This is a genomic window from Pseudomonas sp. 3JA, from assembly GCF_036961705.1.
In the GTDB taxonomy this organism is placed as follows: domain Bacteria; phylum Pseudomonadota; class Gammaproteobacteria; order Pseudomonadales; family Pseudomonadaceae; genus Aquipseudomonas; species Aquipseudomonas fluorescens_Q.
In genome coordinates this window covers 113,820-171,268 of record NZ_JBAMDJ010000008.1, presented here as the reverse complement: position 1 = coordinate 171,268, position 57,449 = coordinate 113,820, and the positions used below count along the sequence as shown (strand labels likewise).

Here is a 57,449-nt window from a genome sequence, read left to right as displayed (position 1 = left end):
ACCTTCTGGGCGATTCTCGCCGTGAGCCTGATCATCTTCCTCACCGGCCTGCCCGTCAGCTACTACGCCGCCCGCTACGGCGTCGATATGGACCTGTTGACCCGCGGTGCCGGCTTCGGCTACATCGGCTCGACCATCACCTCACTGATCTACGCCAGCTTCACCTTTCTGTTCTTCGCCCTGGAAGCAGCGATCATGGCCCTGGCCTTGGAGCTGTACTTCCATATCCCATTGGCCTTTGCCTATGTGATCTGCTCTGTGCTGGTGATCCCCCTGGTGGCCTATGGGGTGACCCTGATCAGCCGCCTGCAACTCTGGACCCAGCCGTTGTGGCTGGTGCTGCTGGTGCTGCCCTATCTGTTTGTGCTGCTGAAAAACCCCGAGGCCTTCAGCGACTGGACCAGTTTCCAGGGCCGTGATGCCAGCGGCGACTTCAATCTGCTGGCGTTTTGCGCGGCCTGTACCGTGGCCCTGTCCCTGGTGACGCAGATCGGCGAACAGGTCGACTACCTGCGCTTCCTGCCGGAAAAAACCGCGTCCAACCGCAAGCGCTGGTGGGCCGCCCTGCTCTGCGCCGGCCCCGGCTGGATCCTGCCCGGCGCCCTGAAAATGTTCGCTGGCGCCTTCCTGGCGTTTCTCGCCCTGCAACACGAGATCCCCATCGAGCGCGCTACGGAGCCGACCCAGATGTACCTGGTGGCCTTCGGTTATGTGTTCGCCTCGCCGGAATGGGCCCTGGCGGCCATGGTGCTGTTCGTCTTCGTCTCGCAGATGAAGATCAACCTGACCAACGCCTACGCCGGCTCCCTGGCCTGGTCGAACTTTTTCGCCCGGGTCACCCACAGTCACCCCGGCCGCGTAGTTTGGCTGGTGTTCAATGTGGCGATTGCCCTGATGCTGATGGAGCTGGGGGTATTCGACGTCATCGACCAGGTGCTCGGTCTCTACGCCAACATCGCCATCGCCTGGATCGGCTCGGTGGTCGCCGACCTGGTGATCAACAAACCCTTGGGGTTGTCACCGAAATACATCGAGTTCAAGCGCGCTCACCTCTACGACATCAACCCGGTGGGCGTCGGCTCCATGCTGATTGCCTCGCTGCTGTCGGTCCTCGCCCACTTCGGTCTATTTGGTGCGCTGGCCCAAGCCGCCCCGCCCTTCGTCGCCCTCGGCACCTCGCTGGTCATGACCCCGCTGCTGGCCTGGGCCACACGCAGCCGCTATTACATTGCCCGCACCCGCGATCCGCTACTGCTGCAACCGGTGGCACCGAGCACGCTGATCACCTGCGGCCTGTGCAGCAACCCGTTCGAAACCGCCGACATGGCTTTCTGTCCGGCCTACAGCACGCCCATCTGCTCACTTTGCTGTTCGCTGGACGCGCGTTGCGGCGATCGCTGCAAACCTCACGGGCGTCTGTCGGCGCAGTTCGAAGCGCTGTTGCATTGGTTGCTGCCCAATGCAACGGTGCCACGCCTGCACACCCGGCTAGTGCATTACCTGGGCCTGCTGCTCGCGCTGATCCTGATGCTCAGCGGCGCTCTGGCGCTGATCTATGGCCAGGCCTCCCAGGGACTGCCCCACTCGCCGCAAGCCCAGGCGACGCTGTACCAGGCATTTTTCCAGGCCTTTCTGACGCTCTCGGTACTGGCGGCCATCCTCGCCTGGTGGGTCGTTCTGACGCGGGAAAGCCGCCGCGTGGCCCAGGAAGAATCGGACCGCCAGACCCTGCTGCTGATGCAGGAAATCGAAGCCCACCGCTTGACCGACCAGGCCCTGCAAGATGCCAAGGAGGCTTCCGAAGCGGCCAACGCGGCCAAGAGTCGCTACGTCACCGGACTGTCCCACGAACTGCGTACGCCGTTGAACAGCATCCTCGGTTTTACCCAGATCCTGCAGCGCGACGCGGCCATGCCGGAGCAGCATCAGGATGCCCTGGCGACCATCCTGCGCAGCGGCTCGCACCTGCTGTCGCTGATCGACGGCCTGCTCGATGTGGCCAAGATCGAGGCAGGCAAATTGCGCCTGGAACCGACGGAAATCCCCTTCCCGGAACTGATCCACGATCTGGAGCTGATGTTCACCCCACAAGCACGGGACAAAGGGTTGCGCTTTCGCCTGGAGCTGATCGGCAAGATGCCGGCGGTGGTGCGAGGCGACGAAAAGCGCGTCCGGCAGATCCTCATCAACCTGTTGGGCAATGCGGTCAATTTCACCGACAGCGGCGAAGTCTGCCTGCGGGTCAGTTACATGCGCGAGACGGCAACCTTCGACATCATCGACACAGGTATCGGCATCGACCCCGAGCACATCGAGCGAATCTTCCAGCCTTTCGAACGCGGTGATCTGATGCGCCAGGACAAGGGCGTTGGCCTGGGCCTGACCATTACCCGCATGCTCACCTCGCTGATGGGCGGCGAGTTGCAGGTCAAGAGTCAGCAGGACAAGGGCACCTGTTTCCAGGTGCGCCTGTTCCTCTCGCAAGTACGGGTGCCGCAAGCGGTGATCCATGTCGAACACGACATCATCGGCTACCAGGGGCCGCGGCGTCTGGTGCTGGTAGTGGACGACCATGTGGACCATCGCAAGGTCCTCAGCGGCATGCTTACGCCCCTGGGCTTTGAAGTGGTCCAGGCCAGCAACGGCCAGGAAGCGATTCGCCAGGTCGCCCTGCTGGGGCCGGACCTGATTCTCATGGACCTGTCGATGCCGACGATGGATGGCTGGGAAACCAGCCGGCTGATCCGCCGCAATGCGTTGTCCACGGCACCGATCATCGTGATATCGGCCAATGCCTTTAACGACGAGCGCGAGCGCAGCCTGGCCAGTGTCTGCAACGACTACCTTGCCAAGCCGGTACACACCCCGGAGCTGCTCGAGCGGATCCAGAAACAGCTCGACCTGCACTGGCTGCGCCGCGAAAAACCAGCCCCTGCGACATTCCCCGAACCGGGGATATTGCCCTCACAGCCTGACCTCATCGCCCTCGGCGAACTCAGCGCCATCGGCTACGTACGCGGTCTGCACGAAAAACTCGACGCCATCCAGGCCGAGACGCCAGCCACCGCCCCTTTCATCAGTTCGCTACGCAAGCTGCTGAAAAATTTTCGCCTGGACGAAATCAACCGCGCCCTCAAGGAGGCAGAAGATGAATGCACTGACCACAGTCGCTGAACCCGGTGTCGTGTTGATTGTGGACGACACCCCGGACAACCTCGCCATGCTCTCCGACGCCCTCAACGATGCCGGCTACATGGTGCTGGTGGCCCTCGACGGGCTCAGCGCCCTGAACCGCATCGAACGCCGGCGTCCAGACCTGATCCTGCTGGATGCGATGATGCCGGGCCTGGACGGCTTCGAGACCTGCCGGCGGATCAAGGAGCAACCGGCCAACGCCGATATTCCAGTGCTGTTCATGACCGCGCTGACGGAAAGCAGGCATGTGGTCCAGGGCTTTGAAGTGGGTGGCAGCGACTACGTGACCAAGCCGATCCAGACCGACGAAGTGCTGGCCCGAGTCGCCGCGCACCTGCGCACCTCGCGCATCCTGCTGTCGGCCCGAGCGGCGTCACAGCCAGCCCCGCCGAGCCTGGACGACGAACCGGCGCACAGGGTGCTGTCGGCACGCTTTCAGCTCACCGGTCGGGAAGTCGAGGTTCTGCGCTGGGTGGCCTGCGGCAAGACCAACCGCGACATCGGCACCATTCTTGATCTGAGCCCACGCACCGTGAACAAACATCTGGAACATGTGTATGTGAAGTTAGGTGTAGAAACACGCACAGCAGCGACCTCCGTGGCCTTGTCGGCCATGACCGATTCTCGCAACAGTGCTTCAAGGTGAGCCACGATAACCGGACGTATCGTTGAATGAGCACTGGGGCCGTTTTCGTCCATGACAGAACCTGGAGGATGAAGCAGGAACGTTAGAAACGGCTCTGGATTTTCAGCCCTGCCACCCAGGCAATGCGGGGGTATTTTTTAGGCATGAAAAAGCCCAACCTTTTCAGATTGGGCTAAGTCATTGAAAAATATGGTCGGGACGGAGTGATTCGAACACTCGACCCCTAGCACCCCATGCTAGTGCGCTACCGGACTGCGCTACGCCCCGACTAGGCGTGAATCTTGTTCCGCTTCTCAACGGAACGCTCAGGAATATATCGCAAGCTTTTGAAAACTGGAAGTATTTAAAAGCAGAAATTTATTTCTTGAGCACCACCAGCACATCTTCAAGCTCGGCGATCATCTGGCGGATCATCTGTTTGTACTGGGTTGTATCGTCTTTGGCCTCATCACCGGAGAGGCGCAGGCGTGCGCCGCCGATGGTGAACCCCTGATCGTACAGCAACGCGCGGATCTGCCGGATCATCAGCACGTCTTGACGCTGATAATACCGGCGGTTTCCGCGGCGCTTGACCGGGTTGAGTTGAGGAAACTCCTGCTCCCAATAGCGCAGCACGTGCGGCTTTACCGCACACAGCTCGCTGACTTCACCAATGGTGAAGTAGCGTTTGCCCGGGATGACGGGTAGTTCGTCGTTATGACTTGGTTCCAGCATAAGCCTCAACTCGGGCCTTCAACTTCTGCCCTGGACGAAAGGTGACCACACGGCGAGCCGTGATCGGGATTTCTTCTCCCGTTTTCGGATTGCGGCCAGGCCGCTGGCGTTTGTCCCGAAGGTCGAAATTGCCGAAACCGGACAACTTGACCTGCTCGTTGTCTTCCAGAGCGTGCCTGATTTCTTCGAAAAACAGTTCGACCAATTCTTTGGCCTCCCGTTTATTCAGGCCCAGCTCCTCATACAGACGTTCCGCCATCTCAGCTTTCGTCAGAGCCCCCATACGTCACTTCCTTAACGTGGCGTTCAACCTGTTTTCGAGCGAGGTGAGGATATTCTGCGTTGCGGTATTCACCTCATCGTCATTAAGAGTGCGCGATGGATGCTGCCAGGTCAAGCCAACTGCAAGGCTTTTTCTATGCGGATCAATACCTTTACCCTGATACACGTCAAATAGCCTGAGGTCCGTCAGCCATTCGCCTGCATTTTCACGGATTACCTCCAGCACGGCGCTGGATGCAACGTCGCGATCGGCCAGCAACGCCAGGTCACGACGCACTTCAGGAAAGCGTGATAACTCCTGGAATTTCGGCATTTTCCCCTGGGCGACTTCAGCCAGAACCAGCTCGAAAACGAAGACCGGACGATCAAGGCCCAGGGTTTTCGACAGTTCCGGGTGAATGGCACCGACATAGCCGACTTCGCGCCCGTCTCGCTCGATGCGTGCGGTCTGTCCAGGATGCAGCGCTGGATGCTTGCCCGGCACGAAAGTGAACGCGTCGAGCGCACCGGCGAAGCCGAGCACCGCTTCCACGTCAGCCTTGACGTCGAAGAAATCGACGACATCGCGACCTTGCGCCCAGCCTTCCGGCAAGCGACTGCCGCAGACCACACCGGCCAGCATCGACTCTTGCTTCAAGCCGTCCAGCTGCCCGACGAAGCGCAGGCCGCTTTCGAACAGACGCACGCGATCCTGCTGACGGTTCAGGTTGTGCTGCAGCGACTTGACCAAACCAGGCCACAGCGACGAGCGCATGGCGGCCATGTCGTTGGAGATCGGGTTGGCCAGCAACAGCGGCTCGACACCTGGATTGAACAGCTCGAACTGACGCGGATCGATGAAGCTGTAGGTGATCGCTTCCTGATAACCGCGGGCCACCAGCAGGCGGCGCAGTTCCGGCAGGTCGCTGCGAGCTTCAGCCTTGGCCTGTGGGGCCAGGCGTGCTTGCGGGTAGCGAACCGGCAGGCGGTTGTAGCCATACAGGCGGGCCAGTTCTTCGATCAGGTCGACTTCCAGGCTGATATCGAAGCGATGGCTTGGCACTTCGACGCGCCACTGCCCTGCCCCATCCGCACTGATACCCAGGCCAAGGGCACTGAGCAGGCGCTCGACTTCGGCAGCGTCCATTTCCATGCCCAGCATCTGGGTGATGCGTTGGGCACGCAGGGTGATCGGAGCGATCTTCGGCAGGTGCTGTTCGCTGACAGTTTCGATGATCGGGCCGGCTTCGCCACCGGTGATGTCCAGCAGCAGGCCAGTGGCGCGCTCCATGGCTTCACGGGCCAGTTGCCAGTCCACGCCACGCTCGTAACGGTGCGAGGCATCGGTGTGCAGCCCATAGGAGCGCGCCTTGCCAGCCACTGCGATCTGGTCGAAGAACGCGCTTTCAAGGAATACGTCACGGGTCGTGGTGGAGACGCCGCTGTGCTCGCCACCCATTACGCCGGCAATCGCCAAGGCGCGGGAATGGTCGGCAATCACCAGTGTATCGCTGCGCAAGGTCACTTCCTGGCCGTCGAGCAGGACCAGCTTCTCGCCCTCTTCGGCCATGCGCACGCGAATACCGCCGTTGATTTCGGCGAGATCGAACGCGTGCAGCGGTTGACCCAGCTCCAGCATCACGTAGTTGGTGATGTCGACGGCGGCGTCGATGCTGCGCACGTCGGCGCGGCGCAGGCGCTCGACCATCCACAGCGGCGTCGGCTTCGACAGGTCGACGTTACGGATCACGCGGCCCAGGTAACGTGGGCACGCGGCCGGCGCGAGGACTTCAACCGAACGCACCTCATCATGCACCGCTGGCACGGCCGCGACCACAGGACGCGTCACGGGGACGGCATACAGCGCGCCGACTTCACGGGCCAGACCGGCCAGGGACAGGCAGTCGCCACGGTTCGGCGTCAGGTCGACCTCGATGCTCGCATCGTCCAGGCCCAGGTATTCACGAATATCCTGGCCCACCGGCGCATCCGCCGGGAGTTCCATCAAGCCATCGTTGCCTTCGCCAATCTGCAGCTCGGCCTGGGAGCACAACATGCCGTTGGACTCGACGCCGCGCAGCTTGGCTTTCTTGATCTTGAAGTCGCCCGGCAGTTCGGCACCGATCATGGCGAATGGGATCTTCAGGCCCGGGCGCACGTTAGGTGCGCCGCAGACCACCTGGAAGGTTTCCGCGCCATTGCTGACCTGGCAAACCCGCAATTTGTCAGCGTCCGGGTGTTGCTCGGTGCTCAACACCTCACCCACCACCACGCCGCTGAACTCACCGGCGGCCGGCGTGACGCTATCGACCTCGAGGCCGGCCATCGACAGGCGAGCAACCAGCTCGTCCCGACTTACCTGCGGGCTTACCCAGCCGCGCAGCCATTGTTCACTGAATTTCATCCTGCTCTCCCAATAGATTCGTTACGGACTGCGGCCTAGCGAAATTGCGCAAGGAATCGCAAGTCGTTGTCGAAGAACAGGCGCAAGTCATTCACACCGTAACGCAGCATGGCCAGGCGCTCGGCGCCCATGCCGAAAGCAAAGCCCGAGAACTCTTCCGGATCGATGCCGGACATACGCAGCACGTTCGGGTGAACCATGCCGCAGCCCATGACTTCCAGCCAGCCAGTCTGTTTGCAGACGCGGCAGCCTTTGCCGCTGCACATCACGCATTCCATGTCGACTTCAGCGGAGGGCTCGGTGAACGGGAAGTACGAAGGGCGGAAACGCACGGCCAGTTCTTTTTCGAAGAACACCCGCAGGAACTCTTCGATCGTGCCTTTGAGGTCGGCGAAATTGATGTCGCGATCAACCAGCAGGCCTTCGACCTGGTGGAACATCGGCGAGTGGGTGATATCGGAGTCGCTGCGGTACACACGGCCTGGGCAGACGATGCGGATCGGCGGCTGCTGCGATTCCATGGTGCGGACCTGTACCGGCGAGGTGTGGGTGCGCAACAGCATGTTCGCATTGAAATAGAAGGTGTCATGCATCGACCGGGCCGGGTGATGGCCTGGGATGTTGAGCGCTTCAAAGTTGTGGTAGTCGTCTTCGACCTCAGGGCCTTCGGCAATGCCGTAGCCGATGTGGGTGAAGAACTGCTCGATGCGTTCCAGCGTGCGGGTCACCGGATGCAGGCCGCCGGAAGTCTGGCCACGGCCAGGCAGGGTCACGTCGATGGACTCGGCGGCGAGTTTGGCAGCCAGATCCGCCTCCTCGAACAACGCCTTACGCGCGTTAAGGACCTCTGTGACACGTTCCTTGGCAACGTTGATCAGCGCACCGACCTGCGGACGCTCTTCGGCCGGCAGGTTCCCCAGGGTCTTCATCACCTGGGTCAACTCGCCCTTCTTGCCAAGGTACAGAACCCGGATTTGCTCCAGGGCATTGATATCTTCAGCGCTTTGCACAGCCTCTAGTGCTTGAGCGACCAGCGCATCCAGGTTTTCCATGTACAGACTCCAGATACAAAATAGGGGAAGAGCTTTAAGGCTCTTCCCCTATTTATGACGTTTAACACCCGAGCCCACAGAGGTGAGCCCTGGTGACTGTCGGGGGTACTTAAGCCAAGGTGGCTTTAGCTTTCTCGACAATCGCAGCAAACGCCGCTTTTTCGTTCACTGCCAGATCAGCCAGAACCTTACGGTCGATCTCGATGGACGCTTTTTTCAGGCCGGCAATGAAACGGCTGTAGGACAGACCGTTAACACGAGCACCAGCGTTGATACGAGCGATCCACAGAGCGCGGAACTGACGTTTTTTCTGACGACGGTCACGGTAGGCGTATTGGCCTGCCTTGATTACCGCTTGCTTGGCAACACGGAATACGCGGGAACGCGCGCCGTAGTAGCCTTTAGCAAGTTTCAGAATTTTTTTGTGACGCTTACGGGCAATGACGCCACGCTTTACACGAGCCATGAGTTACTTCCTCTATTCTTGATCCAAAAATTAACGAAGGCGCAGCATGCGCTCGACTTTTGCCACGTCAGACGGATGCAGCAAGCTGCTACCGCGCAGTTGACGCTTACGCTTGGTCGACATTTTGGTCAGGATGTGGCTCTTGAAAGCGTGCTTGTGCTTGATACCGTTAGCAGTTTTCAGAAACCGCTTAGCAGCACCACTTTTGGTTTTCATCTTTGGCATGTTCGGATACTCCGCATTCAGTTGATAAACATAATCGCAAGGCCTGCCGTGCCCTGGTGATTACTTCTTCTTTTTCGGGGCGATGACCATGATCAGCTGGCGTCCTTCCATCTTAGGATGCTGTTCGACCGAACCGTACTCGAGCAGGTCTTGTTCAACCCGCTTGAGGAGTTCCATCCCCAGCTCCTGGTGGGCCATCTCACGGCCGCGGAATCGCAAGGATACCTTGGCCCTGTCCCCGTCACTCAGGAAACGTACCAGGTTGCGCAGTTTTACCTGGTAATCCCCTTCCTCCGTCCCTGGACGAAACTTGATTTCTTTTACCTGAATCTGCTTCTGGTTTTTCTTCGCCGCGGCAATCTGCTTCTTCTTTTCGAAGATCGACTTGCCGTAGTCCATCACCCGGCAAACCGGTGGGACTGCGTCTGCGGAAATTTCTACCAGATCAAGCTTGGCTTCTTCAGCAATACGAAGCGCTTCATCAATCGAGACGATGCCAATCTGCTCGCCGTCAGCGCCAATTAACCGAACCTCGCGTGCCGAGATATTCTCGTTGATCGGGGCTTTCGGTGCAGCTCGTTTATCTTGTCTCATTTCACGCTTAATAATAATTACTCCAAATCTGGGCGACCACGCCGGGAAACCGCTTGCGCGAGGAACTCAGCGAATTCGGCGACGGGCATCGAGCCCAGGTCAGCACCTTCACGAGTACGCACAGCGACAGTCTGCATCTCGACCTCCCGATCTCCAATAACCAAGAGAAAGGGAACCTTGAGCAAAGTATGCTCGCGGATTTTAAAGCCGATCTTTTCATTTCTCAAGTCGGACTTGGCACGAAATCCGCTTTGGTTGAGAGTTTTTTCGACTTCGGCGGCAAAATCTGCCTGTTTATCAGTGATATTCATGATCACTGCCTGGGTCGGCGCCAGCCACGCGGGGAACGCACCCTCGTAGTGCTCGATCAGGATCCCGACGAAACGCTCGAAGGAACCGAGGATCGCGCGGTGAAGCATGACCGGGTGCTTGCGGCTGTTGTCTTCGGACACATATTCGGCGCCCAGACGGATCGGCAGGTTGAAATCGAGCTGCAAGGTACCACACTGCCACACACGACCGAGGCAATCTTTCAGCGAGAATTCGATTTTCGGACCGTAGAAGGCCCCCTCACCCGGCTGCAGGTCGTACGCCAGGCCCGCGCTATCGAGGGCGGCCGCCAGGGCCGCTTCGGCGCGATCCCACAGTTCGTCGGAGCCAACGCGCTTTTCCGGACGAGTGGACAGTTTCATTTCGACTTCGGTGAAGCCGAAGTCGCGGTAGACGTCCATGGTCAGCTTGATGAAGGCGGCGGATTCGGCCTGCATCTGCTCTTCGGTACAGAAAATGTGCGCATCGTCCTGGGTGAACGCACGCACGCGCATGATGCCGTGCAGCGCACCCGAAGGCTCATTACGGTGGCAGGCACCGAACTCGGCCAGGCGCATCGGCAACTCGCGGTAGCTTTTCAGGCCCTGGTTGAACACCTGCACGTGGCAAGGGCAGTTCATCGGCTTGATGGCGTAGTCGCGGTTTTCCGACTGGGTGGTGAACATGTTGTCGGCGTAGTTGGCCCAGTGCCCGGATTTCTCCCACAGGCTGCGGTCCACCACTTGCGGCGTCTTGATCTCGAGGTAGCCGTTTTCACGCTGGACCTGGCGCATGTACTGCTCGAGCACCTGGTACAGGGTCCAGCCGTTCGGGTGCCAGAACACCATGCCCGGGGATTCTTCCTGGGTGTGGAACAGGCCCAGGCGCTTGCCGATCTTGCGGTGATCGCGCTTCTCGGCTTCTTCGATACGCTGGATGTAGGCCGCCAGTTGCTTCTTGTCGGCCCAGGCAGTGCCATAGACGCGCTGCAACTGCTCGTTCTTCGCATCGCCACGCCAGTAGGCGCCGGACAGCTTGGTCAGCTTGAAGGATTTGAGGAAGCGCGTGTTCGGCACGTGCGGGCCACGGCACATGTCGACGTATTCTTCGTGGTAGTACAGGCCCATGGCCTGCTCGTCCGGCATGTCCTCCACCAGACGCAACTTGTAGTCCTCGCCACGGGCCTTGAAGACTTCGATGACTTCGGCGCGCGGGGTGACTTTCTTGATGACGTCGTAATCCTTCTCGATCAGCTGCTGCATGCGCTGTTCGATGGCCGCCATGTCTTCCGGCGTGAAAGGACGCTCGAAGGCGATGTCGTAATAGAAGCCTTCGTCGATGACCGGCCCGATGACCATCTTCGCGCTCGGGTACAGCTGCTTGACCGCGTGGCCGACCAGGTGCGCGCAAGAGTGGCGAATGATCTCCAGCCCCTCTTCATCCTTTGGCGTGATGATTTGCAGCGTGGCGTCGCTGTCGATGACGTCACTGGCGTCGACCAGTTTGCCGTTGACCTTGCCGGCCAGGGTGGCCTTGGCCAGGCCCGCGCCGATGGATGCGGCGACCTCGGCTACGGAAACCGGGTGATCGAATGAACGTTGACTGCCGTCGGGAAGAGTAATAGTTGGCATGGCGCCTCCTCTCCTAGTGGTGACCCCTACCAAAGGTCACGTGGGTTGGGATGAGCCAGTACAAGATCCAGTCCAGGCCATTCAATGACGAACGCCTGCCTTACAGCGGCAGGAGCCTTGCGGCCAACCGGGAAAACCGAACCAGAGTGACTGGGATTCAAATCAGGGTTATTTCGAACATTTGCCGCAGGGACGAGTTGTCATCCGCAGCCTGGAAATACCCGAGCCCGGCATGCTAGCACAGATGAACGGTCATCGCCGCGCTCGAATTGAAGCAGGCGTAAATCCACGGTTTTTATGCCAGAGTGCTGAACTGAACCGAGCGCAACGCCTCAGATATCAAGACATCGACCCGAAAGGAGCATCTTCGCATGCGTCTCAATACATTGTTTGCAGTAGTCGCCCCACTCGCCCTGCTGCTTCCACTGACCGCCCATGCCGACTGGCCCAAAGGCGAGCGCGAAAAATACATGGCCCAATGCACGGAGGCGGCAGCACCCCAGATCGGCCCGGCCGCTGCCAAGGCTCATTGCGCCTGTGGCGCCGATGCGATCAAGTCCTATCCAGCCTCGGACATCCAGGCCTTGATGGACAACAAGGCCACCCCGGATCTGCAGCAAAAGGCACTGGGCCAGATCGCAAAATGCAAGGCTGACAACAAGGCGAAAAAGTGAGAAAGCAGGCTTCCTGAACGAGCCCGACAGGGTTGAAAAACACTGATTTCAGGCTTTTTTGAACGATTTATTCAGGTTTTACAGCTTTTTTTATCGTCTTTACTTTCGGCTGAAAGCCTTTAAAACCGGGCCTTTCAGCGGGTAAAGGCGGTAAAGTAAACACGACTGATTGGCAAACAGCGCGTCTGGGGGGGTCCCAAATCGAACATTTCGACTATGATACCCGGGTGTGCCCAGTTGGCCTGAGCAGCACAGTACACTGAAAATATATGTTTCTTGGAGATACACCATGTCTAATCGCCAAACCGGCACCGTTAAATGGTTCAACGATGAAAAAGGCTTCGGCTTCATCACTCCTCAAGGTGGCGGTGACGACCTGTTCGTACACTTCAAAGCTATCGAAAGCGACGGTTTCAAAAGCCTGAAAGAAGGCCAGACCGTTTCCTTCGTGGCTGAGAAAGGCCAAAAGGGTATGCAAGCTGCACAGGTTCGCCCAGAGTAATTTCTCGGCGCACTAAAAAAACCCCGTCCATGTGACGGGGTTTTTTATGGGCGATTGAAAACCGCCGGTCAGCCGCAGTTCACCCGGTTGACCACCAGGTTGGCATCGGTATTGAGATTCAGGCGATCGGAGCGGTACTCAAGCGTCACCATGTCGTTGGGCTTGAGGATTCGGGCAATCTGCGCGCCGGCACGGGTACGAGCCTGCTCCAGCAATTGTGGCGAGGCCTGCTTGCCAATGGCGAACTCGGCGCCCTTCGCTTCGCAACGGCCGTGACCGGTCTCGGTCGCCACGGGTTCGGGAGTCGATTCCGAGGTGCTGCTGCAACCGCTCAAGACCACGGCGGCCAACAGAGTACTCAATGACGCGAGCTTCCAAGGCATGAAGCCTCCTTTTTTCGATAGATAAACAGAGAGCGTGCGACAACCCAAACGGCGCTTGGTTTCAACACCACAGCCGTCGGCCTGGCTCATCCGGAAAACCGGCAGTTTGCCTGAGCCGCCACGGCTGTTCAGACATGAATCGTGACTGGATATGAACACCGCTCAATAAACGTCGATGTAATCGAACGGAGGATTGGGCCAGTTATCCTTCAGCGCATTGTAGATCTGCATGACCCAGACCTCGTCGCTGGCCGCAACCCGTCCGACGTACCCCGAGCCCTTCGCCCAGGTTTCGAGCCGAAACAGCAAACCATCGATGTCAGCGCCACCGACCACACCCGAGGACAAATAGGCGATACCGCCCTTGGTCACGCGCAGCTGGGTATGCTCGTCATCACTGGCCGAGGCCAGCAATTGACGAACCGCCTCAAGGGTCAGGCCATCCGGAGCGTTCAAATCGATCTGCACGGCGGGGCTCCTTTAAAAACAAAAAAAAGAGTGTCGCACAGCCCTCCTCCAATGCCTAAGTCGCAGTGCCAAACCGGGGGCAAAAATGCTTAACTCCACTTACAGCCCTCCAACTCGCGAGCCCTACCATGAGCACCGTCAGCATCGAAGCCACCATCAATGCCAAATGGTCGGAGGGCCATAGCTCCTATAGCCCGAGCAGTCCCGAGGAGTTGGCAATCATCGGCATAGAATTGCTGGTGAGGGAACTGGGGACGGAGGTCGCCCGCAACTTCATCCAGCAGGCATTCGAACGCTATCCGAGCGTTGTCGACGCCGTGGACTGATGCTCACGCACCCGCAGGCCCACCTGCGGGCGCATATAGCCAGGCAGGTTACTTGAGGCGCGCCAGGCGCTCGGTCAGCAGGTCGAAGAAGCCCTGGGCATCACCGTTTTCCACCCAGAACGCGTTCTTCGGCGCTTTCAGGCCATCGTACCAGTCGACGATGGTCTGCCCGAACGTCGGGCCCTCGCGACTGTCCACGACGACATTGACCGAACGACCAGTGAACAACTGTGGCTTGAGCAGATAGGCGATCACCGTCGCGTCATGCACCGGCCCGCCCGTCATGCCGTAGTGCTCCATGTCGCCCTTGACGTATTCGTTGAGGATATCGCCCACCAGCTTGCTGGCATTGTTGTTCAGCGCCGCGATCTGCTTCAGGCGCGCCTCGCTGGTGAGGATCTTGTGGGTCACGTCCAACGGCAGGTAGGTCAGTTTCACACCGCTCTTGGCCACCACCTCGGCCGCCTGCGGATCGGCGAACAGATTGAACTCGGCCACCGGCGTGATATTGCCGCCGTTGAAGTGCGCACCGCCCATGATCACCACTTCCTTGATGCCCTGGACGATATCGGGCTCCTGCACCAGCGCCAGGGCCAGATTGGTCTGCGGGCCAAGCATGGCAATGGTGATGCTGTGGGGCTTGGCCGCCTTGAGGGTGTCGATCAGGTAGTTGACGGCATTGCCTTCAGCCAACCCCTTCTTCGGCTCGTGCACGGTGACACCCGACAGGCCTTCCTTGCCATGGATGTTTTCCGCGTAGATCGGCGTGCGCATCAACGGTTTCGGTGCACCGGCATACACGGGCACGTCTTCGCGCCCCGCCCATTCCCGGGCCAGGCGAGCGTTGCGAGAGGTCTTGTCCAGGCGCACATTGCCGGCGACGGTGGTCAGCGCACGAATATGCAACTCCTCGGGCGACGCCAGGGCGAACAACAGCGCCACCACGTCATCGGCCCCTGGATCGGTGTCGATGATCAGGTCGATTTTTTCCGCCGCCTGGGCGCTCGTAGCGGTGATCAATGACAAAAGCAGCAGACTCCGGATCAGTTGATGCATTTTCTGAGCATAGCGGTGCATGGCGCACTCCTTGTGCAGGGTTGAACAGGGTTAGAACGTCACTCCAGCGACCAGCACGATATTGCAGTACGGAGAGCACTCGCCTGTGCGAATGATCGCCCGCGCCTGCCGGCTGATGATCTTGAATTGTTCATGGCTGACCAGCTCTCGCTCGCCCAACGCACCCTCGGCATGCAGTGCTTCCAGGGTCGTCAGCGCCGACGGTTGTTTGTCGAGGATCTCCTCGGCCAGGACATGGCTTTCCACCTGCATTTCGCTGAGCACCACCTTCAAGGTACTGACAAAGTCAGGAATGCCATGGGTCAGGGCCAGGTCGATCAATTCGACCTGAGGCGGCACAGGCAGGCCGGCATCACCGATGACCACCTTGTCGCCATGGCCCAGGGAAGCGATCAGTCGTGACAGTGCCACATTCAACAACGGCGTCTTTTTCATGATTTGAAAGCCTGTACTTCCAACAACGTGGGGATTGAAGGCTGCGCGCCCGCGCGGGTGACCGACAGCGCGGCGGCGGCCTGGCCGAAACGAATCGCGTCGACCTCGCTTTTGCCACTCGCCAGGGCTGCCGCGAAGCCGCCGACAAAGGTGTCTCCGGCCGCCGTGGTGTCCACTGCCTTGACCCGCGGGGCCGGGAAGTGTTCGAAGCTGGCGCCGTTGGCGAACATCAGCCCCTGGGCTCCCAAGGTGACGATCACCTTGCCGGCACCGGCGGCGATCAAATGCGCGGCGGCGGCTTCGGCGGTTTCCAGGGAATCCACCGCCAGCCCGCTCAGCACCGCGGCTTCGCTTTCATTGGGAATCAGGTAGTCGATGCAGGCGTACCAGTCGGCGGGCAACGTATGGGAAGCCGGCGCCGGGTTGAGGATGACGATTTTGCCCAGCTCACGAGCGCGCTTGAGGGCATGACCGACGGTGGCATCCGGCACTTCGAGCTGGCAGATGATGACATCGGCGCTTTGCAGCACTTCATCGACACTGTCCAGGACCTCGGCGGTGAGCGCACCGTTGGCACCGGCAACGATAACGATCGCATTCTGGCTATTGTCGTCGACGACGATCAGCGCCACGCCGCTGGCCCCCTCCACCACGCTGACCGCTTGGCAGTCGATGCCCTCGGCCAACAGCCCGCCACGCAATTGTTCGCCGTAGGCATCATTGCCCACGCAACCGACCATCGATACCTCGGCGCCCAGGCGCGCGGCGGCCACCGCCTGGTTGGCACCCTTGCCGCCCGGGATGGTGGAGAAGGACTCGCCGATCAGTGTTTCACCACCACGCGGCAGACGCGGCGCCCGGGTCACCAGGTCCATGTTCAGGCTGCCTATTACCACTACTTTTGCTGGCATACATCACTACTCATCAATTCGGTTCAGCGGTATTGGGCGAATGTGCCGGACAGCGGCGCAGTCGACTCTCGCAGGACAATACTTGGCGTCACGATCCGCTGCTCGGTGGCAAGGCCCGGTGTCGCAATTCGCCGCAGCAGCACTTCGGCCGCCATCTCGCCGAGCTGCAGGATCGACTGCCCTACCGTGGTCAATGCCGGGTAGACATAACGGCTCATCTGGATGTCATCGAAACCGATGACCGACAGTTCGCTGGGCACGCGCACATTGCGTTCAGCCGCGGCGCGCAGCACACCGATACCGATCATGTCGTTGGCCGCAAAAATCGCGCTCGGCGGCTGCTGTTCAAGCAACTGCGCAGCGGCGCGGTAGCCGCCGGTACTGGTGAAATCGCTCTCGAGCATGCGTTCGACAGGCAGCTCGATCCCGGCCTCTTTCAGCGCACGGCAGTAACCGGCCAAGCGCATTTGCGCCACGCTGGTATTGGCCGGGCCACCGATGAAGGCGATATCGCGGTGACCCAGCTCAAGCAGGTGCCGGGTCGCCAGGTACGCACCGCATTCATGATCGATGCGCACCAGGTCTGCGTCGACACCCTCGAGCCCACGGTCGACGATCACCATGGGGGTGCGCACGTTGGACAGCCCCTCGGCCAGGCCGACATCACCGCCGGCGGACGCGAAAATCAGGCCGTCGATGCGTTTTTCCAGCAGCACCCGCAGGTAGCTGCGTTGCTTGTCCGGGTTGTCGTCGGAGTTGCACAGAATCACGCAATAGCCGTTGCGCTCACAGTAGTCCTCGATACCCCGGGCCAACTCGGCAAAGTAAGGATTGAGGCTGTTGGGCACCAACAGGCCGATGGTCGCCGTGGTCTTGGCCTTGAGCGACCGGGCCACGGCGCTTGGCACGTAGTCCAGGCGCTCGATGGCCGCCTCGACCTTGAGCCGCACTTCCTCGCTGACCGGCCGCGTCTTGTTCACCACGTGGGACACGGTGGTGTAGGAAATCCCGGCGAGCGCTGCTACATCCTTGATCGTCGCCATGGTTCAGCCCCGCCGACTGGCGCGCTGGCTGCGATAGGTATCGAGCACGACCGCCACCACGATCACCGCACCGGTAATGATGCGCTTGGTTGGCTCAGTGGCGCCGATCTGCGCCAGGCCCGCCGCCAGCACGGAGATGATCAGCACGCCAAAAAAGGTGCTGATGACCGAACCGCGGCCACCCATCAGGCTGGTACCACCGATGACCACGGCAGCGATGACTTGCAGCTCAAGCCCTGAACCGGCGTTCGGATCCGCCGCTTCCAGGCGCGAAATCTGGAACAGCGCGGCCACACCGGCCAGCAAGCCCATCAGGCTGAATACCAGGATCTTGTAGGGCTTTGGATTGATACCGGCCAGGCGCACGGCTTCTTCATTGGTGCCGATGCCGATCAGGTAGCGACCGAACACGGTTCGGGTCAGCACGGCCTGGGCAATGAAGATCACCAGCAAGGCGATGATGAATGAAGGTGAGATACCAAAGGCGATGGGATTGGACAGCCAGGCGAACGAGTCGCCGATGTAGGCAGTCCGGGAGCCGGTCATCTGGTACGCCAGGCCCCGGGCCATTTCCAGCACACCGAGGGAGACGATGAACGATGGGATCCGCCACGCCACGGTAATCGAACCGGTGACCGTACCCGCCAGCGCCGCCACGGCCATGCCGAGCAAGGCCGATGGCCAGACGCTCCAGCCCCAACCGAGCACGGCCACGCTGACCGTCGATGCCGCCAGCGCCAGCACCGAGCCCACCGACAGGTCGATGCCACCGATGATCAGGATGAACGTCATGCCGACCGCCAGCACCATCAGGTCGGGAATCTGGTTGGCCAAGGTGCTGAAGGTGTCATAGGACAGGAAATGGCTGCTCAGCGCCGAGAACAGCGCGATCATGGCCAGCAGCGCGCCAGCCAGGCCCAGGTAGGTCCCGAGGCCATAGAAGTTGCCACTCGATTTGCCGACGGCAGGTGCGGTTTTCATGAAAGATCCCTAGGCGCTGCTTCGTTGAGCAACGCATCACGTTTCTGGTAGCCGGCGAATGCGGCGGCAAGCAAGTCATCCTGGGTCCAACTGTCGCGCTCGAAGGTGTCGATCAGGCGCCCGGCGGACAGCACGCCGATCCGGTCGCAGATCAACATCAGCTCCCGCAGGTCGCTGGACACCACGACCAGCGCCTTGCCCTGGCGAGTCAGCTCGCCGAGCAGCGCATAAATGTCGAATTTGGCGCCGACGTCGATACCACGGGTCGGCTCATCGAACAACATGACCGCGCAATCGCGTTCGAGCCAACGCCCGATGACCACTTTCTGCTGGTTGCCGCCCGACAGCTCGGACACCAACTGTGTCGGGCTGGAACTGCGGATGCGCATGGCATCGACCTGCCGCTGTGCCAAGGCCAGTTCGGCATCGCCATTGACCAGGCCGGCGCTGGAAATCTCCGGCATGTTGCCCAAGGCAATGTTGGCGGCGATGGATTGGGTCAACAGCAGGCCTTCACCCTTGCGGTCTTCGGTGATCAACGCAATGCCATGGGCCACCGCATCGGCCGGGGAGCGAATGCTCACGACCTGGGCCGGCGAACCCAGCGCTACCGTGCCACTGTCAGCGGTATCGGCACCGAAGATCAGCCGCAACAGTTCGGTGCGCCCTGCCCCGATCAGGCCGGAGATACCGAAGATCTCGCCACTGCGCACTTCGAAGGACACGTCGCGGACCTTGTCGGAGCGTGTCAGGCCTTTAACCGTCAGCGCCGGCGCGCCGATCTGGCGTGGACCCAGGTCGATATGCTCACCCAGCTCCCGGCCGACCATCAGGGTCACCAGTTGCTCGCTGTTGTAGTTGGCCATCGGCTCGACGCAGACCAGGTTGCCGTCACGCAGCACGGCAATGCGCTGGGCGACCCGCGCCAGTTCTTCGAGGCGATGGGAAATGTAGATGATCGATACGCCGCGAGCCTGCAGACGCGTGATCTGTTCAAAGAGCATCTCGACTTCGCGGGCCGTCAGCATGGCGGTCGGCTCATCGAGAATCAGCACATGGCAATCGCCAATCAGGTTGCGGGCGATCTCGACCATTTGCTGGTGACCGATCCCCAGTTCGCCGACCAACGTGTCAGGATCGATTGCATCGAGCCCCACCTGGGCCATGGCCTCGATGGCCGCCTTGCGCAATTGCTTGCGGCTGATCCAGCCGCCGTGACTGGGCAGGTTGTCGAGGAACAGGTTCTCGGCCACGGACAGGGTCGGCAGCAGGTTGAGTTCCTGCATCACCATGCGCACGCCCAGCTCTTCAGCCTGGGTCCGGCTGCCAGGACGGTAATCCTGCCCCTGAAATTGCATCTGCCCGGTCGTCGGCGTCACCAACCCGCCGATGATCTTGGACAAGGTGCTTTTGCCGGCGCCATTTTCGCCGGTCAGCGCCAGCACTTCACCGCGCATCAACGTCAGGTTGATATCGGTCAGTACCGGCTGGGCATAGGTCTTGCCGATACCGCTGACGCACAGGACAGCGTTCGGGTCGCGAACGGACATAACAAACTCTCCAATGCACTCGCCCGAATGGGCGAGCACCGTTGTGTCGCCAGGATAACTACTTGGTCACCAGCTCGACCGGAGTTTCGATAACGCCGTTGGTACCGCTGTCGACTTTTTCGCCCTTGAGGATCTTCAGCGCCGTCTCGATGCCGAACACGGCCTGCTTGGCGGCGAACTGGTCGGCCGTCGCCAGGACACGACCGTCTTTGAGCATTGGCTTGATGGCGTTGATGTTGTCGTAGCCGACCACCTGCACCTTGCCCGCCTTGCCCGCCGCGCGCACGGCCGATACGGCACCGACCGCCATGCTGTCGTTACCGGCCAGCAGTGCCTTGATGTTCGGGTATTCGCTGAGCATCGACGCGGCAACCTGGTTGCCCTTGTTGATTTCCCAGTCACCCGATTGCAGGGAAACGACCTTGACCTGCGCCGCTTCCATTGCATCCTTGAAGCCTGCGGTGCGTGCCTGGGCATTGGTCGTTGTGGACACGCCTTCGATGATGCCGACTTCGTCACCGGCCTTGAGCTGCTTGGCCAGGTACTCGCCCACCAGGCGCGCGCCTTTGCGGTTGTCCGGGCCTACGAACGGCACGTTGATGTTCTTGCTTTTGACCACGGCCGGATCGAGCTGGTTATCGATGTTGATCACCGTGATGCCAGCGTCCACGGCTTTCTTGATCACCGGCACCATGGCCTTGGAATCCGCTGGCGCGATAATCAGGGCATCGACCTTGGACACGATCATCTGCTCGACGATGCGGATCTGGTTGGCGGTGTCGGTTTCATCCTTGATCCCGTTGGAGATCAGGTCGAAATCGGCGGAGTGTTCCTTCTGATAAGCCTTGGCGCCGTCTTCCATGGTCAGGAAGAATTCGTTGGCCAGGGATTTCATGACCAGGGCGACCTTGGGCTTTTCTGCGGTCTGGGCGAATGCCGAGGAGATAGGCAGCGCAGCGGATGCGGCCGCGAGCATGGCAACAGCGAGAAGGCGTCCAGCGAATGGCAACTTCATGGGTTCACTCCGATCTTATGATTATTGTGAGCAAATCAATGCACGGAACGCCGCGCAAACGTTTGCGTGAAGTGAACTATGGTAAGGCTTCGCAGATTTGTCAACGTTGCGGTTTGATCCGCAACGTCGAGGCTCAGGCCGTTGTATTGACCACCGAACCCGAACCGCTACCCTTGGCCAGCTCCGTGACCAGATGACCAGTGACTTCCAGCAAAGCGCCACTGGTGTCGGCGATCTGTCCCTGGACGGCCATGACCGCCGAAGTCTTGGCTTCCTCCGTTGCATAGTCTCGTGCCTCTGCGGCGGCCAGTTGCTGTTGCTGCTCCCTGAGCTGCTGCTGAAGCTCTTGCATCCGCTTGAGCAGCACCTGCACCGCCACGCTCTGGGTGCTGCCGCCCTCCTGCGCCTGGTCGGTTGCTTCCGCGCCCGTACCCGTACGGACTTTGCCGGGCGTTTGCGTCTCGCCAAAGGCCTCATCGACGGCCTCGGCACTCGCCTCGTTCAAGGCCTTCAGGGTAGCGGTGGATTGACCGCCGATGGTCACGGCCGCCGCATTGGGAAAGCCGACTGAAAATGACATGACAAAACTCCATGGATGGGATTCCTACGCAGGACATCGCCCGCCGAAGCCATTTCTTTAGCGCTCGCGCAAAACCGTCACAGGCCAGAGCGGTTGATCCACCTGTTTATGCCAGCCAATAAAAAACTCCCTTCTCCTACACCAAAACGAAAAAAGTGCTGTCAGACGATTTTCTTGGATTTTAAGCAGTTGCGTAATTGCCTACGGTCAAATACTGTATGCACGTACAGCTTAATAAGGATAATTCTGTGGCCACGCCCTCCGCTGCAACTACCCCCTTAGATTCCTATACACGACTCGGCCTTCGGGTCTCGAAAATCATCAACGCCCCCACCGCGCAAAAAGCCAAGGCCGCCCTGATCTTCCGTCTGCCTGACGAGCCGGTGGATGAGTGGGAGCGCCTGTTGGAAGAAATCGACGAGAACGACAACGTGACCCTCGCCTATCGCGATGATGGCGGTGTGCAGGTTTTCTGGGTCGTGCCGAAGGAAGATTGAGCCTGATGAGTGTTCGCTGTTTAGCTTTTTTGCTTGTGTTTATCGCGATGGGCGCACAAGCCGGTGCGCCGCGCACCTTCAACGAAGCCAAGAAAGTCGCCTGGAAACTCTACGCACCACAATCCACCGAGTTTTACTGTGGCTGTAAATACACTGGCAATCGCGTGAACCTGGCCGCCTGCGGTTATGTACCGCGCAAGAATGCCAGCCGCGCCGCTCGCATCGAGTGGGAGCATATTGTCCCGGCCTGGCAGATCGGCCATCAGCGTCAATGCTGGCAACAAGGGGGTCGCAAGAACTGCACCCGCTATGACCCGGTCTATCAACGGGCCGAGGCCGACCTGCACAACCTGGTGCCCAGCATCGGGGAAGTGAATGGTGATCGCAGCAATTTCAGTTTCGGCTGGTTGCCTGTGCAGAAGGGCCAGTACGGCTCATGCCTGACCCAAGTGGACTTCAAGGCCAAGAAGGTCATGCCCCGCCCTTCTATCCGGGGCATGATCGCCCGGACCTATTTCTACATGAGCAAACAATACGGCCTGCGCCTCTCGAAACAGGACCGGCGCCTGTATGAAGCCTGGGACAAGACCTACCCGGTCGAAAGCTGGGAGCGTCAGCGCAACCAGAGCGTGGCGTGCGTCATGGGCCGTGGCAACGAGTTCGTGGGGCCGGTGGACATGAAGGCCTGCGGCTGACCTCACACTCGTGAACAGCTCCCACAGGTTTTGTGGCTTGGCTGACTTTTTTGGGTTGCCCGATTATTGGGCCGTCGGGTAATCCACCACCAACGTCTCGATGTTGCGTTTTTTCGCCCGGACCAGGGCAGCCGTCACCTGTTCCTGCTTGGCTTCGGCCTCAGCCTTGGAACTGAAAGGACCGACCAGGACGCGCTCCTTGCCGTTCTCCCGCACCACGTTCGACATGAAGCTGTGTTCGATGAGCCAGCCGGTCAGGTCGCTGACCGCCTGCGGCGTCTGGCCACGAACCTCGACGGCCCACTGCGGCGCGGCAGCGGCGGCCGGTGCGGAGGTCGCTACGGGTTTGGGCTTCGGTGCTTCGACGTCACGCCCTTCACCGCATCCTGCCAGCACCAATACCGCAATAACCCAAGCCAATTTGCGCACAACGTTTCCCCCGGAAGACATGAGGCACGGATTTTAGCACCCGTGCCCTTCAAGATCGCCGCAAACAGTGCTCAAAACACGAGAATCCTGCCCGGCGTCTCTGTATAGTCGCACCCTGGGAATTAATGCTGCGTCTGCACGTCAGAAAGAGGCACCCACATTGTGACACTTAGCACTAATCTATAAGCAGTACCGACATCTGCACTGTCTGAATCAGGTGCCCTATAAAGTAATCAAGGAGAACACCATGCTGATACTCACCCGCAAAGTCGGTGAAAGCATAAACATTGGTGACGACATCACGATCACCATTCTGGGCGTTAGCGGCCAACAAGTCCGGATCGGCATCAACGCCCCGAAAAACGTTGCGGTGCATCGTGAAGAGATTTATCAGCGTATTCAGGCAGGCCTTACCGCCCCTGACAAACCGCAAACTCCCTGAGCCTTGCTGCAGTCCGTAGCCAGCCCGTTTGCATCGTCGCAATGGCTGGCTAAAGATTCTGGTCGACCGTGCCTCACCCTGCCCCCATCTTTTTTCGTCCAGCCCGTTGAACCGATACTAATGACATGGCGCTTAGCATGGCTGTCAGACGTTTCGTTTTAATGATGACGAAGCAGGCGTTCGCGGCCGGTCAACCCAGGCTCACGCCGCGCGCCATGCCCGTGGCGGCGATCACCATCAGGATCAGCAACAAAGCTTCGATGTGACTGATCCGTGCAAACCGGCCGGCTTTCGAGGGATCGATCGCAGCCCCTTTGCCCAGCGCCATCCGCCATTTGATCAGGGCGATCATTGGCGCGATTTCAAGCAACAGGATCAGCAGGAACAAGGTCATCTTCAGGTGAAACAGCGGTTGGTGCAGGTAATAATCCGTGCCTTTTTCGTACCCACCAAACGCTCGCAACCCACCAGTCACCAGCAGCACCAGCGCCGACAGCCCCCACAGGTTGTCCGCCATCAGCACATTTCGAACCGCATCCACACCACCCGCCAGGCGTCGTAGCGCCGTGCCGCGCGTCAGCACCGCCCAGAACCCGAGGGCGAACGCCAAAAGATGTATTGCCGCCAGAGACCAATGAGCCAACATGGAAGAGCCCTGTCAGAGAACGTCGAATCGACCTGACAGTACTAGCTCATAAAGGAATGATTGCCAGGCTGAGCACAAAAAATTGTGGGAGCGAGCTTGCTCGCGATGGCGGTGTATCAGTCGGCAACAATGTTGCCTGACATTCCGCTATCGCGAGCAAGCTCGCTCCCACAGGGGTACGGCGAGCTTTAGAATATCTTAGTCCGCCAAACGCCAGGTCGTCCCGCCCTTGCCGTCTTCCAACACCACGCCCATGGCGGTGAGCTGGTCGCGGATGCGGTCGGATTCGGCCCAATCCTTGTTGGCGCGTGCAGTCAGGCGCGCCTGGATCAACGTCTCGACTTCGGCGGCGTCCACGCGGCCTTCGGCACCGGCCTGCAGGAAGTCATCGGCTTCGAGCTGCAACACACCCAGCACACTGGCCAGTTCTTTCAGGCGAGCCGCCAGACCGGCCGCCGCATTGAGATCACTCTCACGCAGGCGATTGATCTCACGCACCATCTCGAACAGCACCGCGCACGCTTCCGGTGTGCCGAAGTCATCGTTCATCACTTCGGTAAACCGTGCGACGAACGCTTCGCCACCGGCCGGCGGCACGCTCGGCAGGCCTTTCAACGCATGATAGAAACGCTCCAGGGCACCCTTGGCGTCCTTGAGGTTGTCTTCCGAGTAGTTGATGGCGCTGCGGTAGTGGCTCGACACCAACAGGTAACGCACGACTTCCGGGTGGTACTTGTCGAGCACGTCGCGGATGGTGAAGAAGTTGTTCAAGGACTTGGACATCTTCTCGCCGTTGATCCGGATCATGCCGCAATGCATCCACGCATTGGCGTAGGTCTTGCCGGTGGCCGCTTCGCTCTGGGCGATTTCGTTTTCGTGGTGCGGGAACTCCAGGTCGCTGCCGCCACCATGAATGTCGAAGGTCTCGCCCAGGCAGCAGGTGGACATCACCGAGCATTCGATGTGCCAGCCCGGACGCCCGGCGCCCCACGGCGACTCCCAGCTCGGCTCACCCGGCTTGGCGCCCTTCCACAGCACGAAGTCCAGCGGGTCTTCTTTCGACTCGTCGACTTCGATACGCGCGCCGATGCGCAGGTCTTCGATCTTCTTGCGCGACAGCTTGCCGTAGCCCATGAACCTGGCGACGCGGTAGTACACGTCGCCATTGCCCGGTGCGTAGGCGTAGCCCTTGTCGATCAAGGTCTGGATCATGCTCAACATGCCAGGGATGTGGTCCGTGGCACGGGGCTCCAGGTCCGGCTTGAGGATATTGAGGCGCGCCTCATCCTCGTGCATGGCCTTGATCATGCGCTCGGTCAGCGCATCGTAAGGCTCGCCGTTTTCGCGGGCACGGTTGATGATCTTGTCTTCGATGTCGGTGATGTTGCGCACGTAGGTCAGGTCATAACCGCTGAACCGCAGCCAGCGGGTCACCAGGTCGAAGGCGACCATGCTGCGACCGTGACCAATGTGGCAGTAGTCGTACACGGTCATGCCGCAGACGTACATGCGGACCTTGTTGCCATCCAACGGCTTGAAGACTTCTTTGCTCTTGGTGAGCGTGTTGTAGATCGTAAGCACGGTGTTTCCTTAAGACTTGATCACTGGCCCCACGAATCACGCAGGGTCACGGTACGGTTGAATACCGGCTGACCTGGTTTCGAGTCCTTGATATCCGCGACGAAGTAACCTTCGCGTTCGAACTGGAAACGGTCTTCCGGCTGTGCATTGCCCAACGAGGGTTCAGCACGACAACCGGTCAGCACTTGCAGTGAGTCAGGGTTGATGTTGTCCAGGAAACTCGCGCTGTCTTCGGCCTTCTCCGGGTTCGGAGAGCGGAACAGGCGATCGTACAGACGCACTTCGCACTCGACGCTGGCGGCGGCCGGCACCCAGTGGATCACGCCCTTGACCTTGCGACCTTCCGGGTTCTTGCCCAAGGTGTCGGGATCGTACGAGCAACGCAGCTCGACGATGTTGCCGTCGGCGTCCTTGATCGCTTCGTCGGCGCGGATCACGTAGCTGCCGCGCAGACGCACTTCGCCGTTCGGCTCCAGGCGCTTGTAGCCTTTTGGCGGCTCTTCCATGAAGTCATCGTGGTCGATGTAGATTTCACGGGCGAACGGCAGTTTGCGCACGCCGAGTTCTTCTTTTTGCGGATGACGCGGCAGTTCGAGGTTTTCGACCTGGTCTTGCGGGTAGTTGGTGATCACGACCTTCAACGGACGCAACACGCACATGGCGCGCGGGGCATTCGCATCCAGATCCTGACGGATGCTGAACTCGAGCATGCCGAAATCGACCACACCGTCGGAACGGTTGGTGCCGATCATCTCGCAGAAGTTGCGGATCGACGCCGGCGTGTAGCCGCGACGACGGAAGCCCGACAGCGTCGACATGCGCGGGTCGTCCCAGCCGTTGACGTGCTTCTCGTCCACCAGTTGCTTGAGCTTGCGCTTGCTGGTGATGGTGTAGTTCAGGTTCAGGCGGCTGAATTCGTACTGGCGCGGGGTGGCCGGCACCGGCAGGTGCTCGAGGAACCACTCGTACAACGGACGATGGCTTTCGAACTCCAGGGTGCAGATCGAATGAGTGATGCCTTCGATGGCGTCCGACTGGCCGTGGGTGAAGTCATAGTTGGGGTAGATGCACCATTTGTCGCCAGTCTGGTGGTGATGGGCGTGGCGAATGCGGTACATGATCGGGTCACGCAGGTTCATGTTCGGCGAAGCCATGTCGATCTTGGCGCGCAGCACCCGAGCGCCGTCCGGGAACTCACCGGCGCGCATACGGGCGAACAGGTCGAGGTTCTCTTCCACGCTGCGATCACGGAACGGGCTGTTCTTGCCCGGCTCGGTCAGGCTGCCACGGTATTCCTTGGCCTGCTCGGGGGTCAGGTCGCACACATAGGCGTTACCGGCCTTGATCAGTTCCACGGCCCAGTCGTGCAACTGGTCGAAATATTGCGAGGCGTAGCGCACCTCACCGGACCATTGGAAACCCAGCCACTTGACGTCGCTTTCGATCGCGTCGATGTATTCCTGATCTTCCTTGGCCGGGTTGGTGTCGTCGAAACGCAGGTGCGTGACGCCGCCGAACTCCTGGGCCAAGCCGAAATTCACGCAGATCGACTTGGCATGGCCGATGTGCAGGTAGCCGTTGGGCTCTGGTGGGAAGCGAGTGACGATCTGTGTGTGCTTACCCGAGTCCAGGTCCGCCCGGATGATCGGGCGCAGGAAATTGACCGGCACGGCCGGGCCGGTCTTGGAATTCGAGGTAGGGTCGACAGTGGGCTTGCTCATAGGATCCTTGAACAGACAAGTGCGCGGCCGGGTGCGGCCTGATAAATCAAAGCCCGTATCATAGCCGATGCTGTCAAGCACCTGACAGGCCAGGCCGGCAAACGATTGAATTTAATCGACGGCCTGATGAAAAACAGCCTCGAAATTCGTGCCCGGCACGCTAAACTGCCCTGCCTGGCCGATTACAGCCAGACCGGTTGCGGGCAGTGACGCCCCGAAACCCACGAATTCCTTGAAAGAGTACCGACCATGAGCAAAGTCAAACTGACCACCAACCACGGCGACATCGTCCTGGAACTGAACGCCGAGAAGGCACCGATCACCGTTGCCAACTTCATCGAGTACGTCAAGGCCGGCCATTACGAAAACACCGTTTTCCACCGTGTCATCGGCAACTTCATGATCCAGGGCGGCGGTTTCGAGCCAGGCATGAAGGAAAAGAAAGACAAGCGCCCAAGCATCCAGAACGAAGCCGACAATGGCCTGCCGAACAAAAAGTACAGCGTTGCCATGGCCCGTACCATGGACCCGCATTCGGCCTCCGCACAGTTCTTCATCAACGTGGCGGACAACAGCTTCCTCAACCACAGCAGCAAGACCACCCAGGGCTGGGGTTATGCAGTGTTCGGTGAAGTGATCGAAGGCACCGACGTGGTCGACAAGATCAAAGGCGTTTCCACCACGTCCAAGGCCGGCCACCAGGACGTCCCGGCAGAAGACGTGATCATCGAGAAAGCCGAGAAAATTGAGTGATATTGCTGATTTCAGACTTGCATCTGGAAGAGGAGCGCCCGGACATCACCCGGGCGTTTCTGGATTTACTCGCCACACGCGCCCGCTCGGCGCAAGCGTTGTACATCCTGGGCGACTTTTTCGAAGCCTGGATCGGCGACGATGCCATGACGCCGTTCCAGCGTTCCATCTGCCAGGCCCTGCGCGAATTGAGCGACAGCGGCACGGCCATCTTCCTGATGCACGGCAATCGCGACTTCATGCTGGGGCAGGCCTTTTGCAAAGCGGCCGGCTGCACCCTGCTCAAGGACCCGAGTGTCGTGCAGTTCAATGGCGAGCCGGTGCTGCTGATGCATGGCGACAGCCTCTGCACCCGCGACGAAGGCTACATGAAGCTGCGGCGCTGGCTGCGCAACCCGGCCACGCTGTTCGTCCTGCGGCACCTGCCCCTGGGCAGTCGCCAGAAACTGGCGCGCAAACTGCGCAGCGAAAGCCGCACGCAGACACGCATGAAAGCCAATGACATCGTCGACGTCACGCCCGAAGAAATCCCGCGGATCATGCAGCAATACGGCGTGAAGACCTTGATCCACGGCCACACCCACCGCCCTGCCATCCACAAGCTGCAACTGGGCGAACACGCCGCCCGGCGCATCGTGCTGGGGGATTGGGACAAGCAAGGCTGGGCGTTGCAGGTGGATGAACAAGGGTTTGCGTTGGCGCCGTTTGGGTTCGCCCCGCCGCCGCTGCTGCCTGCGCCTCACCCAACCTGAATCCCCCCTGTGGTGAGGGAGCTTGCTCCCGCTTGAGTGCGAAGCACTCATATAAAAAAGGGGCTGCTGCGCAGCCCAGCGGGAGCAAGCTCCCTCGCCACAGGGATTCGGGTGAATTTCAAGTGAACAGCATGCCCACACATTGGGTTGCATTTCACTTCTGGATCAATGCCCCGCCGAAGCCGGCCCAGCCTTCGCCGCAAACGGCGGCTTCGCCAGCCACACCAGCACGATCAAGCCCATGAACGCCCAGCCCAACAGCGTGAAGTAATCCACGGTGGAGAGCATGTACGCCTGGCTGGTAAGGACCTGGTCAAGCCGGGCATAAGCCGGTGTGCTCGCGCCGCCAAGCTGGTTGAGTGCCTCGCGGGTGGCCGGCTCGAAGGTGCTGATGCTTTCGCTCAGGTAGGCATGGTGCTGGTCGGCCCGGCGGATCCAGATCCAGGTGGTCAAGGACGCGGCAAAGCTGCCGCCCAAGGTCCGCAAGAACGTCGCCAGGCCCGCGCCGTCGGCGATCTGGTGCGGCGGCAAGTCCGACATCAGGATGCTCAAGGTCGGCATGAAAAACAACGCCACGCCGATGCCCATGAACAATTGCACCATCGCAATGTGCTGGAAATCCACCTCGTTGGTGAACCCGGCGCGCATGAAGCAGCTCAGGCCGATAGCCAGGAACGCCAACCCGGCCAATACACGCAGGTCGAACCGGTGGGCGTACTTGCCGACGAAGGGCGACATCAGTACCGGCAGGATGCCGATGGGGGCCACCGCCAGCCCGGCCCAGGTGGCGGTGTAGCCCATCTGGGTCTGCAACCACTGCGGCAGGATCAGGTTGATGCCGAAGAATCCGGCATACCCCCCCACCAGCACGATGGTGCCGATGCGAAAGTTGCGGTAGGCGAACAGACGGAGATTGACCACCGGGTGGCGGTCGGTCATTTCCCAGATCACGAACACCGCCAGGGCAATGATCGAAATCAGCGCACCGATGATGATGAAGTTCGATTCGAACCAGTCCAGGTCATTGCCTTTGTCGAGAATCACCTGGAGCGCGCCGACGCCGATGATCAACGTGATCAAGCCCACGTAATCCATCGGTTGATGGCTGGTGACCACCGGTCGCGCCTTGAGCTGCTGTTGCACCACGAGCGCGGCGAAGACACCGATGGGCACGTTGATGAAGAAGATCCACGGCCAGCTGTAGCTGTCGGTGATCCAGCCACCGAGGATCGGCCCGGCAATCGGCGCCACCACCGTGACCATCGCCAGCAACGCCAGGGCCATGCCGCGCCTGGCCGGTGGGTATACGGCAATCAGCAGGGTCTGGGTCATCGGGTACAACGGCCCGGCCACCAGCCCCTGAAGTACGCGAAAGCCAATCAGCTCCGGCATCGTGGTGGAAATACCACACAAGAACGACGCGAGCACGAACAGCATCGTCGCCCACAAAAACAGCTTCACCTCGCCAAACCGCCGGCTCAGCCAGCCAGTAAGCGGCAAGGCAATGGCGTTGCTCACCGCGAACGAGGTGATCACCCAGGTGCCCTGCTCCGAGCTGACGCCCAGGTTGCCGGAAATAGTCGGCAAGGCGACGTTGGCAATGGTGGTGTCAAGCACTTGCATGAACGTCGCCAGCGACAGCCCGATGGTGCTGAGCAACAGGCTGGGCGGCGTGAAAGACGCGTTATTGCTCATTGCGAAATCCTATGAAACGAAGGTGGCGAAATCGTTCGGGGCAAGGCACAGAACCTGTGGGAACACACTGCCGTTCATCAAGGTCGCTTGAACCACCGTGGCGAGGGAGCTTGCTCCCGTTGGCTGCGCAGCAGCCCTTTTTGTGAGCGCTTCGCACTCAAGCGGGAGCAAGCTCCCTCGCCACAGATTCAGTGGTTCCCTTGAATGAACTGTGGTGGTGTGGGAGCGATCCGCCCGGAGCAAGCTCGCTCCCACAGGTTCATGCCATGACTGACTAGCGCTGCGCGGTCTTGCTCGCAGCCGCACTGTTGTCGTGGATCAGGCGCGCGATCATCGCGTCGGCATCGGTCAGTTGCTGATCGTAGACCTGGGTGCTGAACGAGGCTTTCTGCGGCGGCTGTTGGGCCAGTACCGGGCCGCTCTGGTCGTGCAGGTCGACGTTGACCAGGGTCGACAGGCCAATGCGCAGCGGATGCTTGGCCAGTTCCTGGGCATTGATGTGAATGCGCACCGGCACCCGCTGGACGATCTTGATCCAGTTACCGGTGGCGTTCTGCGCCGGTAGCAAGGCAAACGCGCTGCCGGTCCCGGCGCCAAGGCTGTCGATAGTGCCGCTGTACTTCACATCGCTGCCGTACAGGTCGGCTTCGATCTCCACCGGCTGGCCGATGCGCATGTCGCGCAGTTGGGTTTCCTTGAAGTTGGCGTCGATCCACAGCTGATCCAGCGGGATCACCGCCATCAACGCCGTGCCCGGCTGCACCCGTTGGCCGAGTTGCACGGTGCGCTTGGCGACGTAACCGGTGACGGGTGCGATCAAAGTACTGCGGGCGTTGGCCAGGAAGGCCTGACGCAGCTGCGCGGCGGCGGACTGCACGTCGGGATGGGACGACACCACGGTATCGTCGACCAAGGCGCTGGTGGTCTTGAGCTGTTGCCGGGCATTGGCCAAGGCGTTCTGCGCCGAGGTCAGGTCATCCCGGGCGTGAGACAGTTCCTCCTTGGAAATCGCCCCGCCGGCCGCCAGGTTCTTGCGTCGGCTGTAGTTTTCCTGGGCCTTCTGCACTTCGGCCTCTTGCGCATTGACCTGCGCCCGCATGCCATCGACGTTGCTGTACAAGCCACGCACCTGGCGCACGGTCCGCGCCAGGTTGGCCTGGGCACTTTGCAGCCCGACTTCGGCGTCGTTCGGGTCGAACTGCACCAGCACCTGGCCTTCACGCACCAGGTCGCCGTCGTCGGCCCCGATGCTCACCACGGTGCCGGTGACCAGCGGCGTGATTTCCACCACGTTGCCGTTCACATAGGCATCGTCAGTGCTTTCGCTCCAGCGACCATACAGTTCGTGCCAGGCCCAGACGCCCAGGCCCGAAAGAATGACCAGCAACGTCAGTGTCAGCAGCATGACCTTGCGCTTGCGTGGATTACCGTCTTGCGCATGTTCGGATTGAGTCGTTTCGGCAGTCGCCATGACAAGTACCTCGAATCAGTTATTTGGCGTGGTAGCGGCCGGGGTGGCCGCCGCCAGGGTCTGGGCCTCGAAACCGCCACCCAGGGCCTGCATCAGTTGGATCGACAAATCGATCTGCTCGGCATTCAGGTTCGCCAGTTGGCGCTGGGCCTGGAGCAATTGCTGCTCGATGCTCAGCACGTCCAGGTAATTCCCGATGCCCGAGCCGTAGCGCTGGACCACCGTGTCGTAGGAGCTCTGTGCGATATCGGTGGCATGTTGCTGGGCACCGATCTGGCGAGCGATGTCACGCAATTGGTTGATGGTGTCGCTGACATCCCCAAGGGCCGTGACCAGGCTCTTGTTGTATTGCGCCACCGCCAGGTCGTAATCGGCGTCCCGGGCATCCAGGTCCGCCCGCAAGCGGCCGCCATCGAAGATCGGCAGCGACACCGTCGGCCCCACATTGAAGAAGCGGCTGGCCGAACCGAACATCGCATCGCCCAGCAACGACCGGGTTCCGGCGGCTGCGCTCAAGTTGAGATTGGGGTAGAAGTTGGTCTTGCCGGCCTCGATGTTCTTGCTCGCCGCCTCGACCCGCCAGCGTGCCGCGACCAGGTCCGGACGACGCCCCAGCAACTCGGCCGGCAGGTTCGACGGCAAGGCGACCGCGCTGGCTTGCAGCACGTTGGGCCGGGGGATTTCATGGCCGCGGTCCGGACCTTTGCCCAGCAACACCGCCAGGGCGATCTTGGCGCTTTGCAGGCGTTTCTCTGCGTCGATCAGGGTGGCGTCGGCGCTGGCTTCCAGGCTTTCGGTCTGTTGGAACTGATATTCGCTGTCGATCCCGGCAGTGAGGCGGCGCTTGCCCAGGTCGAGCATCTGCCGGGTGCGCTTGAGGTCCTCGGAGGCCAGGTCATAAATAATGTGGGCCTGGCCCAGGTCGCTGTAGGCCCGGGCCACGTCGGCGGCCAGGGTCAGTTGCGCGGCCTGGCGATCGATCTCGGCGGCGCGGGCCTGGCCGAGGGCGGCTTCCCAGGCGGCACGCTGGCCACCCCAGAGGTCGAAGGTGTAATTGAAGTCCACACCTAACGTGCGCAGGGTGCTGTACGCCCCGCCCTGCCCTTGCGGGTCCTGGTCACGGGACAGGCGCGAACGGCTGGCGCCGCCGCTGGCATCGAGAGTCGGCAGGCGCGCCGCGTTGGCAGCATAGGCCGCGGCACTGGCCTGATGCACCCGGGCGCTGGCGATCTGCATGTCCGGGCTATCGCGCAGGGCTTCACGGATCAGGCCGTCGAGTTGCGGGTCGCCGAGGCTCTTCCACCAATCGCTTTTCGGCCACGCGGCCTGCGACAGCGTGACGCCGTTCAGGGATTGCCCGGCCTTGAGGCTCTGGGCCTCCAGGCTGACGCCTTCGGTCTTCAGGCCGCTGTAGCTGGCACAGCCCGCCAGGCTCATGGCCAAGACCACCAGGCTTAATCGGGTACGCAAGGTTTTACACTTCATTTTTCCCCCATTCGCGACACGGTAATGGGGTCACCGGCGGCGAGCAGAATTTTCTTGAGGATCTGTTCGAGGGTTTGCAGCTCCTCGGGGCTGATGGCGCTGGCCAACTGGTTCATGGCCTCGGCACCGATAAACGGCAGGCGATCGGCAAGGGCCTGGCCGGCTTCGGTCAGCACCAGGCGCACTTGCCGGCGGTCCTGGGCGGAGCGTTCACGGGCCAGGAAACCTTTCTGTTCCAGGCGATCGAGCATCCGCGTCATCGAGCCGCTGTCCAGGGACAGGTAGCGACACAGCTCGGCCGGCGTCTCGATGCCGTACTGGGCCATGATGATCAACACCTTGAACTGCGCGGCGGTGATGCCGACGGGTTCCATATGAGTGTCGATGATCCGGTCCTTGAGCAGCGCGGTACGGCCGAGCAGCATGCCGAGATGGCAATTGTGAAAGTTGTCTGGAGTGAAATGCTTCATCTGACCACCGTTTGCTGCCTAGGCAGTGAATGTATGTCGAGATATTACTGCTTAGGCAGCGAATGTCAATCGAATAGTTAGCTTGCTATTCATGACGAGCAGACGCAGAAACAAAATGTGGGAGCGGGCTTGCTCGCTCCCACATTGGGGATTTGGGGAAGGGTTAGAAATCGCGCTTGTAGAAGATGTCCAGCGAGCTGGCGACGCCGCTTGCGGCTTCGAGGTAGACCTTCTTGCTGAGCTTGTAGCGCAGGGCGATGGTGTTGGCCGGTTCGAACACGCCAACGCCGTAGCGCAGGCTGAGTTTTTCCGACAGGTTGCCGCTGGCGACCACGCTGGTGGCATTGCCGCTACCCTGGGTGTCGAGCTGGAAATCCTCGATCCCCAGGTTATTGGCCAGGCTGGTGGTCACGCCCGAGCTGCCCATCAACCCCAGGCCCAACGCTGCCTGGGCGAGCATGTTGTTGTCCTCGCCGGTGGTGCTCAGTGGCCGGCCCAGCACCAAGTAGGACAATGCCTGCTCCTGGCTCATGGCCGGTTCCGAGAAAATTTGCGTGGCCGGTTGCTCGGCGCTGCCGCTCAAGCGGATGCCGGCGATCACGTCGTCGGTCTGGCGAATCGCTTCGATGTCCAGATAGGGCTGGTCGATGGGCCCGGCGAACAGCAACCGCGCCCGTCGCACCGTCAGCCGTTGCCCGTAGGCCCGATAACGACCGTCGTTGAGCCAGAGCTCGCCGCGGGTGTCCATGTTGTCGCCGATGTGCACTTGCCCCTGGACGTTGGCCGTCAGGCCGAAACCCGAGAACGCGAGTTTGTCCTGGCCGACGATCACGTCGATGTCCATCGCCATGGCCAGCGGCGCCTTGCCCTCCTCGGTCTGGTGGCCGACGATCACCGTGTCATCCGACACCTTGACGGTGGACGGCGGCAGTTCGCGGACGGTGATCTCGCCTTTGGGCACCAGGACCTTGCCGGCAATGGAAAGCTGCTCGCCCTGCATCGTGATGTTCAGGTCCGGGGCGACATCGAGCACCGCGTACGGTTCGACGGTGACCGGCAGTTGCGAGCCCTTGAGAGCCAGGTTCAGGGTCAGGGCATCGCCCCAGCCGATGTTGCCGTTCAGGCTGCCCTGCCCGCTCTTGCCACTTTTCCAATTGCCATTGAGCTGTACCGCTTCGCCGGTAATCGTTGCCCGCATCTGCAAGGCTTCGAGGCTGACCGGCAGTTCCGGGCCAGACACTTCGCCGTCGCTGAGCACCAGGTTGCCGTTGACCTGGGGCGCGAGCAAACCACCGGACAAGGTCCCGCTGCCGTTCAGGTGACCGGTGAGGGTTTCCACCATCGGCACGAATGGCCGGGCCACGGACAGGTCCAGGCCGGTCAGGCGGAACGAGCCGCTGATGGGTTTGCTGGCGAGCATGGGGTTGATTTGTACCTGGAGCATCAGTTCGCCGAGCCTGGCGCCGGCGAAATTCAGGTCGGTGTCGATGCGCTTGGGGGTCAGGCGGCTGTTGAGCGTGAGGGTCTGGTACGGGAAGTCCAGCCATTGCGTCTTATCGCCCTCCTTGTCCCGGATCCGTAAAGTACCGCCGCTGGCGTCCACCAGGACCCGGCCGTTCGGGCCGCTGGCCGGCAGGTCCAATTGCAGGTCCGCGTTGAGCCGGCCCTGCCAGGCAAAATCCTTGGGCATCCACTGGGCCAGGCTTTCGATGGGGAATTGCTTGAGGTGATAGCGCAGCTTAGGCTCCGGCATCAGCCGCTGGTCTTCACCGCACAGGCTGGCATCAAAGGAACGCCAGCAATGAGCGCCGACGTTGAGCGTGCCATCGGCCAGGCGCTCCAGTTTCGCCGGGGCTTGCAGGCGCCAGGCTTGGCCGCCGGCCTGTACGTCGCCGCTGGCCAGGCGCCCGCGCCAGTTGCCCTGGTCGAGCGCGCCATCGAGGGCCAGGGTCGTGTCGAGCTGCGGCCCTTGCAGGTCCAGGTTGAGCTTCTGTTGTTTGATATCGCCCTGGCCGCTGACCGTCAGCACGCCCAGCGACGTTTCGCCGACGCGGATGCCGCTGGCCTTGAGGTCGAGCTTGCCGCGCTGGGCGCTGTCGAGGGTCGCGTCCAGGTTCAGGCTTTGCAGGCGGTTGTCCTGGAAGGCCAGTTGCGTGCCTTGCAGGCCGAGCTTGCCTTGGGGGGCCTTGAGTGTGCCGGCCACGTCGACACGGCCGATGACTTGGCCACGCAATTGCGGCCAGAGTTGAGCCAGGCGTGCGAGCTTGATGTCGATCTGGCCGGTCAGTTTCTCTTGCAGGCTGGCACTGCCGTTGATGCGATTATCCCCCAGGCGAATGTCCAGCGCGCTGAGCGTCCACTGCTCGCCAGCGCCGCTGGCCTTGGCCTGGAGCACCGCTGGCTGGCCGCGCAGTTTGCCCTTGAGGTCCAGGTCCGCGTCGAGATCGAGGCGGTCGTTCTTCATCGTCCCTTTGCTGCGCAATGGCCCGGCCAGGGTCCCGGGCAGTTCGCCAAGCCAATACGCCGGGTTGATGGCCGACAGTTGCAGCGCCGTGTCCCAGGCAATGCCATCGGCAAATTGCAGGCTCAGGTGCCCTTCGGCCTTGCCCTGCCCCGCGGCGAGCTTGAGTTGCGGCAGATGGATCTGCGTCAGGTTGCCGCTGAACGGGCTGTCCAGGCTGAAAGCCCCGGCGGGTCCGTCCAGCGCGGCCTGGAAATTGCCCAGGTAGTTGCCATCGGTGTACGAGACTTCGCCATTGAAGCTGCGCAACGTCACCTGCGGCTCGTCGATCAGCGGATACAGGCGATGCCAGGGGAAATCCAGCCAGGCGACTTTCGCCTCGGCGCTCAAGCCGTCGCGCCAGTCCACTTGCCCGCTGAGTTTCAGGCTTTGCTGATTGCCGGCGTCCAGATCCAGGCCGGCGATCCGTGCGCCATTGGCGTCCACCGTGCCTTGCAGCAACAACGCCACCGCCCCTTTTTCGGCGGGCAGCGTCGCTTTGCCGAGCAGTTGATAGCCGTTTTTCAGATCGCCTTCGCCGGTCAATTCCAGCTGATTGAGCACCAACGTGTCCGGCAGATCGGCACTGGCCTTGAAGCCGTCGGCGCTGATGCGCACCTTGGCGGGCAGGTTGTCCGCCAGCGGTTGCAGTTCACCGCTCAACTGGCCTTGCAGGTAACCGCTGCTGTCGGCCTTGAGGTTGAGGGTCTTGAGCAGGTTGCCGTCGACTTTCAGGTCCAGCGCCCAGGGTGTGGTGCCCGGCGCCGGCAAGGTCAACCGGCCCTCGGCGCGCAACGGCCAGTCACCTCCCGGCTTCAGCAGGCCGGAGAGTTTCAGGCTCAGTTCATCGCGCTGCAATTGCACCGAATCGATCTGCATGCCCTCGGCGGTCCAATGGGCAACCAATTGCAGCCCCTTGAGCTGCTCGCTGCCGTTGAACGACAGGCTGCCGACCTGCACATCGCCCAGTTCGATGGCGAGCGGCAAATCCAGATCCGGCAAGCTGATCGGGCCGCTGCTCGGTTCGTCGGCAGAGGCAGGCAATTGCAAGGCGACCTGGTCGGCCTTGAGCTGTTCGATGCACAGGGTCATGCGCGCCAGGCACAGCGGCGACCAGGCGAATATCAGCCGATCCACCTCCACCCGACTGGCGTCCTGCTGCCACAGCACGTGATCGGCGCTCCACTGCCCGCCCAGCCGGCCCTGGAAATTCTCCACGGTCAGCCCCGGCACCAAGCCGAGGGCCCAACGGCTGCCGAATGCCGTGCCCAGCACAATGCTCAAGGCCAGCACGACCGCCACCACCCCCCCGGCGAGCGCCAGCAGCGTTATCTTCAAACCACGCGTCACAGCTCAGGCCCCATGGAAAAGTGCAAGCGGATGCCGCCGTCGTCGTCCATCGCATGGGCCAGGTCGAGGCGGATCGGGCCCACCGGCGAAACCCAGCGCACGCCGACGCCCACGCCGGTCTTGAGGCTCGGCAGTTCCAGGCTGTTAAAAGAGTTGCCCTGGTCGATGAACGTCGCCACCCGCCATTTTTCCGCGATGGAATATTGATATTCGAGGCTGCCGGCGACCATGTAGCGACCACCGATACGGTCGCCCTCGGCGTTTTCCGGCGACAGGCTCTGGTAGTCGTAACCCCGTACGCTCTGGTCGCCACCGGCAAAAAAGCGCAGGGATGGCGGGATGGATTTGTAGCCATTGGTGGCGCTGCCGCCGATCTGCGCCCGCGCCAGCAAGCGATGCTTGTCGAACACCGTGGTCAGGCCCTTGACCATGGCGGTGCCGTATAAAAGATTGTTGTCCGAGCCGAGCCCTTCCTTGGCGACCTTGGTGTCGAACTGCAAGCGGTAACCGTTGTGTGGATCGATGCGGTTGTCGCTGCGCAGGTAGGAATAGCTGAGGCCCGGCATCAGCAATGTGCTCAGGCCCGCATCGTCGCCGAGGCGATATTCCTCGCGCTGCCACTTGAGCGACACCACCCGCTGCCAGCCGCTGGGCAACTTGCTGTGCCATTCCGGGCCCACGGTGAGCAGTTTGCTGAGGCTGTCGGTGCCGGCCAGTTCTTCATATTGATAACCGCCGGCGTAACGTATCTTGTCAGTCAGCGGCGGATCCAGCGGCACGTCGTACCACAAGCCGACGTTCTGCCGAGGCGCCGACACTTCCGCTTCCCAGCCATAACTGTGGCCCTGGGGGTTGACCCAGTGGCGCGTCCAGTTGGCTTTGACCCGTGGGCCGACATCGGTGGAAAACCCCAGGCCCAGGCCCATGGTGCGCGGCTTGCGCGTATCAAGCTTGACCGCCACCGGGATCACGTTGTCGGTGGCCGCCGTCGGTGCGGCATCCACCCGGACGCCTTCGAAATAACCGCTCGATTGCAGGGCCTGGTTGAGCTCTGCAATGAGTTCGGAGTCGTACGCCGTGCCGGCCTTGAACGGCACCATGCGCTGCAGCAGGTCTTCGTCGAACGGTGTGTCGCCCTCAAAACTCACCGGGCCCAAGGCATAGCGCGGACCGCTGTCGTAAATCAGTTCGATGTCGGCGATGCCCGCCTGGGGGTCAACCAACAGCTTCTGCCGAGTGAAGCGCCCACTGAAAAAACCATAACGCGAAGCCTGGTTCTGGATGATTCGCTTGGCGTCTTCGTAGCGACCATGGTTGAGCACCGCGCCGGGCTTGAGGGCGGCGTTGCTGGGTACGCGAAAGGCTTTGAGCGATGCCGCCGGGCCATCAATGCGCACGGTGACGTTGCGTAAATGCACAGGCTCGCCGGGGTCGATGGTCAGCACCAGGCGTGGGTCCTTGCCGCCCTTGACCTCACTGTCGATCTGCGGCTGGTAGTAGCCCAGCGCCTGGGCGGCCTTGCGCGCCTGCTCCTCGGCACCACGGCTGAAGCGCAGCAAGGCCTCCTCGTCACGATCACCCACGCCGCCGATGTAACCTTCTACGTTGGCCTTGAGTTCATCGTTGGACGGCTTGACCCGTACTTCCAATTCACTGTTTGCCAGCGCCACGCAGCTGAGGGACAGCAAGAGCGCGCCACTGGTCATTCTTCCTGGGAGGTTCATGGCGCGGATGCTATCACGAGCGTAGGTGCTTGATAGAGCCGGACATTTCGCAAAAGTTCGGCCGACTATGCCGTTGCGCTTTGCAGAACCTGCGGGTTGGCGTGGAAGAACACATGCTCGCGGATCGGTCCTACCGCCACTTCACCGATTTCCTCATAACCCTGGCGTTTATAAAACTCAAGGTAACGTGGGTTGCCGGTGTCCAGCACCACGCCCTGGGAATGCTCGTCCACCGCACACCAGTTATGCACCGCCTCGAGCAACTGTTCACCGAAATGCTTGCCCTGGAACTGAGGGTGCACGCCCAGCAGAGGCAATACATGGACCGCATCCGACGGCAGGCAGGCCAGCACCGCCGCGTGGTATTCCAGGTAGCGCCGGGTGCAACGAAAACCAGTACTCAGAACCATGCGCAGGCGCCAGGCCCAGCTTTCGGTGATGCCCAGGCGCCGCTGCGGCGGAGCGATCAGGGCGATGCCGATCAGGCGGTCGTTGACCAGCAAGCCGATGGCCGGCAAATCTTGGAGAAAATGCTGCTTGACCAGCTCACGCACCGTGGCCCGTACCCGCTGTTCATAACCGGGACGCTCGGATTCGAACAGGTAGCTGAAGGTCGGCTCGTGGCGATAGGCCTGATACAGCAACGAACGGGCTTCACGGGAATAACCACTGTCGAGCATATGGATGTCGGCGATGGCGGTGGCGGTTTCGGGCATGGCGTTGGATCTCCTGGGGCGAGGCTCGGTGAGGCCCTGCTCTTATTGAGTACGAACCCGATAGGGTCGTGATCGTTCCTACATGCAAAGGACATTAGCAGCGCATTTGTCCTACTGCCACGCTGGCTCCCTTCCCACATGTCAGCTAGCATCGCAGTTTTGCCAGGACAGCCGACCATGAAGATCGTCTCCTTCAACATCAACGGGCTGCGCGCCCGTCCCCATCAGTTGGCGGCGCTGATCGAGAAGCACCAGCCGGACGTGATCGGGCTGCAGGAAACCAAGGTCCACGACGAACAATTCCCCCTGGCCGAGGTGCAGGCCCTGGGCTACCACGTGCATTACCACGGGCAAAAGGGTCATTACGGCGTCGCCCTGCTCTCCCGCCAGGCGCCACTGAGCCTGTACAAGGGCTTCGAGGGCGACGACGAGGACGCCCAGCGGCGCTTCATCTGGGGCACCTTCGCCGATGCCAACGGCGTGCCGGTGACCATCATGAACGGTTATTTCCCACAAGGTGAAAGCCGCGACCACCCGACCAAATTCCCAGCCAAGGAACGTTTCTACAGCGATTTGCAGCAACTGCTGGAAAGCCGCTTCAGCAACGATCAGCCGGTGGTGGTGATGGGTGACGTGAACATTTCCCCGGAAGACTGCGACATCGGCATCGGCCCGGACAACATGAAGCGCTGGCTGAAAACCGGCAAATGCAGCTTCCTGCCGGAAGAACGTGAATGGATGGCGCGCCTGAAGAACTGGGGCCTGGTGGACAGCTTCCGCCACCTGAACCCGGACGTCACCGACCGCTTCAGCTGGTTCGACTACCGCAGCCGCGGTTTCGAGGACGAGCCCAAGCGCGGCCTGCGCATCGACCTGATCCTCACTTCCCATGGCCTGCTGCCGCGGGTCAAGGACGCTGGCGTGGACTATGAGCTGCGGGGCATGGAAAAACCGTCGGACCACGCGCCGATCTGGTTGCAGTTGAGCTGATCGAGCCCCCTGTGGGAGCGAGCTTGCTCGCGATAGCGGTCCTGCCGTCACATTGGTCTTGAATGTGCCGCCGTCATCGCGAGCAAGCTCGCTCCCACATTGTATTTGGGTACTCCGTCGCACCCCTGTCACCTTTCAGTAACCTGACTGACTTAATCTTCCGGCACTTCCTCAGGTTCAGAAGGTGCCGGCATGCGGCTGTGTGTTGTGGTTTTCATGGGCCTCTGGCTGCCGTTCTTGGCATGGGCCGGCCATTTACCCATTCCCGAACAGGGCCCAGCCTTGCGCCTCCAAGGCTCCAATACCATCGGCGCGGCGCTGGGGCCGGCTCTGGTCAGAGGTTTGATGGAAGATCAGGGCCTGCTCAGGGTCAGCAGCGAAATCACCGGGCGCGACAACGAGCAGCGCATCGTCGGCCTGACCGCCGATGGCCGACGGGTGGAAGTCGACATCGCGGCCCATGGTTCGAGCACCGGTTTCGCCGCCCTCAAGCAGGCCAGCGCCGACCTGGCGGCCTCTTCCCGGCCGATCAAGGACAGCGAACGGAAGGAATTATCGTCCCTCGGCGATCTGAAAAGTCCCACGGCCGAGCAGGTCATCGCCATCGATGGACTGGCGATTATCCTTCATCCGCAAAACCCGTTGCGTCAGCTCGACACTGTGCAACTGGCACGAATATTCAGCGGCGAGGCGAAGATCTGGGAAGCGGTGGGCGGCGTTGGCGGGCCGATTCATCTGTATGCCCGGGATGAACAATCTGGCACCTACGATACCTTCAAGGAATTGGTGCTTGGCCGACACGGTAAGCGGCTGGATCCCACAGCGCGACGCTTCGAATCCAGCGAACAGTTGTCCGACGCCGTCAGCCAAGACCCGCAAGGCATCGGTTTCATCGGTTTGCCTTACGTACGCCAGGCCAAAGCCTTGGCGATTGCCGACGGTGATTCTCAACCGATGTTGCCGCTGAACCACCTGATCGCCACCGAGGACTACCCCTTGTCCCGCCGGCTGTTCTTCTATTTACCTCCCTGGGAAACCAACCCGTGGGCCACGGCACTGGTCGAGTTCACCCAAAGCGACAAAGGCCAGGCCATCGTCGCGGCGAACGGGTTTATCGCCCAAACCGTCCAGGCCATGGCCGTCACGCCGAATGCACTGATGCCCGAGGGTTACCAGGCCCTGAGCCGCCACGCCCAACGCTTGACCGTGAATTTCCGCTTCGAAGAAGGCAGCGCCAGCCTGGACAACAAGGCCCACCAGGATCTGAGCCGCGTACTCGACTATATAAAGCAGCATGGCAAAACCGATCGACGCGTGACACTGGTGGGGTTTGGCGACGCCAAGGACGACCCGGCGCGGGCTGACCTTCTGTCCAAACTGCGGGCCATGGCGGTGCGACGTGAACTGGTCAAGTACGGCGTGACCTTGCGGGAAGTGCGCGGCTTCGGCGCGCTGATGCCGGTGGCGGCCAATAGTGAAGATGAAGGAAGGATCAGGAATCGGCGGGTGGAGGTTTGGGTTTACTAGGTCCAAAGGCCGGACACCTCTCCCACGGCAAACCTCATTCCCGTGGCGAGGGAGCTTGCTCCCGCTGGGTAGCGAAGCCGCCCCAAAATGGACTGACGCGGTCTTTCAGGTGGACCGCATCAGCCGGTTTTACGACTGCTTCGCAGCCGAGCGGGAGCAAGCTCCCTCGCCACAAGAGCCGTGTGTTTATCCCGCTGATTTCGATATAGGACCAAGCTCCGTCGCCTTGCGCCATTACTTACAACTACGCCAGAATCCGCCGGTTTGTACGCCTTAGTGGCGGGCACAACGTCGAACCGCGCTAGCCGCCCCACCCCATTGATCGTTCCCACGCTCTGTGTGGGATGCATCCCGTGACGCTCTGCGTCACCTTCCAGAAGCGGAACGCGGAGCGTCCCTGGCGGCATTACCACGCAGGAGCGTGGGAACGATCGAAGCGCGCTAGCCGCTGCAGCTCGCACACAAGGGGATCAGCGGTGGGTTTGAGGCAGTGTTCAACCCTGCCCAAACACCTGCGAAGGCCTGCGCAGCAACGGGTCGAACGGCTTGATCCGCGGTCCGATCAGGGCCGCCTCGCGCTTGAGCTCCACCATCATCGGCAGGCGATCGGACCCCAGGCGGTCGCTCACCGTTGCCACGCTCAAGGCGGCCACGGCTCGGCCGTCACGGTCGAGGATCGGCAATACCTGGAAACGGTGATTGCCGTGGATTGGGACCAGGTCAACGAGCAACGCCCGGCCTGGAACGCCCGCTGGAACCGCAGCATCGAGCGCTAGCGCGAATTTTACAGTTATCATGCGGCCATCTCGGGCTTAGTGCCTGAAGATAACCTGTGGCGAGGGAGCTTGCTCCCGCTGGGCTGCGAAGCAGCCCTCACCCCTGACACCAAGGTGTGTCAGACTGATTGCATAGCCGCTTTTGGGGCTGCCATGCAGCCCAGCGGGGGCAAGCTCCCTCGCCACAGGTTCTTGTGCCCTCCCCTTGATCAACAGCGACCCCATCCATGCACACCCTCGCCCAACTACGCGCCGGCCAGCTCTGCGGCATTACCCGGCTGGACCTGGCCTGCGGCTTGACGGAGTTTCCCCGGGAAATCTTCGACCTGGCCGATTCCCTCGAGATCCTCAACCTCAGCGGCAATCAGTTGGACACGCTGCCCGACGACCTGCATCGGCTGACTCGCCTGCGCGTACTGTTCTGTTCCGACAACCGCTTCACTGAACTGCCCGAATGCCTGGGCCGTTGCAGCGCGCTGACCATGGTCGGTTTCAAGGCCAACCGCATCAACCGCGTCACGGGCGCCGCACTGCCGCCACTGCTGCGCTGGCTGATCCTGACCGACAACTGCGTCAGCCGCTTGCCGGATGAACTGGGCCAACGCCCCTATCTGCAAAAACTGATGCTGGCCGGCAACCGTTTGCAGCAGTTGCCGGCCAGCCTGGGCCAGTGTCATCGCCTCGAACTGTTACGCATCGCCGCCAACCAACTGACCGAACTGCCGCAATGGCTGCTCACGTTGCCAAGCCTCAGTTGGCTGGCCTACGCCGGCAACCCACTGGAAACCCAGGCGCAAGCGACTGCCCTGAAAACCACGACGCCTATCGAATGGTCGCATCTGGAACTGCAACGACAACTGGGCGAAGGCGCGTCGGGGGTGATTCATCAGGCGCTCTGGCAGACGCCCGGCCAGGCGGCACGAAAGGTCGCAGTGAAGTTGTACAAGGGCCAGATGACCAGCGACGGCTCGCCCCTGCATGAGATGCATGCCTGCATCACGGCCGGTCGCCACTCGAACCTGATTGAGGTGCTGGGTCAGGTTGCCGGGCACCCCGAGCAACAGGCCGGGCTGGTGATGGCGCTGATCGAGCCCAGCTACCGTAACCTCGCCGGGCTGCCGAGCCTGGCGTCATGCAGCCGCGACGTGTATGCCGATGAACTGCGCCTGAGCGCCCCGGTGGCCTTGCGCATCGCCCACGGCATTGCCTCGGTGGCGGCGCACCTGCACCGCCATGGCATCACCCATGGGGATCTCTACGGGCACAATATTCTGTGCGATGAACAGGGCGATTGCCTGCTGGGGGACTTTGGCGCGGCGTCGTTCCACGCCACCACAGACAACCTGCAAACCCGCGCGCTGCAACGCATCGAGGTGCGGGCCTTCGGGATTTTGCTGGGGGAATTGCTGGCGCGGATCGAACCGACGCTCAGTGCTGAGGAACTGGCAGCGTTACAGGATCTGCAGGTGCGTTGCTGTCAGCCAGAGGTGTTGGCGCGGCCGGGGTTCGATGAGATCAGGCAGCTGTTGTCCAGCTTCTAATCCACTGATTCAATCGACGTCATCGGTTGATCGCCCGAACCTTTGTGGCGAGGGGATTTATCCCCGCTGGGCTGCGCAGCAGCCCCCAAAACTCTGCCGAGTCAGCCAGACATACCCAAGTTGTCTGGTTTCAGGGCCGCTTCGCGGCCCAGCGGGGATAAATCCCCTCGCCACATGTCCATCCCGTCCCTGGTCCAAGCAGGGTGGGGGTTAACCGGCCAAGCCGACAAACATGTCCTGCACGTCATCGTGGTTGTCGAGGCCTTCGAGGAAGGCTTCTACTTCAGCCATCTGCTCGTCGGTCAGGCCACTGACCGGGTTTTTCGGCTGATAGCCCAGCTTGGCCGACAATACGGTGAAACCCTGCTCCGGCAAGGCCTTCTGTACGGCATCGAGGTCGGCAGGATCGGTGAGAAACAACGTCGCGCCTTCTTCGCCCGGTTCGAAATCCTGGGCACCGGCCTCGATGGCGGCCATTTCCGGATCGGCGTCCGGGCTGTCCGGCGCGGCTTCGATCATGCCGACATGGTTGAAGTCCCACGCCACCGAACCCGAGGCGCCGAGTTGGCCCTTGCGGAACGCGACGCGAATTTCGGCAACAGTGCGGTTGATGTTATCGGTCACGCATTCAACGATCAGGGGCACCTGGTGCGGCGCAAACCCTTCGTAGGTGACGCGGTGGTATTGCACGGTTTCACCGAGCTGGCCAGAACCTTTCTTGATCGCACGTTCCAGGGTCTCGCGGGGCATCGAGGCCTTCTTCGCCTGTTCGACCACCAGTCGCAAGTGCGCGTTGGTCGCGGTATCAGCGCCGTTGCGCGCGGCAATGGTGATTTCCTTCACCAGCTTGCCGAAGATCTTGCCCTTGGCGTTGGCAGCCGCTTCTTTGTGTTTAACCTTCCACTGTGCGCCCATTACTCACTCTCTTGTCTGACGCGCCGAGACATCTGCCGGCCGGCGCTGTGGCGCAAGTTTATACGGCCTAAACCGGCTGATCGACCAAAAAATTCACCCTGCCGGATCGACATTTTCACAGCGTGTTGTAGGGCGTTTCTGAAATAGCGACTCACAAGCACCGTTTTCCCCTGCGGTTTCGTACCCTCTGCGCCTCTCTCCCTGCCAGTAGGAGCTGCGATGCGCAACGACACGGAAAGTCCCTTCAGCCTGACGCTCACGCAAAGCGGCTTGCAACTGCAAGTCTTGCGGTTCAGTGGCCGCGAAGCCCTCAACCAGCCATACCGCTTTGACCTCGAACTGATCGGCCTGGCCCCGCCGATAGATCTCCAACTGCTCTTGGGGCATCCGGCCTTCCTGCGCCTGGAAGGCGAATCGGGCGTCCATGGGATTGTCCACAGCGTTAGCCTCAGTGCCCTGGCGCCGCGGCGTATCGGCTATCGTGTGACGTTGGTTCCCTACCTCCAGCAACTGGAGCAAGGCCCACAGCGCCGGGTTTTCCATCGGCTCAGCGTGGTGCAGCTGCTGCAACGCCTGCTGGAAGAACACGCGCTACCCGTCGACAGTTACCGTTTCGAACTGCCCCATGGGCTGTATCCGTGTCGCCCGTTTTGCATCCAGTACGACGAAAGCGACCTGACCCTCCTGCAACGACTGTGTGAGGAAGAAGGCATTCATTACCACTTCGAACATGCTCCCCAGGGCCATGTCCTGGTGTTTGCCGAAGACCCAAAGAGCTTTCCCGCGCGCCCCATCGAGCTGCACCTGCGCCCGAACGACAGCCTGCTGCCGGCCATCAGACGCTTGTATTTGCGTCACCATCCGATGATGCCTGGGCTGCCCGTCGGGTTCAGTGACCGGGCCCCGCCCGAAGCCGAGGCCTCGGCGGCGAATCAACCCCTTGAGCGGCTCGATCACGAAGCCATGCGCGGCAACCCGGCCTTGGCTCACCGTTACCAGGCCGGTCGCCGCCACCTTGAACGGCTGCGCTGCCGGCAACGGGAAATCCATGGCCACAGTACCCAACCGGCCCTGCACGGCGGCGACATCGTGCAGGTCTGCGAACACCCGGTTTCCACCTTCAACGATCAATGGTTGATCACCGAGGTCCGGCATCGCGGACGGCAGTTCTCGATCCTGGAGCCGGACCTGCCCGCCGCACCGTCGGCCCGTGACTACCACAACCGGTTCACCGCCATTCCCTGGTCCACCACGTTCAGGCCAGCCCTCAAGCACCCCAAGCCCCCCATCCCCGGGTACCACCTGGCTCATGTACTCGGCAGCACCGGCCAGCCGGCCAGCCCCGATGAACGTGGCCAGGTGAGTGTCAGCCTATGGGCGCCGGACCAGGACGGCATCACGCTGCCCGTGTCGCGGCTGACGCTGGATGGCAGCCCCAGCCTGATGGCCGGCAGCGAAGTGCTGGTGAGTTTTCTCGATGGCGACCCTGATCGACCGGTGCTGTGCCCAGGGGCTGTCGATACCGGCGCAGGCCATAGCGCCACGTCCCCGAAATCGCCCCGTGGGGAGCATGATGCGGGGCTGCTGTTGGACTGGCTGCTGAATCCGCCGGATTTGACTCCCTGACGCAACCCTGTGGCTTCATGCCGGCAAAAATGATCTGGCTCAAGCAAACCCAGCGAAACGGGCTTACAGTAAACGGATAACGCCGCTCTAGACGGCGCTCTACCCTGATCGTTGGAGAGGCCTGCAATGCCCTGGAAAAACTCAGAAAGCCGCTACAGTACCGTCACGGTCACCTTGCATTGGCTGATGCTGGTTCTGCTGGCCGTGGTTTACGCCTGCATCGAGTTCCGCGGGATTTTCCCCAAGGGCAGCGGCGGTCGCACCCTGATCAAGGAAGCGCACTTCATGCTCGGCCTGACGGTGTTCCTGCTGGTCTGGCTACGCCTGTTCGCCCGCAGCATGGGTAAGGCTCCGGCGATTTCCCCGGCATCGCCAGCATGGCAAACCGTTCTCGCTCGCCTGATGCATTGGGCGCTGTACCTGTTCATGATCGCCATGCCGCTGCTGGGCTGGCTGATCACCAGCGCCGAAGGGCACCAGGTGATGTTCTACGGTTTCGATCTGCCGTTGCTCATCAATCAAGACAAGGATTTCGCCAAGCAACTGGAAGGCTGGCACGTGCTGGGCGGCACCATCGGCTATTGGCTGATTGGCCTGCATGCCTTGGCGGGGCTGTACCACCACTATGTGGTACGGGACAACACGCTGCTGCGGATGATGCCCAAACGCGGCTGACCGTCGTTACTCGAACCCCCGGCGGCCTTGCAAACCGCCGGTGTGGACGAAGACCAGACGGGTATCCGGGGCAAATCGTCCGGCCTCGACTTGCGTCTTGAGCAACATCAAGGCTTTGCCGGTGTACAACGGCTCCAGTTCGATGGCCGTCGTGGTTTCGATGAACTCGGTGAGTTCGGCATCGACCCGGGCGAACCCGCCACGGCTGCCGTCGAACAATTCATAAGGTGGACTGCAAAGGCCCGCCTCCCCCACGATGCGTTCGACTTGCTGCACCACGCCATGGTCCTGGGGCACCGCCAGCACGCCATAGACCGGGCGCTGTCCCGCTTCGGCCAGCACCAGCCCGGCCAGCGACGTACCCGTACCACAGGCCAGCCACCAGCCGTGAAAATCCGCCCATCCCAACGTCGCCAGTTGTGCACGGACGTTGGCCGCCCAGACCTGGCAGCCTTGTGCACCGGGCAATCCTGAACCGCCCTCGGGCACCGGATGCAAATAGGGATAGCGGATCTGCCACGGCGCCCAGAAACCCGGCGCGTGCCGCTCTCGGTATCCGCCATAACCCAACCAGTGCAGGTCCATGCCAAACACTTTCAGGTCGCGCACCGTTGGCGTGTCCTGGGGATGACCACGCAACAGCCCCGCCGTGGGAAACCCGAAGCGCTTGCCCGCCGCCGCCAACGCATGCAAATGGTTGGAGTACGCCCCGCCCAGGCTCATGACCCCCTCGGCACCGGCTTCATGGGCGGCGCGCAAGTGATGGACCAACTTGAACCACTTGTTGCCGCTGATCAGTGGATCGATCCGGTCCAGGCGCAACACCGCCACTTCCACACCGGCACGGGCGAGCCAGTCCAGGTGAAGGGGTTCGAGTCGGGGTCGGGGATGCCAATCGAGGGCGGGAAGCAGCATTGCGGCGGGCCGGAGGGGAAGATACCGGCATCTTAACAGCTCGGTGTTGGGAGACTTCAGGATCGGAGTTCACCGTCTCCTGTGGGAGCGAGCTTGCTCGCTCCCACAGGGAGTCCGGGTTCTACAGAGCGTGTGAGTTACAACTGCGCCGCCAACCGCGAACCCTGGTTGATCGCCCGCTTGGCATCCAGTTCCGCCGCCACGTCGGCGCCGCCAATGAGGTGAACGGTCTGCCCCGCCGCTTCTAGGCCTTCCTGCAACTCACGCAGCGGATCCTGGCCGGCGCAGATCACGATGTTGTCCACGGCCAGCACTTGCGGCTCGCCGGTTTCGCCGATGCGAATGTACAGGCCGTCGTCGTCGATCTTCAGGTACTCGACGCTGTTGAGCATCTGCACCTGCTTGTTCTTCAGGCCCGTGCGGTGAATCCAGCCGGTGGTCTTGCCCAGGCCGTCACCAACCTTCGAGGTCTTGCGTTGCAACAGGAACACCTGGCGCGCCGGTGCATGGGGTTCAGCCTTGATCCCGGCCACACCGCCGCGAGCCTCGAGGTGGGTGTCGATGCCCCACTCCTTCCAGAACGCCTCGCGGTCCTGGCTGGTGGCGACGCCCTGATGCACCAGGAACTCCGACACGTCGAAGCCAATACCGCCTGCACCGATCACCGCGACACTGCGGCCCACCGGCTTGCGCTCGAGGATCACGTCCAGGTAGCTCAACACCTTGGCATGCTCCACCCCGGGAATCGCCGGCACGCGCGGCGCGATGCCGGTGGCAAGGATGATCTCGTCGTAGCCGCCGGCCACCAATTGCGCCACATCCACCCGGGTATCGAGGCACAGCTCGACATGGCTGGTCTGCAATTTTCGCTTGAAGTAGCGCAGTGTTTCGAAGAACTCTTCCTTGCCCGGCACGCGCTTGGCAATGTTGAACTGACCGCCGATTTCACTGGCCGAATCGAACAGCGTCACCTGGTGCCCACGTTCGGCCGCCACCGTGGCTGCGGACAACCCGGCGGGGCCGGCACCGACCACGGCGATTTTCTTCACCTGGGTCACCGGCAGGTAGTTCAGCTCGGTTTCATGGCAAGCCCGTGGGTTGACCAGGCAACTGGTGAGCTTGCCGCCAAAGGTGTGGTCCAGGCACGCCTGGTTGCAGCCGATGCAGGTGTTGATTTCGTCACTGCGACCGGCAGCGGCCTTGTTGACGAACTCCGGATCGGCCAGGAAGGGCCGGGCCATGGAGACCATATCGGCATCGCCCTCAGCGAGGATCTGCTCGGCCACTTCCGGGGTGTTGATGCGATTGGTCGTGATCAGCGGGATGCTTACCGAACCACGCAGCTTGGCCGTGACCTTGCTGAACGCCGCCCGTGGAACCTTGGTGGCAATGGTGGGAATCCGCGCTTCGTGCCAACCGATACCGGTGTTGATGATCGTTGCGCCGGCCTGCTCGATGGCCTTGGCCAACTGGACGATTTCCTCCCACGAACTGCCACCTTCCACCAGATCGAGCATCGACAGGCGAAAGATGATGATGAAGTTCGGGCCTACTGCCTCACGCACCCGACGCACGATTTCCACCGGCAGGCGCATGCGGTTTTCATAGCTGCCGCCCCAACGGTCGGTACGGTGGTTGGTGTGGGCCGCCAGGAACTGGTTAATGAAATAACCTTCCGAGCCCATGATCTCGACGCCGTCGTATTCGGCCTTCTGGGCCAGTACCGAACAGGTGACGAAATCGCTGATCTGCTTCTCGATACCCTCCTCGTCCAGTTCCTTGGGCTTGAACGGGTTGATCGGTGCCTGGATCGCGCTCGGTGCCACCTGCTTGGGGCTGTAGGCGTAGCGCCCGGCATGGAGAATTTGCATGCAGATCTTGCCACCGGCCTCGTGTACGGCCCGGGTCACGATCTGGTGCTTGAGCGCTTCTTCCTCGGTGGTCAGCTTGGCCGCCCCGGAGTACACGCCGCCCTCGTCATTCGGCCCGATCCCACCGGTGACCATCAGGCCCACGCCGCCCCGGGCGCGCTCGGCAAAATACGCCGCCATGCGTTCGAAGCCGCCGGGTTTCTCTTCCAGGCCGGTGTGCATCGAACCCATCAGGGTACGGTTGCGCAACGTGGTGAAACCCAGGTCCAGCGGGGCCAGCAGGTGCGGGTAATGAGAGGCGGTCATCGGTAACTCCACAACGGGCGATCACGGGGAAAAGCGCAAACTCTGCAGCTTGCGTCTGTCATGACCCACAGCGTAAGAGTCCGGATGCGGGCACTCAATGACCGTAACTGACAAGTTAATGATCCAAATGTGCAGTGCACCGATCAGCTGCGCGTGACTCTCGCTGGAATGCACCAGTCCTATCAACGCTGGTCCAGGTGCTCAACCCTAAAATAACCCTAATAACACGGTCGCCCTCGCATGCATCCCCAACGAAAAATGCTGCACAACGAGTTGCACGCCCGCCCGTCGCTGTACTTCGACGAGCCGGCCCACGTCTTCCACCTGGCGTTTCTTGGCGACAATGCCCAGTGCAACGCGCTGCTCGAGCGACTGTGCCCTGAAACCGTCGCAGCAGAGGCCGCACAAGGCATCACCCGCCTTGAAGGCCATCCACTCAAGTGGGAGCGCCACGCCGAGTTCTTCACCCTGACCCTGGTCGCTCCCGCCAGCACCAACGAACTGCACTGGACAACGCTGCCCGAATGCCTTGCCCAGGGTATCGAAGGCCATGCCCAGCACCTCATCAATGCCGTTCAGGTAGTGGTGCGCGCCGAAGCCGGTCTCGACCTGCCCAGCTACGGTTTCAAGGACCCCTGCGGTTCTTGCGTGGGCGGTGGCGATGCGGTGGTCTGGAGCGATTTTCGCCTGACCGAGGACGGCACCAACCGCCTGCTGTTCATTAACCGACGACTCAACGCTTATCGTCAGGGCCGCATGATCCGGCGCCTGCTGGAAATCGAGACCTATCGCATGATGGCGTCCTTGTCGCTCAATACCGCCAAGGCACTGGACCCGCAACTGAACGAATTCGATCGCACCCTGGTGAGCCTGTCCGAACGCAACGCCAATGCCAGCGGCGTGCATGCCAAGGCCCTGCTGGAGGACATCGCCCTGCTGTCTCGCCAGGTTGTCAGCAGCACGGTCAAGAATCGCCACCGTTTCAGCGCCACCCGCGCCTATGCCCAACTGGTGTTCGAGCGCCTGGGGGAGTTGCGTGAAAGTCACCTGGGGGATTGCCAGCGGCTGGGCGTGTTCATCGAACGGCGTTTCAAACCCACGGTGCGTTATTGCGCAGCCACCGAACAGCGCCTCGAGCAACTGGCCATGAGCGTTGCCAACCTGGGTGACTTGTTGCAAGCACGCGTACAGGTCGAAATGGAGGATCAGAACGCCGAGATCCTGCGCAGCCTCAATGCACGCGCCGATGCACAGATAAAGATCCAGCGCGCGGTGGAAGGCCTGTCGATCATTGCCATCACCTACTACCTGATCAATCTGTTCAAACTGGTCTATAGCGGGCTGCACACCTTGGGCGCAAGCCTCTCCGCCCGCGAGGCACTGCTGGGCATGACGCCACCGGTGCTGTTGATCATGCTGCTGATTCTGATCCGCATCAGGAAGGCCAAAAGTCACTAGTGCGCCTTGCTCGCGCGCAGGGTGTCCAAGGATTCCATGGACGCCTTGGCGCAGGCCTGGCGCAAGTACAAATCAGCGCCCGCCCTTCGCTAATCCCTTGTTTTACCGTACCCTGCCCCGTAGCTCCTGATGAAAAATCACGAACCTGCACACGGCCGCTGACTGTTCTCCCATGCGCAAATTTCTGTACCTGCTGTTTTCCCTGGCCTTGATTGCCGCCCTGATCACCTACGCACTGTGGACGACGGATCGTCCGACGGGTCATTACCTGTCGGACCTGCGCATCAGCCTGGCCGTCGATCAGGGCACACCCGCCGACCGCGGTAACCTGCTGGGCATCCAACCCGAACTGTTCCCCACCGACTACCAGAGCCCCGAGCGCCTGCATCGCAAACTGGCAGCCTATCTGCAGACGGCTCGCGACCAGGGCTTTCTCAATGCCAAGACCGTGGTGGTCCTGCCCGAGCACATCGGCACCTGGTTGATGGTCGGCGGCGAAAAAGACGAGTTGTACCAGGCCACCAGCCTGAAGGAAGCCATGAACTGGCTGGCGATCAGTAATCCGCTAGCGTTTATCCAGGCATTGATCAGCGCTCAAGGCGATAGCCGACTGGACGATGCCCACCTGCGCATGAAAGCCGAGCGCATGGCCCATGACTATCAAGCGCTGTTCGGTGGGCTGGCCAAGGAGTTCGGTATCACCCTGGTGGCCGGCTCCATCGTGCTTCCCGAGCCCAGTGTCAGTGACGGTGAACTGAAGATCGGTCGCGGTGCGCTGTACAACAGCAGCCTGGTGTTCGGCAGCGATGGCCGGCCGATCGGCCAGCCACAACGCCAACGACATCCGGTGTTTGAACAGCGCGACGTGCTTGGGGCCGACCGCCCGACCGCTGTCCAAGTCATCGACACCCCCGCCGGGCGCCTGGGCGTGCTGATCGGCAGCGACAGTTGGTACCCGCTCCACTACCGGCAACTCAACGACCAGGGCGCGCAACTGATTGCGGTGCCCGCCTTCATCCTCGGTCGCGACACATGGGACAAACCCTGGAGCGGTTATAAAGGCCTGTCCACGCCGAGCGAGGTGAGCCTCAAGCCAGGTGAAGTGAGCGAGGGCCAAGCCTGGCATCGCCTGACACTGACCGGCCAATTGCCCATCAGCCAGGCCCAGGGCGGCGTCAGCGTGTTCCTGCGGGGCCAGTTCTGGGACAACGGCAGCGCCGGCCAGAGTTTCATCAGCCACAACGGCCAACACTTCCCCGATGGCAACGCCCGCGGCGCCCGCCTGCTGAACCTGTGGTTGTGAACATGAAACCGCAGCCGATGCGCCTGGGCGACCTGTCTGTGGGCTTTGTCCATAGCTTGGCTGACGCCGTCGCCAGCCATGGGCAAGACCCTCAACCTCTGCTTGAACAGTACGGTCTCGATGCCGCGCGCCTGGCCGAGCCCGGAGCACGATTGTCGATCCCGCGCTACATGCGTCTGGGCCACGCCGCGATTCAACAAACTCAGGACCCAGCCTTGGGCCTGCGCATGGGCCAACTCGGCCGCTTGAGCCAGGCCGGGCTGGCGGGCGTTACCGCGGCCCAGGCGCCCACTGTGCGCGAGGCCGCCCGCTGCATGATCCGCTTCGAGCCGCTGTACGGCTCCAACTATCGCGGCCAATCGAGTTTCCATGAAGATGCCCAAGGCGCTTGGCTACGGTTCTATTCCATCAGCCCGTATAACGCCTACAACCGCTTTGTCGTGGACTCGATCATTGCCGGCTGGCTTGCGCAACTGTCCAGCGTCAGCGGCATCGCGCTACGGCCAGAACGCATCGAAATCGAATTCGAGGCGCCGGCATACGTGGAGGCCTACCGCACGCTCGGTGACTGCCCGATCCAATTTGGCGCCGAACAGAATCAACTGCGACTGGGCCTGGACAGCCTCGCCCAGCGCAACCCACAGCATTGCCCCAGCACCTGGCACCATCTGCTTCAGTTGTGTGAACGGGAACTGGAACAACTGACCCGCACCCGCAGCCTGCGCGAGCGCATCATCCAACTGCTGGGACCGTTGCTCAACGGCGGCCGGGAACCCGACCTGGAAGAAGTGGCGGCTCGCCTGAAGCTGCCAACCTGGACCCTGCGTCGCAAGCTGGCCGAGGAAGGCACGCAGTTTCGCGCCATCCTCAACGACACCCGCCGCGACCTGGCCATGACCTACATACGCGATACCGAACTGGCGTTTGGCGAAATCGCTTATCTATTGGGATTCGCCTCAGCCGAGGCATTTCAACGAGCCTTCAAGCGCTGGAACAACCAGACACCCGGAGAGTTTCGTCGTAGTCGCCGAGGGGTTTGAGCTTCAAGAACCTGGCTAGGTGCTTACCATTTGTAGCTTGTCGCGATCCTTACAACTCCGTCGCATCTTCGGCGGGTTCCAACGGGTCCAGTTCATACGCCTGGTATTCCAGCAGCTCTTCCTGATAATCATCCATTACGTGTCCTTCCCCTGTCATTGAAACCGATGCCTTATGGCGCTGGCATCAGCATAAAGCTGCTTTATGAATAAAACATGAAGCAAAGGCTTCATGAATTAAACGTAGCACAGGGTCGGGAAATTACTGTGTAAAGAGTGACAGGGCATTACTCCCTGCCACTGAACCTCAGGATGACGGAAGCGGCTGGATCGGCTCGGTCGGTGCCGGTAACGAGCTGGACGGTGGTGGCGGTGGTGTAACGGTTTGCGTCGTCGGCGCAGACTCGAACGACTCGGGTGCAATCGACTCGGGTGCAATCGGCGCTGGCTCGCTCGGCGGTGCGACGGGCTCCGAGACCGTGGGAGTGGTTTCGACGGGGGCCGGAGCGGCCTCTTCCACCGGGGTGGCTGGCGCAGGGGCAATCGGCTCCGGCGCAGGCGCTGGCGCTGGAGCAGGCATCAGGGCAGCCGGTTCGACTTTGGTTTCCGGAATGCCCAGTTCAGTTTTCGGTTTTTCGGCGTTATCGGCCGCTTTCTTCGCCTCGGGAGGCAGGAACAGCTCTACCAGGGCAAAGAAGCGCTCATAGAACTTGGACGCCGACACGGTTTCGCTGGCGACCTTGACCATCGAATCATCCGAGGAGCCGATCGGCATCGATACCGAACCCAACACGCCCACGCCCAGGCTGGCGGAGTTGTTGATCTTCTTGAGGGCATAACGGTCCTGCAAGGCGTTGGCGAACATCGTCGCACGGTGACCAGTACCGCCGTCTTCGGCACAGACCAGGTTGAAGCTGATTTCCATGTGGGTGTCACCGGTCTGCTGGAAGCTCTTGTGACCGCTGACCAGCTTCGGATCGCTGCTGGTGATGATGTAGCCCTGGCTGAGCAACGCCCGACGCCCGGCCTCGCAGGTCGCCGCGTCGCTCACAGGATAAGTGCGCGAGAACGTGCCGGAGTCGTCGAAATTCTCGTGCTCGTAAATGGCAGCTTTCTTCGACGAGCAACCGGCTGCGGCGGCCAGCAACAGTGCAAGCCCGACGGTGCGCATGGGAAATGATTTGAACATTGAACATCCTGAGAAAAACGGTCCGGGGCGCATTGTGCAACAGAACGCGACTCGGCAGCGTGGCTAATCTTGTTTCAAGGGGGTTACAAGTTTACTGGGGGTTGTTTGCAGGAAAAAGACGCCAACCGGATAGATCGACGAACACCCGCTTTCCAGGCAACAAGCAGATACAAAAATCTGACGGTTCGGGCTAATGCTGTTCACTTCAGCGGTCAATGAAGTTTTTTATTCCGTTTCCAGAGACGTGGTTTTATTTGGACATACACCCAAAACCCAAGCCCAAAAAAACGGCGCTTCCCCTTTCTGGAGAAGCGCCGTTTTCTCTAAAGCGAACAGCAATACAATCAGGCTTGGCCAAACCTCAAGCAATTAGAAACGCTTGATATCCGCCTGGCTCTCCAACTGCTTGCGATACGCCGCAAAGTCCTGCTGACCAACACGGGACGCGAGGTAGCGGCGATATTCCGCCTTCTCTTCGTCAGTCGGTGCCGCGGCTTCGTTCACGCCATTCAAACGCACGACCATCAGGCTGCCATCGGGCAAGGTCACGCTGGTGAACGTCGGCTTGTCCTTGGACTCAGGCTTAGGCATGCGGAACAGTGCTTGCAGCACCGCCGGGTCGATGCCTTCCTGGTTGCGGGTGGCCGCCTCGATGGCTTTCCAGCCTTGGCCGTCAACCGGTTTATCCAGTGCCGTCTTGCCGTCGCGCAGGCTGGTGATCAGCTCGTCGGCGCGGGTCTTGGCCGCTGCGCTGGCATGTTCCTTGGTCAATTGAGCACGAATCGGCCCTGCCACGCTTTCCAGCGGCAGTTGCTCAGGCTTGCGGTGCTCCTTGGCACGCAGCACTACGACGGTTTCCGGGTCCAGTTCGATGGCGGTGCTGTTGGCACCTTCATCCAGCACTTCCGGGCTGAACGCCGCAGTGACCACGGCGCGATTGGCCGCAACCCC

52 protein-coding genes, 1 tRNA gene and 1 pseudogene (2 of these 54 cut by a window edge) are annotated in these 57,449 nt (G+C 61.2%); 18 read left to right on the top strand and 36 right to left on the bottom strand.

Annotation, left to right across the window (positions count from 1 at the left end; translation table 11 throughout):
• Both V7773_RS08920 and V7773_RS08915 read left to right on the top strand, forming a co-directional pair.
• Positions 1–3,174: the 3' portion of an ATP-binding protein gene (locus V7773_RS08920; RefSeq protein ID WP_092348277.1), read on the top strand. The gene continues 219 nt to the left of window position 1, outside the view; 3,174 of the gene's 3,393 nt are visible here — the last part of the coding sequence; its start codon lies beyond the left edge, outside the window; it ends in the stop codon at positions 3,172–3,174.
• Complete coding sequence (locus V7773_RS08915; protein ID WP_092144399.1) at positions 3,149–3,841, top strand: response regulator; 693 nt, start codon at positions 3,149–3,151, stop codon at positions 3,839–3,841. The genes V7773_RS08920 and V7773_RS08915 overlap by 26 nt, the downstream gene beginning before the upstream one ends.
• A gap of 190 nt (positions 3,842–4,031) precedes the next feature.
• Here the strand turns inward: V7773_RS08915 and V7773_RS08910 are convergent.
• From V7773_RS08910 to thrS, 9 genes are all read right to left on the bottom strand, one after another.
• A tRNA-Pro gene (locus V7773_RS08910) sits at positions 4,032–4,108 on the bottom strand.
• 90 nt (positions 4,109–4,198) lie between these two features.
• A complete protein-coding gene (locus V7773_RS08905; RefSeq protein WP_003179985.1) occupies positions 4,199–4,555 on the bottom strand; it encodes a MerR family transcriptional regulator in 357 nt (118 codons plus the stop codon).
• Positions 4,536–4,838, bottom strand: a complete 303-nt coding sequence (gene ihfA / locus V7773_RS08900; RefSeq protein WP_002553164.1) for an integration host factor subunit alpha — start codon at positions 4,836–4,838, stop codon at positions 4,536–4,538. The genes V7773_RS08905 and ihfA overlap by 20 nt, the downstream gene beginning before the upstream one ends.
• 3 nt (positions 4,839–4,841) lie before the next feature.
• Entirely contained in the window at positions 4,842–7,220 is a 2,379-nt protein-coding gene (gene pheT, locus V7773_RS08895; RefSeq protein WP_092348274.1) for a phenylalanine--tRNA ligase subunit beta, read from the bottom strand.
• 35 nt (positions 7,221–7,255) lie between these two features.
• Positions 7,256–8,272, bottom strand: a complete 1,017-nt coding sequence (pheS, locus tag V7773_RS08890) for a phenylalanine--tRNA ligase subunit alpha (protein ID WP_063320398.1) — start codon at positions 8,270–8,272, stop codon at positions 7,256–7,258.
• Positions 8,273–8,381: 109 nt separating this feature from the next.
• Positions 8,382–8,738 carry a 50S ribosomal protein L20 gene (gene rplT / locus V7773_RS08885; RefSeq protein WP_002553161.1) on the bottom strand — a complete coding sequence of 119 codons (357 nt, stop codon included), beginning with the start codon at positions 8,736–8,738 and terminating at the stop codon, positions 8,382–8,384.
• Positions 8,739–8,768: 30 nt separating this feature from the next.
• The gene (gene rpmI / locus V7773_RS08880) at positions 8,769–8,963 is read right to left on the bottom strand and encodes a 50S ribosomal protein L35 (protein ID WP_002553160.1); all 195 of its coding nucleotides are present in this window, start codon (positions 8,961–8,963) and stop codon (positions 8,769–8,771) included.
• Positions 8,964–9,023: 60 nt separating this feature from the next.
• The gene (gene infC, locus V7773_RS08875; RefSeq protein WP_169432615.1) at positions 9,024–9,575 is read right to left on the bottom strand and encodes a translation initiation factor IF-3; all 552 of its coding nucleotides are present in this window, start codon (positions 9,573–9,575) and stop codon (positions 9,024–9,026) included.
• Positions 9,575–11,497, bottom strand: coding sequence for a threonine--tRNA ligase (thrS, locus tag V7773_RS08870; RefSeq protein WP_003203626.1), 1,923 nt, complete (start codon positions 11,495–11,497; stop codon positions 9,575–9,577). Before thrS ends, infC begins: the two co-directional genes overlap by 1 nt.
• Positions 11,498–11,868: 371 nt before the next feature.
• Here thrS and V7773_RS08865 point away from each other — a divergent pair, with 371 nt between their 5' ends.
• Both V7773_RS08865 and V7773_RS08860 read left to right on the top strand, forming a co-directional pair.
• Entirely contained in the window at positions 11,869–12,171 is a 303-nt protein-coding gene (locus V7773_RS08865; RefSeq protein WP_063320397.1) for a hypothetical protein, read from the top strand.
• Between the two features lie 289 nt (positions 12,172–12,460).
• Entirely contained in the window at positions 12,461–12,673 is a 213-nt protein-coding gene (locus tag V7773_RS08860) for a cold-shock protein (protein ID WP_003179963.1), read from the top strand.
• A 68-nt stretch (positions 12,674–12,741) separates the two neighbouring features.
• Here the strand turns inward: V7773_RS08860 and V7773_RS08855 are convergent, their stop codons facing one another.
• Together V7773_RS08855 and V7773_RS08850 are read right to left on the bottom strand one after the other, a co-directional pair.
• Complete coding sequence (locus V7773_RS08855) at positions 12,742–13,056, bottom strand: I78 family peptidase inhibitor (protein WP_014337548.1); 315 nt, start codon at positions 13,054–13,056, stop codon at positions 12,742–12,744.
• Positions 13,057–13,218: 162 nt separating this feature from the next.
• The gene (locus V7773_RS08850) at positions 13,219–13,524 is read right to left on the bottom strand and encodes a hypothetical protein (RefSeq protein WP_003203632.1); all 306 of its coding nucleotides are present in this window, start codon (positions 13,522–13,524) and stop codon (positions 13,219–13,221) included.
• Positions 13,525–13,652: 128 nt separating this feature from the next.
• On the opposite strand from V7773_RS08850, the gene V7773_RS08845 reads away from it, so the two are divergent.
• Complete coding sequence (locus V7773_RS08845) at positions 13,653–13,850, top strand: hypothetical protein (protein ID WP_003203634.1); 198 nt, start codon at positions 13,653–13,655, stop codon at positions 13,848–13,850.
• Between the two features lie 48 nt (positions 13,851–13,898).
• On the opposite strand, the gene V7773_RS08840 is transcribed toward V7773_RS08845, so the two are convergent.
• From V7773_RS08840 to V7773_RS08805, 8 genes are all read right to left on the bottom strand, one after another.
• A complete protein-coding gene (locus V7773_RS08840; RefSeq protein WP_003203636.1) occupies positions 13,899–14,927 on the bottom strand; it encodes a nucleoside hydrolase in 1,029 nt (342 codons plus the stop codon).
• 30 nt (positions 14,928–14,957) lie between these two features.
• Positions 14,958–15,362, bottom strand: a complete 405-nt coding sequence (gene rbsD, locus V7773_RS08835; protein WP_092348268.1) for a D-ribose pyranase — start codon at positions 15,360–15,362, stop codon at positions 14,958–14,960.
• The gene (gene rbsK / locus V7773_RS08830) at positions 15,359–16,273 is read right to left on the bottom strand and encodes a ribokinase (protein WP_336073051.1); all 915 of its coding nucleotides are present in this window, start codon (positions 16,271–16,273) and stop codon (positions 15,359–15,361) included. The genes rbsD and rbsK overlap by 4 nt, the downstream gene beginning before the upstream one ends.
• Before the next feature lie 23 nt (positions 16,274–16,296).
• On the bottom strand, positions 16,297–17,316 hold the full coding sequence (locus tag V7773_RS08825) for a LacI family DNA-binding transcriptional regulator (RefSeq protein WP_092144384.1): 1,020 nt from the start codon (positions 17,314–17,316) through the stop codon (positions 16,297–16,299).
• A 3-nt stretch (positions 17,317–17,319) separates the two neighbouring features.
• Positions 17,320–18,297, bottom strand: coding sequence for an ABC transporter permease (locus tag V7773_RS08820; RefSeq protein ID WP_092144381.1), 978 nt, complete (start codon positions 18,295–18,297; stop codon positions 17,320–17,322).
• Positions 18,294–19,847, bottom strand: coding sequence for a sugar ABC transporter ATP-binding protein (locus tag V7773_RS08815; RefSeq protein WP_092348262.1), 1,554 nt, complete (start codon positions 19,845–19,847; stop codon positions 18,294–18,296). Before V7773_RS08815 ends, V7773_RS08820 begins: the two co-directional genes overlap by 4 nt.
• A 58-nt stretch (positions 19,848–19,905) precedes the next feature.
• Positions 19,906–20,862: a sugar ABC transporter substrate-binding protein gene (locus V7773_RS08810; protein WP_092222647.1), complete on the bottom strand. Its 957-nt coding sequence runs from the start codon at positions 20,860–20,862 to the stop codon at positions 19,906–19,908.
• Positions 20,863–20,995: 133 nt separating this feature from the next.
• Positions 20,996–21,442, bottom strand: a complete 447-nt coding sequence (locus tag V7773_RS08805; RefSeq protein WP_336073050.1) for a hypothetical protein — start codon at positions 21,440–21,442, stop codon at positions 20,996–20,998.
• A gap of 197 nt (positions 21,443–21,639) precedes the next feature.
• Between V7773_RS08805 and V7773_RS08800 the strand changes: the two genes are divergently transcribed.
• Both V7773_RS08800 and V7773_RS08795 read left to right on the top strand, forming a co-directional pair.
• Positions 21,640–21,939, top strand: coding sequence for a DUF1654 domain-containing protein (locus V7773_RS08800; protein ID WP_170862015.1), 300 nt, complete (start codon positions 21,640–21,642; stop codon positions 21,937–21,939).
• A gap of 5 nt (positions 21,940–21,944) precedes the next feature.
• A complete protein-coding gene (locus tag V7773_RS08795; RefSeq protein ID WP_043042288.1) occupies positions 21,945–22,634 on the top strand; it encodes an endonuclease in 690 nt (229 codons plus the stop codon).
• A gap of 63 nt (positions 22,635–22,697) precedes the next feature.
• Here the strand turns inward: V7773_RS08795 and V7773_RS08790 are convergent, their stop codons facing one another.
• A complete protein-coding gene (locus V7773_RS08790) occupies positions 22,698–23,063 on the bottom strand; it encodes a penicillin-binding protein activator LpoB (RefSeq protein ID WP_092348256.1) in 366 nt (121 codons plus the stop codon).
• Between the two features lie 247 nt (positions 23,064–23,310).
• Here V7773_RS08790 and csrA point away from each other — a divergent pair, with 247 nt between their 5' ends.
• Entirely contained in the window at positions 23,311–23,505 is a 195-nt protein-coding gene (gene csrA / locus V7773_RS08785; RefSeq protein ID WP_003179932.1) for a carbon storage regulator CsrA, read from the top strand.
• A 190-nt stretch (positions 23,506–23,695) separates the two neighbouring features.
• On the opposite strand, the gene V7773_RS08780 is transcribed toward csrA, so the two are convergent.
• From V7773_RS08780 to V7773_RS08770, 3 genes are all read right to left on the bottom strand, one after another.
• A complete protein-coding gene (locus tag V7773_RS08780) occupies positions 23,696–24,151 on the bottom strand; it encodes a DUF2214 family protein (protein ID WP_336073048.1) in 456 nt (151 codons plus the stop codon).
• A gap of 198 nt (positions 24,152–24,349) precedes the next feature.
• Positions 24,350–25,732: a cysteine--tRNA ligase gene (gene cysS, locus V7773_RS08775; protein WP_063320386.1), complete on the bottom strand. Its 1,383-nt coding sequence runs from the start codon at positions 25,730–25,732 to the stop codon at positions 24,350–24,352.
• Positions 25,733–25,752: 20 nt separating this feature from the next.
• Entirely contained in the window at positions 25,753–27,453 is a 1,701-nt protein-coding gene (locus V7773_RS08770) for a glutamine--tRNA ligase/YqeY domain fusion protein (RefSeq protein WP_336073047.1), read from the bottom strand.
• Between the two features lie 249 nt (positions 27,454–27,702).
• On the opposite strand from V7773_RS08770, the gene V7773_RS08765 reads away from it, so the two are divergent.
• A complete protein-coding gene (locus V7773_RS08765; protein ID WP_336073046.1) occupies positions 27,703–28,206 on the top strand; it encodes a peptidylprolyl isomerase in 504 nt (167 codons plus the stop codon).
• A complete protein-coding gene (lpxH, locus tag V7773_RS08760) occupies positions 28,203–28,958 on the top strand; it encodes a UDP-2,3-diacylglucosamine diphosphatase (protein ID WP_336073045.1) in 756 nt (251 codons plus the stop codon). Before V7773_RS08765 ends, lpxH begins: the two co-directional genes overlap by 4 nt.
• A gap of 165 nt (positions 28,959–29,123) precedes the next feature.
• On the opposite strand, the gene V7773_RS08755 is transcribed toward lpxH, so the two are convergent.
• From V7773_RS08755 to V7773_RS08725, 7 genes are all read right to left on the bottom strand, one after another.
• Positions 29,124–30,653: a DHA2 family efflux MFS transporter permease subunit gene (locus V7773_RS08755; RefSeq protein WP_336073044.1), complete on the bottom strand. Its 1,530-nt coding sequence runs from the start codon at positions 30,651–30,653 to the stop codon at positions 29,124–29,126.
• A gap of 274 nt (positions 30,654–30,927) precedes the next feature.
• On the bottom strand, positions 30,928–32,124 hold the full coding sequence (locus tag V7773_RS08750; protein WP_072339768.1) for an HlyD family secretion protein: 1,197 nt from the start codon (positions 32,122–32,124) through the stop codon (positions 30,928–30,930).
• A gap of 15 nt (positions 32,125–32,139) precedes the next feature.
• Positions 32,140–33,609, bottom strand: coding sequence for an efflux transporter outer membrane subunit (locus tag V7773_RS08745; protein ID WP_336073042.1), 1,470 nt, complete (start codon positions 33,607–33,609; stop codon positions 32,140–32,142).
• Positions 33,606–34,079 (bottom strand): MarR family winged helix-turn-helix transcriptional regulator, encoded by a 474-nt coding sequence (locus V7773_RS08740; RefSeq protein WP_058546840.1) that lies wholly within the window; start codon positions 34,077–34,079, stop codon positions 33,606–33,608. Before V7773_RS08740 ends, V7773_RS08745 begins: the two co-directional genes overlap by 4 nt.
• A 163-nt stretch (positions 34,080–34,242) precedes the next feature.
• Positions 34,243–37,929, bottom strand: coding sequence for a translocation/assembly module TamB domain-containing protein (locus V7773_RS08735; protein ID WP_336073041.1), 3,687 nt, complete (start codon positions 37,927–37,929; stop codon positions 34,243–34,245).
• On the bottom strand, positions 37,926–39,653 hold the full coding sequence (locus V7773_RS08730; RefSeq protein WP_336073039.1) for an autotransporter assembly complex protein TamA: 1,728 nt from the start codon (positions 39,651–39,653) through the stop codon (positions 37,926–37,928). Before V7773_RS08730 ends, V7773_RS08735 begins: the two co-directional genes overlap by 4 nt.
• 65 nt (positions 39,654–39,718) lie before the next feature.
• Positions 39,719–40,369 (bottom strand): GNAT family N-acetyltransferase, encoded by a 651-nt coding sequence (locus V7773_RS08725; protein ID WP_003203682.1) that lies wholly within the window; start codon positions 40,367–40,369, stop codon positions 39,719–39,721.
• 177 nt (positions 40,370–40,546) lie between these two features.
• Here V7773_RS08725 and xthA point away from each other — a divergent pair, with 177 nt between their 5' ends.
• On the top strand, positions 40,547–41,359 hold the full coding sequence (gene xthA, locus V7773_RS08720; protein ID WP_003203684.1) for an exodeoxyribonuclease III: 813 nt from the start codon (positions 40,547–40,549) through the stop codon (positions 41,357–41,359).
• A 192-nt stretch (positions 41,360–41,551) separates the two neighbouring features.
• On the top strand, positions 41,552–42,886 hold the full coding sequence (locus V7773_RS08715) for a phosphate ABC transporter substrate-binding/OmpA family protein (protein ID WP_336073037.1): 1,335 nt from the start codon (positions 41,552–41,554) through the stop codon (positions 42,884–42,886).
• Between the two features lie 494 nt (positions 42,887–43,380).
• Here V7773_RS08715 and V7773_RS08710 read toward each other — a convergent pair.
• Positions 43,381–43,569: pseudogene (locus V7773_RS08710) on the bottom strand (IclR family transcriptional regulator); the annotation flags it as partial.
• Positions 43,570–43,889: 320 nt separating this feature from the next.
• On the opposite strand from V7773_RS08710, the gene V7773_RS08705 reads away from it, so the two are divergent.
• A complete protein-coding gene (locus tag V7773_RS08705) occupies positions 43,890–45,203 on the top strand; it encodes a leucine-rich repeat-containing protein kinase family protein (RefSeq protein ID WP_092223881.1) in 1,314 nt (437 codons plus the stop codon).
• A gap of 210 nt (positions 45,204–45,413) precedes the next feature.
• Here the strand turns inward: V7773_RS08705 and V7773_RS08700 are convergent, their stop codons facing one another.
• Positions 45,414–46,118, bottom strand: a complete 705-nt coding sequence (locus V7773_RS08700; RefSeq protein ID WP_003199952.1) for a YebC/PmpR family DNA-binding transcriptional regulator — start codon at positions 46,116–46,118, stop codon at positions 45,414–45,416.
• Between the two features lie 219 nt (positions 46,119–46,337).
• On the opposite strand from V7773_RS08700, the gene V7773_RS08695 reads away from it, so the two are divergent.
• Complete coding sequence (locus V7773_RS08695) at positions 46,338–47,744, top strand: type VI secretion system Vgr family protein (protein ID WP_336073036.1); 1,407 nt, start codon at positions 46,338–46,340, stop codon at positions 47,742–47,744.
• 126 nt (positions 47,745–47,870) lie between these two features.
• Positions 47,871–48,419 carry a cytochrome b gene (locus tag V7773_RS08690; protein WP_336073035.1) on the top strand — a complete coding sequence of 183 codons (549 nt, stop codon included), beginning with the start codon at positions 47,871–47,873 and terminating at the stop codon, positions 48,417–48,419.
• 6 nt (positions 48,420–48,425) lie between these two features.
• Here V7773_RS08690 and V7773_RS08685 read toward each other — a convergent pair whose 3' ends face one another.
• Together V7773_RS08685 and V7773_RS08680 are read right to left on the bottom strand one after the other, a co-directional pair.
• The gene (locus V7773_RS08685) at positions 48,426–49,334 is read right to left on the bottom strand and encodes a 1-aminocyclopropane-1-carboxylate deaminase/D-cysteine desulfhydrase (RefSeq protein ID WP_336073034.1); all 909 of its coding nucleotides are present in this window, start codon (positions 49,332–49,334) and stop codon (positions 48,426–48,428) included.
• A 137-nt stretch (positions 49,335–49,471) separates the two neighbouring features.
• Positions 49,472–51,511, bottom strand: a complete 2,040-nt coding sequence (locus V7773_RS08680; RefSeq protein WP_336073033.1) for an NADPH-dependent 2,4-dienoyl-CoA reductase — start codon at positions 51,509–51,511, stop codon at positions 49,472–49,474.
• Between the two features lie 240 nt (positions 51,512–51,751).
• On the opposite strand from V7773_RS08680, the gene V7773_RS08675 reads away from it, so the two are divergent.
• The 3 genes from V7773_RS08675 (at position 51,752) to V7773_RS08665 (ending at position 55,312) form a co-directional block, all read left to right on the top strand.
• Positions 51,752–52,969 carry a DUF3422 domain-containing protein gene (locus tag V7773_RS08675; protein WP_336073032.1) on the top strand — a complete coding sequence of 406 codons (1,218 nt, stop codon included), beginning with the start codon at positions 51,752–51,754 and terminating at the stop codon, positions 52,967–52,969.
• A 172-nt stretch (positions 52,970–53,141) separates the two neighbouring features.
• Entirely contained in the window at positions 53,142–54,272 is a 1,131-nt protein-coding gene (locus V7773_RS08670) for a carbon-nitrogen hydrolase family protein (RefSeq protein WP_063322125.1), read from the top strand.
• Between the two features lie 2 nt (positions 54,273–54,274).
• Entirely contained in the window at positions 54,275–55,312 is a 1,038-nt protein-coding gene (locus tag V7773_RS08665; protein ID WP_336073031.1) for an AraC family transcriptional regulator, read from the top strand.
• Positions 55,313–55,616: 304 nt separating this feature from the next.
• On the opposite strand, the gene V7773_RS08660 is transcribed toward V7773_RS08665, so the two are convergent.
• On the bottom strand, positions 55,617–56,498 hold the full coding sequence (locus V7773_RS08660) for a DUF2242 domain-containing protein (RefSeq protein ID WP_336073030.1): 882 nt from the start codon (positions 56,496–56,498) through the stop codon (positions 55,617–55,619).
• A gap of 369 nt (positions 56,499–56,867) precedes the next feature.
• Positions 56,868–57,449: the final stretch of a SurA N-terminal domain-containing protein gene (locus V7773_RS08655; protein ID WP_336073029.1), read on the bottom strand. 1,290 nt of this gene lie beyond the right edge of the window; 582 of the gene's 1,872 nt are visible here — the last part of the coding sequence; the start codon falls outside the window, past its right edge; it ends in the stop codon at positions 56,868–56,870.

Bases quoted from the DNA above. Each gene is read 5' to 3' on its own strand.
- V7773_RS08905 (WP_003179985.1), bottom strand. From the start codon at position 4,555: ATGCTGGAACCAAGTCATAACGACGAACTACCCGTCATCCCGGGCAAA.
- V7773_RS08860 (WP_003179963.1), top strand. From the start codon at position 12,461: ATGTCTAATCGCCAAACCGGCACCGTTAAATGGTTCAACGATGAAAAA.
- V7773_RS08690 (WP_336073035.1), top strand. From the start codon at position 47,871: ATGCCCTGGAAAAACTCAGAAAGCCGCTACAGTACCGTCACGGTCACC.
- V7773_RS08715 (WP_336073037.1), top strand. From the start codon at position 41,552: ATGCGGCTGTGTGTTGTGGTTTTCATGGGCCTCTGGCTGCCGTTCTTG.
- V7773_RS08750 (WP_072339768.1), bottom strand. From the start codon at position 32,124: ATGGCGACTGCCGAAACGACTCAATCCGAACATGCGCAAGACGGTAAT.
- V7773_RS08845 (WP_003203634.1), top strand. From the start codon at position 13,653: ATGAGCACCGTCAGCATCGAAGCCACCATCAATGCCAAATGGTCGGAG.
- V7773_RS08685 (WP_336073034.1), bottom strand. From the start codon at position 49,334: ATGCTGCTTCCCGCCCTCGATTGGCATCCCCGACCCCGACTCGAACCC.
- V7773_RS08865 (WP_063320397.1), top strand. From the start codon at position 11,869: ATGCGTCTCAATACATTGTTTGCAGTAGTCGCCCCACTCGCCCTGCTG.
- V7773_RS08855 (WP_014337548.1), bottom strand. From the start codon at position 13,056: ATGCCTTGGAAGCTCGCGTCATTGAGTACTCTGTTGGCCGCCGTGGTC.
- thrS (WP_003203626.1), bottom strand. From the start codon at position 11,497: ATGCCAACTATTACTCTTCCCGACGGCAGTCAACGTTCATTCGATCAC.
- rbsD (WP_092348268.1), bottom strand. From the start codon at position 15,362: ATGAAAAAGACGCCGTTGTTGAATGTGGCACTGTCACGACTGATCGCT.
- V7773_RS08700 (WP_003199952.1), bottom strand. From the start codon at position 46,118: ATGGGCGCACAGTGGAAGGTTAAACACAAAGAAGCGGCTGCCAACGCC.
- pheS (WP_063320398.1), bottom strand. From the start codon at position 8,272: ATGGAAAACCTGGATGCGCTGGTCGCTCAAGCACTAGAGGCTGTGCAA.
- csrA (WP_003179932.1), top strand. From the start codon at position 23,311: ATGCTGATACTCACCCGCAAAGTCGGTGAAAGCATAAACATTGGTGAC.
- V7773_RS08780 (WP_336073048.1), bottom strand. From the start codon at position 24,151: ATGTTGGCTCATTGGTCTCTGGCGGCAATACATCTTTTGGCGTTCGCC.
- V7773_RS08805 (WP_336073050.1), bottom strand. From the start codon at position 21,442: ATGTCATTTTCAGTCGGCTTTCCCAATGCGGCGGCCGTGACCATCGGC.
- V7773_RS08815 (WP_092348262.1), bottom strand. From the start codon at position 19,847: ATGTCCGTTCGCGACCCGAACGCTGTCCTGTGCGTCAGCGGTATCGGC.
- rpmI (WP_002553160.1), bottom strand. From the start codon at position 8,963: ATGCCAAAGATGAAAACCAAAAGTGGTGCTGCTAAGCGGTTTCTGAAA.
- V7773_RS08740 (WP_058546840.1), bottom strand. From the start codon at position 34,079: ATGAAGCATTTCACTCCAGACAACTTTCACAATTGCCATCTCGGCATG.
- V7773_RS08660 (WP_336073030.1), bottom strand. From the start codon at position 56,498: ATGTTCAAATCATTTCCCATGCGCACCGTCGGGCTTGCACTGTTGCTG.
- V7773_RS08680 (WP_336073033.1), bottom strand. From the start codon at position 51,511: ATGACCGCCTCTCATTACCCGCACCTGCTGGCCCCGCTGGACCTGGGT.
- ihfA (WP_002553164.1), bottom strand. From the start codon at position 4,838: ATGGGGGCTCTGACGAAAGCTGAGATGGCGGAACGTCTGTATGAGGAG.
- V7773_RS08810 (WP_092222647.1), bottom strand. From the start codon at position 20,862: ATGAAGTTGCCATTCGCTGGACGCCTTCTCGCTGTTGCCATGCTCGCG.
- V7773_RS08745 (WP_336073042.1), bottom strand. From the start codon at position 33,609: ATGAAGTGTAAAACCTTGCGTACCCGATTAAGCCTGGTGGTCTTGGCC.
- V7773_RS08770 (WP_336073047.1), bottom strand. From the start codon at position 27,453: ATGAGCAAGCCCACTGTCGACCCTACCTCGAATTCCAAGACCGGCCCG.
- V7773_RS08915 (WP_092144399.1), top strand. From the start codon at position 3,149: ATGAATGCACTGACCACAGTCGCTGAACCCGGTGTCGTGTTGATTGTG.
- V7773_RS08705 (WP_092223881.1), top strand. From the start codon at position 43,890: ATGCACACCCTCGCCCAACTACGCGCCGGCCAGCTCTGCGGCATTACC.
- V7773_RS08675 (WP_336073032.1), top strand. From the start codon at position 51,752: ATGCATCCCCAACGAAAAATGCTGCACAACGAGTTGCACGCCCGCCCG.
- V7773_RS08795 (WP_043042288.1), top strand. From the start codon at position 21,945: ATGAGTGTTCGCTGTTTAGCTTTTTTGCTTGTGTTTATCGCGATGGGC.
- V7773_RS08670 (WP_063322125.1), top strand. From the start codon at position 53,142: ATGCGCAAATTTCTGTACCTGCTGTTTTCCCTGGCCTTGATTGCCGCC.
- rbsK (WP_336073051.1), bottom strand. From the start codon at position 16,273: ATGCCAGCAAAAGTAGTGGTAATAGGCAGCCTGAACATGGACCTGGTG.
- V7773_RS08665 (WP_336073031.1), top strand. From the start codon at position 54,275: ATGAAACCGCAGCCGATGCGCCTGGGCGACCTGTCTGTGGGCTTTGTC.
- V7773_RS08765 (WP_336073046.1), top strand. From the start codon at position 27,703: ATGAGCAAAGTCAAACTGACCACCAACCACGGCGACATCGTCCTGGAA.
- xthA (WP_003203684.1), top strand. From the start codon at position 40,547: ATGAAGATCGTCTCCTTCAACATCAACGGGCTGCGCGCCCGTCCCCAT.
- V7773_RS08820 (WP_092144381.1), bottom strand. From the start codon at position 18,297: ATGAAAACCGCACCTGCCGTCGGCAAATCGAGTGGCAACTTCTATGGC.
- pheT (WP_092348274.1), bottom strand. From the start codon at position 7,220: ATGAAATTCAGTGAACAATGGCTGCGCGGCTGGGTAAGCCCGCAGGTA.
- V7773_RS08755 (WP_336073044.1), bottom strand. From the start codon at position 30,653: ATGAGCAATAACGCGTCTTTCACGCCGCCCAGCCTGTTGCTCAGCACC.
- rplT (WP_002553161.1), bottom strand. From the start codon at position 8,738: ATGGCTCGTGTAAAGCGTGGCGTCATTGCCCGTAAGCGTCACAAAAAA.
- V7773_RS08825 (WP_092144384.1), bottom strand. From the start codon at position 17,316: ATGGCGACGATCAAGGATGTAGCAGCGCTCGCCGGGATTTCCTACACC.
- V7773_RS08725 (WP_003203682.1), bottom strand. From the start codon at position 40,369: ATGCCCGAAACCGCCACCGCCATCGCCGACATCCATATGCTCGACAGT.
- V7773_RS08840 (WP_003203636.1), bottom strand. From the start codon at position 14,927: ATGCACCGCTATGCTCAGAAAATGCATCAACTGATCCGGAGTCTGCTG.
- V7773_RS08730 (WP_336073039.1), bottom strand. From the start codon at position 39,653: ATGAACCTCCCAGGAAGAATGACCAGTGGCGCGCTCTTGCTGTCCCTC.
- V7773_RS08695 (WP_336073036.1), top strand. From the start codon at position 46,338: ATGCGCAACGACACGGAAAGTCCCTTCAGCCTGACGCTCACGCAAAGC.